The organism is Streptomyces sp. NPDC100445, assembly GCF_044759735.1.
Lineage (GTDB): Bacteria > Actinomycetota > Actinomycetes > Streptomycetales > Streptomycetaceae > Streptomyces.
On record NZ_JBIVZV010000010.1, the window covers coordinates 73,088 to 129,148 of the forward strand.

The 56,061-nt window shown below is 71.3% G+C and carries 51 protein-coding genes, 2 tRNA genes and 1 pseudogene (2 of these 54 only partly in view); 22 read left to right on the plus strand and 32 right to left on the minus strand.

Annotated features, from left to right (window positions below; genetic code table 11):
- Window positions 1-115, minus strand: the start of a protein-coding gene (locus ACIQVT_RS23185) for a hypothetical protein (protein WP_403757035.1). 230 nt of this gene lie to the left of the window's left edge; only the first 115 of its 345 coding nucleotides appear in the window; it begins with the start codon at window positions 113-115; the stop codon falls past the left edge of the window.
- A gap of 162 nt (window positions 116-277) precedes the next feature.
- Between ACIQVT_RS23185 and ACIQVT_RS23190 the strand changes: the two genes are divergently transcribed.
- A complete protein-coding gene (locus tag ACIQVT_RS23190; RefSeq protein WP_403757038.1) occupies window positions 278-1,057 on the plus strand; it encodes a GntR family transcriptional regulator in 780 nt (259 codons plus the stop codon).
- A gap of 368 nt (window positions 1,058-1,425) precedes the next feature.
- Here ACIQVT_RS23190 and ACIQVT_RS23195 read toward each other — a convergent pair whose 3' ends face one another.
- Window positions 1,426-1,722: a hypothetical protein gene (locus ACIQVT_RS23195; protein ID WP_403757724.1), complete on the minus strand. Its 297-nt coding sequence runs from the start codon at window positions 1,720-1,722 to the stop codon at window positions 1,426-1,428.
- A gap of 324 nt (window positions 1,723-2,046) precedes the next feature.
- The gene (locus ACIQVT_RS23200) at window positions 2,047-2,613 is read right to left on the minus strand and encodes an ATP-binding protein (RefSeq protein WP_403757041.1); all 567 of its coding nucleotides are present in this window, start codon (window positions 2,611-2,613) and stop codon (window positions 2,047-2,049) included.
- Window positions 2,614-2,819: 206 nt separating this feature from the next.
- Between ACIQVT_RS23200 and ACIQVT_RS23205 the strand changes: the two genes are divergently transcribed.
- On the plus strand, window positions 2,820-4,196 hold the full coding sequence (locus tag ACIQVT_RS23205; RefSeq protein WP_403757044.1) for a sporulation protein: 1,377 nt from the start codon (window positions 2,820-2,822) through the stop codon (window positions 4,194-4,196).
- A gap of 3 nt (window positions 4,197-4,199) precedes the next feature.
- On the opposite strand, the gene ACIQVT_RS23210 is transcribed toward ACIQVT_RS23205, so the two are convergent.
- The 9 genes and pseudogenes from ACIQVT_RS23210 to pdhA form a co-directional block, all read right to left on the minus strand.
- Window positions 4,200-5,114 (minus strand): phosphotransferase enzyme family protein, encoded by a 915-nt coding sequence (locus ACIQVT_RS23210; protein ID WP_403757049.1) that lies wholly within the window; start codon window positions 5,112-5,114, stop codon window positions 4,200-4,202.
- Window positions 5,115-5,893: 779 nt separating this feature from the next.
- Entirely contained in the window at window positions 5,894-8,521 is a 2,628-nt protein-coding gene (locus ACIQVT_RS23215) for a tetratricopeptide repeat protein (RefSeq protein ID WP_403757052.1), read from the minus strand.
- Window positions 8,514-8,936 (minus strand): hypothetical protein, encoded by a 423-nt coding sequence (locus tag ACIQVT_RS23220; RefSeq protein ID WP_403757056.1) that lies wholly within the window; start codon window positions 8,934-8,936, stop codon window positions 8,514-8,516. Before ACIQVT_RS23220 ends, ACIQVT_RS23215 begins: the two co-directional genes overlap by 8 nt.
- 783 nt (window positions 8,937-9,719) lie before the next feature.
- A pseudogene (locus tag ACIQVT_RS23225) lies at window positions 9,720-10,129 on the minus strand (potassium channel family protein); the annotation flags it as partial.
- The gene (locus ACIQVT_RS23230; protein WP_403757061.1) at window positions 10,126-11,532 is read right to left on the minus strand and encodes a molybdopterin molybdotransferase MoeA; all 1,407 of its coding nucleotides are present in this window, start codon (window positions 11,530-11,532) and stop codon (window positions 10,126-10,128) included. The pseudogene ACIQVT_RS23225 and the gene ACIQVT_RS23230, both read right to left, overlap by 4 nt.
- Window positions 11,529-12,470, minus strand: coding sequence for an NTP transferase domain-containing protein (locus tag ACIQVT_RS23235; protein WP_403757064.1), 942 nt, complete (start codon window positions 12,468-12,470; stop codon window positions 11,529-11,531). Before ACIQVT_RS23235 ends, ACIQVT_RS23230 begins: the two co-directional genes overlap by 4 nt.
- Window positions 12,471-12,573: 103 nt before the next feature.
- Window positions 12,574-14,022, minus strand: coding sequence for a dihydrolipoamide acetyltransferase family protein (locus ACIQVT_RS23240; RefSeq protein WP_403757067.1), 1,449 nt, complete (start codon window positions 14,020-14,022; stop codon window positions 12,574-12,576).
- Window positions 14,022-15,026 carry an alpha-ketoacid dehydrogenase subunit beta gene (locus tag ACIQVT_RS23245; protein ID WP_403757071.1) on the minus strand — a complete coding sequence of 335 codons (1,005 nt, stop codon included), beginning with the start codon at window positions 15,024-15,026 and terminating at the stop codon, window positions 14,022-14,024. Before ACIQVT_RS23245 ends, ACIQVT_RS23240 begins: the two co-directional genes overlap by 1 nt.
- Entirely contained in the window at window positions 15,023-16,186 is a 1,164-nt protein-coding gene (gene pdhA / locus ACIQVT_RS23250) for a pyruvate dehydrogenase (acetyl-transferring) E1 component subunit alpha (protein ID WP_403757075.1), read from the minus strand. The genes ACIQVT_RS23245 and pdhA overlap by 4 nt, the downstream gene beginning before the upstream one ends.
- Before the next feature lie 175 nt (window positions 16,187-16,361).
- On the opposite strand from pdhA, the gene ACIQVT_RS23255 reads away from it, so the two are divergent.
- Window positions 16,362-16,859 (plus strand): Lrp/AsnC family transcriptional regulator, encoded by a 498-nt coding sequence (locus ACIQVT_RS23255; RefSeq protein ID WP_403757080.1) that lies wholly within the window; start codon window positions 16,362-16,364, stop codon window positions 16,857-16,859.
- Window positions 16,860-16,861: 2 nt separating this feature from the next.
- On the opposite strand, the gene ACIQVT_RS23260 is transcribed toward ACIQVT_RS23255, so the two are convergent.
- Entirely contained in the window at window positions 16,862-17,449 is a 588-nt protein-coding gene (locus ACIQVT_RS23260; RefSeq protein ID WP_403757085.1) for a TetR/AcrR family transcriptional regulator, read from the minus strand.
- Window positions 17,446-18,960 carry a 3-hydroxyacyl-CoA dehydrogenase gene (locus ACIQVT_RS23265; RefSeq protein WP_403757088.1) on the minus strand — a complete coding sequence of 505 codons (1,515 nt, stop codon included), beginning with the start codon at window positions 18,958-18,960 and terminating at the stop codon, window positions 17,446-17,448. Before ACIQVT_RS23265 ends, ACIQVT_RS23260 begins: the two co-directional genes overlap by 4 nt.
- Before the next feature lie 159 nt (window positions 18,961-19,119).
- On the opposite strand from ACIQVT_RS23265, the gene paaN reads away from it, so the two are divergent.
- On the plus strand, window positions 19,120-20,811 hold the full coding sequence (paaN, locus tag ACIQVT_RS23270) for a phenylacetic acid degradation protein PaaN (protein WP_403757091.1): 1,692 nt from the start codon (window positions 19,120-19,122) through the stop codon (window positions 20,809-20,811).
- 85 nt (window positions 20,812-20,896) lie between these two features.
- Here the strand turns inward: paaN and ACIQVT_RS23275 are convergent, their stop codons facing one another.
- From ACIQVT_RS23275 to ACIQVT_RS23285, 3 genes are read right to left on the minus strand one after another with little or no spacing between them, the layout of a single operon-like run.
- Complete coding sequence (locus tag ACIQVT_RS23275; protein WP_403757094.1) at window positions 20,897-21,667, minus strand: TrmH family RNA methyltransferase; 771 nt, start codon at window positions 21,665-21,667, stop codon at window positions 20,897-20,899.
- Complete coding sequence (locus tag ACIQVT_RS23280) at window positions 21,664-22,875, minus strand: HTTM domain-containing protein (RefSeq protein WP_403757097.1); 1,212 nt, start codon at window positions 22,873-22,875, stop codon at window positions 21,664-21,666. Before ACIQVT_RS23280 ends, ACIQVT_RS23275 begins: the two co-directional genes overlap by 4 nt.
- Window positions 22,872-23,618 (minus strand): DUF5819 family protein, encoded by a 747-nt coding sequence (locus tag ACIQVT_RS23285; RefSeq protein WP_403757727.1) that lies wholly within the window; start codon window positions 23,616-23,618, stop codon window positions 22,872-22,874. Before ACIQVT_RS23285 ends, ACIQVT_RS23280 begins: the two co-directional genes overlap by 4 nt.
- Before the next feature lie 484 nt (window positions 23,619-24,102).
- Between ACIQVT_RS23285 and paaA the strand changes: the two genes are divergently transcribed.
- From paaA to ACIQVT_RS23310, 5 genes are read left to right on the plus strand one after another with little or no spacing between them, the layout of a single operon-like run.
- Window positions 24,103-25,116, plus strand: coding sequence for a 1,2-phenylacetyl-CoA epoxidase subunit PaaA (gene paaA, locus ACIQVT_RS23290; RefSeq protein ID WP_403757100.1), 1,014 nt, complete (start codon window positions 24,103-24,105; stop codon window positions 25,114-25,116).
- On the plus strand, window positions 25,113-25,400 hold the full coding sequence (gene paaB, locus ACIQVT_RS23295; RefSeq protein ID WP_403757106.1) for a 1,2-phenylacetyl-CoA epoxidase subunit PaaB: 288 nt from the start codon (window positions 25,113-25,115) through the stop codon (window positions 25,398-25,400). Before paaA ends, paaB begins: the two co-directional genes overlap by 4 nt.
- A 56-nt stretch (window positions 25,401-25,456) precedes the next feature.
- Window positions 25,457-26,158, plus strand: coding sequence for a 1,2-phenylacetyl-CoA epoxidase subunit PaaC (paaC, locus tag ACIQVT_RS23300; protein ID WP_403757730.1), 702 nt, complete (start codon window positions 25,457-25,459; stop codon window positions 26,156-26,158).
- A complete protein-coding gene (gene paaD / locus ACIQVT_RS23305; protein ID WP_403757109.1) occupies window positions 26,152-26,697 on the plus strand; it encodes a 1,2-phenylacetyl-CoA epoxidase subunit PaaD in 546 nt (181 codons plus the stop codon). Before paaC ends, paaD begins: the two co-directional genes overlap by 7 nt.
- Complete coding sequence (locus ACIQVT_RS23310; protein WP_403757112.1) at window positions 26,697-27,761, plus strand: 2Fe-2S iron-sulfur cluster-binding protein; 1,065 nt, start codon at window positions 26,697-26,699, stop codon at window positions 27,759-27,761. The genes paaD and ACIQVT_RS23310 overlap by 1 nt, the downstream gene beginning before the upstream one ends.
- A 74-nt stretch (window positions 27,762-27,835) precedes the next feature.
- Here the strand turns inward: ACIQVT_RS23310 and ACIQVT_RS23315 are convergent, their stop codons facing one another.
- The 4 genes from ACIQVT_RS23315 to ACIQVT_RS23330 all read right to left on the minus strand — a co-directional run bounded on the left by ACIQVT_RS23315 (window position 27,836) and on the right by ACIQVT_RS23330 (window position 31,215).
- A complete protein-coding gene (locus ACIQVT_RS23315) occupies window positions 27,836-28,165 on the minus strand; it encodes a rhodanese-like domain-containing protein (RefSeq protein ID WP_403757733.1) in 330 nt (109 codons plus the stop codon).
- Window positions 28,166-28,287: 122 nt separating this feature from the next.
- Window positions 28,288-29,100, minus strand: coding sequence for a hypothetical protein (locus ACIQVT_RS23320; RefSeq protein WP_403757115.1), 813 nt, complete (start codon window positions 29,098-29,100; stop codon window positions 28,288-28,290).
- Between the two features lie 270 nt (window positions 29,101-29,370).
- The gene (locus ACIQVT_RS23325; protein WP_403757737.1) at window positions 29,371-30,825 is read right to left on the minus strand and encodes a DUF2252 domain-containing protein; all 1,455 of its coding nucleotides are present in this window, start codon (window positions 30,823-30,825) and stop codon (window positions 29,371-29,373) included.
- Between the two features lie 306 nt (window positions 30,826-31,131).
- A tRNA-Leu gene (locus ACIQVT_RS23330) sits at window positions 31,132-31,215 on the minus strand.
- A 440-nt stretch (window positions 31,216-31,655) separates the two neighbouring features.
- On the opposite strand from ACIQVT_RS23330, the gene ACIQVT_RS23335 reads away from it, so the two are divergent.
- The 6 genes from ACIQVT_RS23335 to pknB all read left to right on the plus strand — a co-directional run bounded on the left by ACIQVT_RS23335 (window position 31,656) and on the right by pknB (window position 39,953).
- The gene (locus ACIQVT_RS23335) at window positions 31,656-32,510 is read left to right on the plus strand and encodes an FhaA domain-containing protein (RefSeq protein WP_403757118.1); all 855 of its coding nucleotides are present in this window, start codon (window positions 31,656-31,658) and stop codon (window positions 32,508-32,510) included.
- Window positions 32,511-32,520: 10 nt separating this feature from the next.
- Window positions 32,521-33,054, plus strand: a complete 534-nt coding sequence (locus ACIQVT_RS23340) for an FHA domain-containing protein (RefSeq protein WP_403757121.1) — start codon at window positions 32,521-32,523, stop codon at window positions 33,052-33,054.
- Between the two features lie 140 nt (window positions 33,055-33,194).
- Window positions 33,195-34,772 (plus strand): Stp1/IreP family PP2C-type Ser/Thr phosphatase, encoded by a 1,578-nt coding sequence (locus ACIQVT_RS23345; protein ID WP_403757741.1) that lies wholly within the window; start codon window positions 33,195-33,197, stop codon window positions 34,770-34,772.
- A 27-nt stretch (window positions 34,773-34,799) separates the two neighbouring features.
- The gene (locus tag ACIQVT_RS23350; RefSeq protein ID WP_403757124.1) at window positions 34,800-36,248 is read left to right on the plus strand and encodes an FtsW/RodA/SpoVE family cell cycle protein; all 1,449 of its coding nucleotides are present in this window, start codon (window positions 34,800-34,802) and stop codon (window positions 36,246-36,248) included.
- The gene (locus tag ACIQVT_RS23355; protein ID WP_403757128.1) at window positions 36,245-37,729 is read left to right on the plus strand and encodes a peptidoglycan D,D-transpeptidase FtsI family protein; all 1,485 of its coding nucleotides are present in this window, start codon (window positions 36,245-36,247) and stop codon (window positions 37,727-37,729) included. The genes ACIQVT_RS23350 and ACIQVT_RS23355 overlap by 4 nt, the downstream gene beginning before the upstream one ends.
- A 190-nt stretch (window positions 37,730-37,919) precedes the next feature.
- A complete protein-coding gene (gene pknB, locus ACIQVT_RS23360) occupies window positions 37,920-39,953 on the plus strand; it encodes a Stk1 family PASTA domain-containing Ser/Thr kinase (protein ID WP_403757131.1) in 2,034 nt (677 codons plus the stop codon).
- Between the two features lie 80 nt (window positions 39,954-40,033).
- Here pknB and ACIQVT_RS23365 read toward each other — a convergent pair whose 3' ends face one another.
- The 5 genes from ACIQVT_RS23365 to ACIQVT_RS23385 form a co-directional block, all read right to left on the minus strand.
- Window positions 40,034-40,792, minus strand: coding sequence for a class E sortase (locus ACIQVT_RS23365; protein ID WP_403757134.1), 759 nt, complete (start codon window positions 40,790-40,792; stop codon window positions 40,034-40,036).
- 27 nt (window positions 40,793-40,819) lie between these two features.
- A complete protein-coding gene (locus tag ACIQVT_RS23370) occupies window positions 40,820-41,941 on the minus strand; it encodes a class E sortase (RefSeq protein ID WP_403757137.1) in 1,122 nt (373 codons plus the stop codon).
- A complete protein-coding gene (locus tag ACIQVT_RS23375; protein WP_403757140.1) occupies window positions 41,938-42,576 on the minus strand; it encodes an aminodeoxychorismate/anthranilate synthase component II in 639 nt (212 codons plus the stop codon). Before ACIQVT_RS23375 ends, ACIQVT_RS23370 begins: the two co-directional genes overlap by 4 nt.
- Entirely contained in the window at window positions 42,573-42,734 is a 162-nt protein-coding gene (locus ACIQVT_RS23380) for a hypothetical protein (protein WP_403757143.1), read from the minus strand. The genes ACIQVT_RS23375 and ACIQVT_RS23380 overlap by 4 nt, the downstream gene beginning before the upstream one ends.
- Window positions 42,735-42,883: 149 nt before the next feature.
- On the minus strand, window positions 42,884-43,672 hold the full coding sequence (locus ACIQVT_RS23385) for a DUF881 domain-containing protein (protein WP_403757146.1): 789 nt from the start codon (window positions 43,670-43,672) through the stop codon (window positions 42,884-42,886).
- Between the two features lie 151 nt (window positions 43,673-43,823).
- Between ACIQVT_RS23385 and crgA the strand changes: the two genes are divergently transcribed.
- Window positions 43,824-44,078 carry a cell division protein CrgA gene (gene crgA / locus ACIQVT_RS23390; RefSeq protein ID WP_392197588.1) on the plus strand — a complete coding sequence of 85 codons (255 nt, stop codon included), beginning with the start codon at window positions 43,824-43,826 and terminating at the stop codon, window positions 44,076-44,078.
- Window positions 44,079-44,384: 306 nt separating this feature from the next.
- On the opposite strand, the gene ACIQVT_RS23395 is transcribed toward crgA, so the two are convergent.
- A complete protein-coding gene (locus ACIQVT_RS23395) occupies window positions 44,385-45,269 on the minus strand; it encodes a rhomboid family intramembrane serine protease (protein WP_403757149.1) in 885 nt (294 codons plus the stop codon).
- A 182-nt stretch (window positions 45,270-45,451) separates the two neighbouring features.
- Window positions 45,452-45,982 (minus strand): peptidylprolyl isomerase, encoded by a 531-nt coding sequence (locus ACIQVT_RS23400; protein WP_403757152.1) that lies wholly within the window; start codon window positions 45,980-45,982, stop codon window positions 45,452-45,454.
- 205 nt (window positions 45,983-46,187) lie between these two features.
- On the opposite strand from ACIQVT_RS23400, the gene ACIQVT_RS23405 reads away from it, so the two are divergent.
- Window positions 46,188-46,889, plus strand: a complete 702-nt coding sequence (locus tag ACIQVT_RS23405) for a DUF5324 family protein (RefSeq protein ID WP_403757157.1) — start codon at window positions 46,188-46,190, stop codon at window positions 46,887-46,889.
- Window positions 46,890-47,040: 151 nt separating this feature from the next.
- On the opposite strand, the gene ACIQVT_RS23410 is transcribed toward ACIQVT_RS23405, so the two are convergent.
- A tRNA-Ala gene (locus ACIQVT_RS23410) sits at window positions 47,041-47,113 on the minus strand.
- Window positions 47,114-47,295: 182 nt separating this feature from the next.
- Between ACIQVT_RS23410 and ACIQVT_RS23415 the strand changes: the two genes are divergently transcribed.
- Both ACIQVT_RS23415 and ACIQVT_RS23420 read left to right on the plus strand, forming a co-directional pair.
- Window positions 47,296-47,844 (plus strand): helix-turn-helix domain-containing protein, encoded by a 549-nt coding sequence (locus ACIQVT_RS23415; RefSeq protein WP_403757160.1) that lies wholly within the window; start codon window positions 47,296-47,298, stop codon window positions 47,842-47,844.
- A gap of 124 nt (window positions 47,845-47,968) precedes the next feature.
- Window positions 47,969-49,300 carry a serine/threonine-protein kinase gene (locus ACIQVT_RS23420; protein ID WP_403757163.1) on the plus strand — a complete coding sequence of 444 codons (1,332 nt, stop codon included), beginning with the start codon at window positions 47,969-47,971 and terminating at the stop codon, window positions 49,298-49,300.
- Here the strand turns inward: ACIQVT_RS23420 and ACIQVT_RS23425 are convergent.
- Entirely contained in the window at window positions 49,264-50,628 is a 1,365-nt protein-coding gene (locus ACIQVT_RS23425) for a hypothetical protein (RefSeq protein WP_403757166.1), read from the minus strand. The genes ACIQVT_RS23420 and ACIQVT_RS23425 overlap by 37 nt on opposite strands.
- Before the next feature lie 386 nt (window positions 50,629-51,014).
- Complete coding sequence (locus tag ACIQVT_RS23430; RefSeq protein ID WP_003999697.1) at window positions 51,015-51,143, minus strand: DLW-39 family protein; 129 nt, start codon at window positions 51,141-51,143, stop codon at window positions 51,015-51,017.
- A gap of 256 nt (window positions 51,144-51,399) precedes the next feature.
- On the opposite strand from ACIQVT_RS23430, the gene ACIQVT_RS23435 reads away from it, so the two are divergent.
- Complete coding sequence (locus ACIQVT_RS23435) at window positions 51,400-51,741, plus strand: DUF6344 domain-containing protein (RefSeq protein ID WP_403757169.1); 342 nt, start codon at window positions 51,400-51,402, stop codon at window positions 51,739-51,741.
- Window positions 51,742-51,940: 199 nt separating this feature from the next.
- The gene (locus ACIQVT_RS23440) at window positions 51,941-52,729 is read left to right on the plus strand and encodes a glycosyltransferase family 2 protein (RefSeq protein WP_403757173.1); all 789 of its coding nucleotides are present in this window, start codon (window positions 51,941-51,943) and stop codon (window positions 52,727-52,729) included.
- Here ACIQVT_RS23440 and ACIQVT_RS23445 read toward each other — a convergent pair.
- The gene (locus ACIQVT_RS23445) at window positions 52,719-52,934 is read right to left on the minus strand and encodes a ferredoxin (RefSeq protein WP_403757176.1); all 216 of its coding nucleotides are present in this window, start codon (window positions 52,932-52,934) and stop codon (window positions 52,719-52,721) included. The two genes, ACIQVT_RS23440 and ACIQVT_RS23445, sit on opposite strands and share 11 nt — an antisense overlap.
- 489 nt (window positions 52,935-53,423) lie before the next feature.
- Here ACIQVT_RS23445 and ACIQVT_RS23450 point away from each other — a divergent pair, with 489 nt between their 5' ends.
- Window positions 53,424-56,061, plus strand: partial view of a hypothetical protein gene (locus tag ACIQVT_RS23450; protein WP_403757180.1) — the 5' portion only. It continues 1,574 nt past the right edge of the window; only the first 2,638 of its 4,212 coding nucleotides appear in the window; the start codon lies at window positions 53,424-53,426; the stop codon falls past the right edge of the window.

A 56,061-nucleotide genomic window follows, 5' to 3' on the forward strand; every position in this document is an offset into this window, starting at 1 on the left:
TGCCGTCCCGGTCCCTCTTCACCTCCTGCGTCTCGGAGTTGGTGATCTTCGCTTCGGGCGCGATGGCGCACCGCAGTACGCCCAGCCGCGCCGTGTCCACGGGAATGGACTGCATTTCGTTGGCCTCCTTGGCCAGTCAAGACGCCGAGACATTCTGACGTCACTTGTCCTTACGAGTGATGACTATGAGGCTCTGTACGGCAGTAGCGCAACTACTTATGCTGACGAGTGATGTCGCGCGTGCGACGTGCCTAGGACCTCACCCGGAGATGACCGAATGTCGGAGATCCAGCGCCCCGGAGCCCTCTACCAGCAGGTGGCCGCCGCGATCCGCGAAGCGATCCTGTCCGGCGAGTTCGCACCAGACTCCCTGTTGCCGTCCGAAGCCCAGCTCATGGCCCGCTATGGCGTATCGCGGCCGACCGTCCGCAACGCTATCGCCGCCCTGCGAGCCGAAGGCCTCATCGACGTCCGGCACGGCAAGGGCAGTTTCGTACGCTCCAGCGGTCACCCCGTCCTCACTCTGGAACGGGGCGTCAGCCGCACCAGCGACGGCAAGTTCGTGATGCCCAGCGGCGACATCTGGGAGGAGGCCGAGGAGCCGAGCACCTACCGCACCCACACGACGAAGGCCACAGGCCGGCTCCTGCAACTCACGGCCGAGGAAGCCCTGTTCGGCTGTGACCGACTGCTCACCGACCCCGGCACCGGGACGCGCGCCATGCACCGCACCTTGATCCCGTTCGAGGTTGCCGAGGCCGTTCCCCTGCTCAGTCAGGAGCCGTGTAAGCCATCGGCCGCCCTCTACTGGGTGCTTACCCAGGCCGGACACAAGCTCACCTGGGCCGAGACCGTACGGGCACGCATGCCCCTGCCCGACGAACGCACCGCGCTCCGGCTCCCGGACGCCACACCGATCCTGCATGTCAGCCGCGTCGCGCACGGCACCGACGACCGCCCGCTGATCCTCGAAGAACTGCGCTTCGGCGCCGACCGGGCCGAACTCGCCTACCGGATCACTGCCGACAAACAGCCCGCACGACACCCCCACGCCTGAGTGCCAACAACGATCGGTCGAAACCACCTTCACTTCCTCAAGGGCGCGCCTGCGGCGCGCCGGGGCGCCCGGCCGCCCCGGCCGGGCGTGCGGCGTGGACGCCGGTCCCGTCCGGTCGGCCGGCGCCCCCGCCCGCAGCACGCCCAAGAAGTCGAGGCGTCGACCACTCCTCGATGCCGAGTCTCGGGCGGTACCGGCAGCGACGATCAAGAACACGGAAGCGTGGTTGCTGTCGGTGGGTGGCTGAGCGAGACACACGCGTGCCGTCTCGTTCGCCGCACGGCATCGTCGTGGCTGACTTTCTGTAGCTGGGGCATCAAACAGGAGAGTCGCCGACCTCACGCAGACTTCACCAGCGGAAGCACCCCTCATGCCGCACCGCCATCGCTGTCCGCGCGTGTCTCCAGGAGCTCAGCGAGCCGGTCCACGACGTCCGGCCAGCCCGTCAACCACACCACCCCACGCCCGTCCTCGTTCGTGGACGCGACGGCCCGCACGGCAGACAGCTCCAAGCCCACGCCCAAGAGTGCGCGGTTGAGCCGGTCGGCAGCCTCACGCGCCTCACACCAACCGGAGATGTAGTCCACCCCGGCAACCCAGAGACCGGAGTCCGCCCCCGGCAGATCGAGACCATCGTTCAGCCAGCCCTCACCCGAGCCAGTCACCTTGCCCACCTCTGCCCTGATCTAGGTAACGGATCATCAACTTCCTTGGACCAGGGCTAAAACGCAGCACGGCGGCCCCGGTACCATCAGGCACCGGGAACCGCCGTGTTCCCAGCCGGGCCACCCTTCGCTTTCCAGGGCTGACGGGGTGGCCCGGCCTATATGGGGATGTGAAGCGCGAACTCTCGCTCGGGAGGGGAGCCCCCGGGCCGTCCGAGAGACCGCGCCCCTTCGGCCGGAGTGGTCAGGCTCCGGCCAGTGACCGGGCCACCGCCCCACTCCCGATCGCGAGGGAGCAGAGAAGGGCTGGCGACCCGGCGTCTATCAGGCCGACGACTCGAACCAGTCGGCCCAGACGCGATCAAGGTCAAACCGGCACCACACCGACTTGCCAGCACCCTTGAGCCCTGGCGACCACCACACCGCATCGGCCAAGCGCTGAACGATCATTAGCCCGCGTCCCCGATCCGGTACGAGCGCCTCGAGGAAGTCGCCAGCCAGATCCGGCGAGAGAAACTCACCCGCCGGGAGGTCGGGAGGAGTCGAGTCCTCGTCGAAGACCCCGATCCCCAGTAGCCCCGGCCAGTTGATCAGCCACACGTCGATGCGCCTCTTCGCACCGGGCATCGACAGGCGCTCATCCGGGACGGCGTGGTGGACGACGTTGCCCACGAGTTCCGACACGACGAGCTTCGCGTCATCGACCACGTACGCCAGGCTCCAGGTGGTGAGGTAAGAGCCGACCATGTCCCGCGCAGCCTTCACGCAGTCCGGGTCCTCTGCGTAGGCCGTCAGCGCCCGGAAGTGGCCGCTAGAGGAGTCGTGCCACGAACGGTGCGATGCGCCCACCGTCGGGGCGTTCGCTGTGTGTTTGCTCTGCCGCGCTTCCACCGCGTTCCCTCCCATGCACTGTCAAGCCCCTTGGCTCGCCGAACTGTGGTGCTCAGTGAACGGCGCGGCAGGCTTGGCTGGGAGCGTTCACCAGGGGGTTCACGTGAACACCGGCAAATGTGAAAGGGGTTCACCAATGAACCCCCAACGCGATACTGCTGTGACACGATGAACACTCGCCGTAATTCTCGGGTTGGCAGGGGAGCATGAGCCGAGAACGAAACGCTCAGTTGATTGCAGTCATGGACGAAGCGAAGGTCTCCAACAAGGGACTGGCCAAGCGGATGAAGGACGCTGCCGCCCAGCGAGGCATCAGTCTCGGTACGACACACATCGCTGTGCAACGCTGGCGAGACGGTGTCGGCATCAAACCGGAGACGGCAGCGATCATGGCCGACGTTCTCAGTGCCAAGCTGGGCCGCCGCGTCACCCCGGGCGATCTCGGTTTCTTCGACCACACTCGGCCGACCGCCCCCGAGCCGATCGGATACCCGAGCACGGTCCCCGACGTTCTGGCGATGCTAGACGGCCTTGCCCAGGAGCATGCCGACACGCCCGTCTCAGACCGACTGATCATTGCAGAGGCCGACTTAAGTTCAGCTGTCCTTTCATGGATGATCGACCGGCCCGACGGCGTCCAGGCCGACAGGCCCGCACATCAACGAGTCGGCATGCGCGACGTACGCGCGATCCGGGATGCCGCCTCCATGTTCATGCAGCTTGACTTCAAGTACGGCGGAGGCCACGGCCACAAGGCATTACGCCACTACTTCCGTCACGAGGTCCTCCCCCTGCTGAACGCCAGCTACAGCGAAAAGGTAGGCACAGCGCTCTACGGGGCCGCCGCCGAGGTCTCCCAGCTGCTCGCATGGACCGCATACGACGTCGGCAACCACCGGCTTGCCCACCGCTACCTCACCTCCACGCTAAGGCTGTCCAAGGTCATCGATGACCGGATGTTCGGTGCGCGCATCCTGGGCAACCTCAGTCACCAGGCCAACTACTTGGGCGAGCACACCCAAGCCATCCAGCTCGCCCGCGCAGCCGTTGAGGGTGCCAAAGGCCGAGCCACCCCACGAGCCATGGCCAACTACTGGGCGATGGAGGCCCGCGCACTCTCCAACGCCGGCGACCGGGCCGGAGCAGCCGAGGCGATGAACCAAGCGGAACGACACTTCGAGCGGGCCGAAGGCGCCGATGACCCGACGTGGCTGAGCTACTTCGATGACGCCGAACTCTTGGGCGAATTTTGTCACTGCTTCCGGGACCTGAAGATGCGCCGGGAAGCCGTCGAGCACGCACAGCGCGCCGTCGACAGCACCGATCCGCAGTACGCCCGCACGTTGGGCTTCTGCCGGATGGTGCTCGCCCAGAGCCAGCTACTGAACGGTGACCTGGAAGCCGCCGTCACCACCGCGAGCCTTGCCGTGGACGGCGGCGATTCCCTCCAGTCCTCCCGCTTCCAGCGCTACGTCACCGACTTCCAAGCCGAGGTGAGCGCGCACGCCACTCACCCCGCCGTCGTCGCCTTCAACGAGCAGGTGAGTGAAGCTCTCGCCCGCCTGGACGACGAGGACGAGTAACAGCTACCAGGGACGCCAATCCCGCGGCGCATCGTCGTTGCGCAAACCAGCGATGCGCCGGCGGTACTCGGCCGCCGTCTCCTCGCTCTCCTGCACGTTCTGCATGAGCCACGTCGTCATGCCGAACTCCTGGAGCCGTCGGAGCGTGTCGTAGCCGTGCCAGTCGTACAGGTCCCGCCCATACGCCCGCACGAAGTCCGCGTACTGCTCATCGGTCTGCCACCCGAGGCTGTGACGCTCGACCGCCGTGACCATCAGGTCCCACTCCGGGTGATCGAAGCAGAAGGCCTCGAAGTCGATCAGGATGACCTCATCCCGATCGTTCACCATGAGGTTCTGCACGTGGGCATCACCGTGCACCGGTCCCTTAGGAGTCTCGAACGTCAACTCCTCGAACTGACCGCGCAGCTCATGCCACCGCTTGCGGAGGAAGACCCGGTCATCTTCTGGGATCGGTGCCTTACTGATCCGCAGCTCTTGCTTACCGAAGGGATCGAAGGCGGGCAACTCAAGGCCTACGGGGACCGTCATGGAGTGCAGGTCCTTCAGGATGCGGCCCAGTTCGCCGTACGTTGGCTTACGAGTGCCCTGCACGATGAGCCGCCAGAAGGTCACAGGGTGGCCGTCGATCAGGAAGGGCTGTTCCAGGCCGTCAACGAGTCGGGACGCCGGGAACCCCTCTGCCGCCAACCACCCGGCAACAGCAACCTCGACACGAGCCTTCGGCAACCACGGTTCACCCCGAGCCACTCGAACGATCACCGGCGCCGAGCTAAGCCGGAACAGCGCGTTCTCTCCGAGCCGGATCAGCTCGGCGCCTCTGTCATCGAGCCCCGCAGCCCGGCACGCGGCACGCATCACCCACGTAGCCCTGGCCGACGTGAACCCCTCTTCCGATCGAGCAGCGTCAACCGCCATGCCCGTACCAGCTCCCCTAGTCGCGCGCGATCAACCAGTGCGAGCCTCGGGTGACCAACCCAACGCGCACCGGACACACGAGCACGACAGTACCCAGGAGAAGGCGGTCTCAGCGAGGGTGGGAGCTCTCAGCCTGGGAAGCTCGGGTTCTTGGGCAGCGGTTGCTGTGCTGACCTGCGGTGGATTCATGTTGGAATCCTGGTCGCACCGAGGTGCGCTTCCCGCTGTCCCTTTGGTTCCCCGCAGGATCTGGCACGCGTATGGCGCGGTCCCTTCCCCTTGAAGGTTCCTTGGCAGAGCTGGGAGCCCCGGAGTATCTGAGCCTCAACCAACGACAGCCGGCCACGACGGGGGGCGCGCCGACCGACCACGCACGCGTGCGCCTTGCCGCGCCCCGCCGGCCTCAGCCACGCTGCCATGCCGTCGCCCAGAGCAAGCCCCGTCGGTAGAAGCGTGGCGGTGAGACCTTGGGTGAGGACCTCTTCGTCCCGAAGCAATTTGGGTGAGGGTTCTCCCCTGGGCTCGTGTGTCTCTCACTTGCATCGATGGTTCGCAGGCGCCCGTGCTCCTCCACCGTTGTGCGCCGGCGGTCAGGCAATTAGACACTCACCGCTGCGGCCTCTCATAGGCTTCGCACTTCGGAGATGGGCCGTCGTGCCAACTCCTCGTACCGCTCGGCTGCTCGGTCTCAGCTATCAGTATTGAGAAGGGAAGGTGGGTTCGCGACCGTTCTCGTCTGTTTCCCGGGGATCTAAAACGAGCGTGACTGGCCGGCTGGGTTAGCCTTCCGGGCCTGAGAGGGCCGAAGAGTGAGCAAGCTGTGCACGAGCTTCATCGACATAGCGGAAGAATGATAGAAGCTTCTTTGATTCTTCATCCCCTCGATCTACACCCTTTCTCAGCCACTCCACGCACGATTCCAGGTCACCTTCACGCCAATACAGGCGCCCGATCCTGGCGGCAGCCTCAAAGTCCTCGTTTTCAAAGGCCTTCTGATACAGCTCCTTTGCCTTGGATAGATCTCGGCGATGCTCGAAGATCATGGCGAGATGAAGGTAGGCGTGGCCATCTCCATCTTCCGCTGCGACTCGATAATAGGGTGTGGCCTTCTTAGGCTCTCCCCTTCTCTCATAAATGTACCCGAGCCTGACTCCTGCACGACTGTCACCCATATCGACAGCCTTCTTCAGCCACACAATAGCCAAGTTTGGGCGTCCCATGTCCTCCTGCACACGACCCATTTCACGATAGGCGGCAATGTTTCCATCTGAGATGAGCCGTCGAAGTAGCGTAATGGCCGATGAGAAGCGCCTTGTCATTCGATAGGTATGAGCGAGACCACTCTGCGCCTTGGAGTCTCCGTTCGCAACGGCCATGAGATAGAGCTCTTCAGCTTCCTCGAAGCACTCCTCGTTCGACAACAGGTTTGCCAGATTTGTTGCGGCTTTAGTATAGCCCAGCTCAATGGCCTTACGGTATTGACGCTTTGCCTCCTCCAGATCAGGCGTGGTTGCCCGATGGAGGTAGAAGGCTAGATTGAAATAACCAATCGGATCTTCGGGATGCTCTTCTATGTAATTCCGTGAGAAATCTTGAGCCTTTGCGTAGTCCTCAAGTCGGAAATAGCAGCTAGCCAGGCTGAGCAGCGCTCCATGCTCTCCCCCTTGCAAGGAGGTTTCGAAATGAGTGATTGCTTGCCTATAGTTTTCTCGCTCTAGATTGAGCAGACCGAGTCCAGTCGCGACCTTCTGGGGGAAGGCGTCACTCATTTCTAGATAAATAGGCTCGGCAAGGTCCAGCTGACCACGAGCCATGTATATGTCAGCCCGCATCACCTTCGCTTCAGGAAGTCCCTTGTCTTCTGCGATTTGACACCATGTGTCGGCTTCATCAATGCGATCTTGGTGCAGAAGGATTGTGGCGAGGCCTACCGTAGCTTTTTCGTCGCCCTTCTGGGCAGCGTCGCTGAAATACTTCTCCGCCTGCGGGAAATTTCTCTTTTTGACGTATACGTAACCGAGATTGGCGAGTGCATGCACATTCCCGCTGTCGGCAGATCTGCTATACCAATTCTCGGCCTGGTCGTAATCGCCAGCAGTAGCGAACACGTGGCCAAGGCGGAAGGCGTCCTTGCCTTCGTGATCCGAGCTTTCCGCTAGGCGGTAGGCCCTTTCCGCCAAGTCCGTCCGGCCAGTCTTGGCAGCGTACTCGCCGACAGTGTGGAAGTCGAAGTCCCAGTGGCCGGAAAGCACCTCGTCCCAAACGGCATCTGGGATGTGTTTCATCTTTTCCGAGTTTGCTACCTTGTCAACAAGGTAGTCGAACGCTTTATAGGTACCTGCATCGTAGGGAACAAGCAAGCTTGTGGTTGCATGAAGTGGGTCCGTGGCCCACGAAATCGCCTGCTCAAAGGTCTCAGGACGAAGGCGAATTCCCCCATTCTCCTGCAGGTAGTGCTCATGCACTCTCACCAACTCGCCAATTCCAACAGGCTTGTTGATACCGGCTCGCTTGAAGTCGATGGCTGAAGCAACCAAGGCGGCTGCGCGAGGATGTGCTCCTGGCGACCAAGCGTTTCGCCATTCCTCGTAGAGCTGAGGGCCGGCTGCAAGGTACTCAGCTACCCCATAGTCATCGGCATGATTTACCGCGTCCGCCAACCTGGGATCGGTACTCGTGCGGGCGCGATCAACTTCTTCGTTAGACCATCGCCGGTCGAGAAAAAATTTCTCCGCCCGGCTCATAATCTGCCGGGCGTTCCGAACCAAACGCCGTTCGGTGTCAAACGCTGAGCGATCTTCGCGAGCAGATAGTTCGTTGAACCGCTCAGCCCGTAGGGTTGACAGGACTATGCCGTTTCGCTGAGTTACTTCATCGATGATGCGAACGGATATGGCAGGCGGAGCCATAAATACGTCCAGATCGTCGAGCCATAGAAGAACACGGGAATCATGTCTGAGCAGCTCGGTGGCGATAGCTGCTTCGCTGCCGTCGAAAGGCATGAAAACTCGATAATCGCCTAGAAGCTGTTGGGCTGCCTCATAGGCGGTTCTCGTTTTTCCAGCCGTCGAATCGCCAATTAGGAGTACGAAATGGCCAGGCTTCAACGCTTCCAGTGCAGCTTGATCAATGTCTCGATTGATGTAATTGACGTGCCGAGCGCCTTCTCGCGCCGGGGCGGGATGTGCTCCCCACTTAATCGGATCGGATACCTCTCTTACGAGCGGCCAGAAACTGAGACTCGCGAGCCGCGCCTGAGTGATAGCGGCTCCGAGGTTCTCGCCGCCCCCCGATCCGAGGTATATTTGCACCCCATGTTCTTGTTGAAACGTGGTTGCATGGTCATGGGCATGCACGAGTTTACCTACACTGTGGCGGGGGCCCAGAATAAATGCTTCATCACTCATTGCTGTTTGGTGTGCCGTAGTAGTTCTGGGTTCCGGAACCTTGCTGGAAAACCACGGAGTTATCCCGGGCAACGGCGCGTTGCTGGGCCGTGTCGCCATGTCGTGGTTCAGCGCGATTCAGTTCACTCAACAGTTCACGCAATTCCTTAGCCATCTCAGGGTTGGCTATGAGTGCCTGGCGAAACCGAGCCTTCCAAACTTCACCTGCAACTAGTGATCTTTCGGGACTCCCTTCGATGACTTGGTTGCGTGCGTCTTCCAAGTCATCTTCTATTGCTCGGATCTCAGTTTCGTTTCCCCGGCCTAGAAGGCGGGCGAATCGTCCTCTCGCCGCCTGCCATGCATCGGTGACCATGCTGGTCAGCAATGCTTGCGCCGCAGGTGCGGCGATCTGCAAGATCTCAAGCTCGCTCATGCATCCCCCCATGCCGTGCTGTTCCTCTGGTGTAGCAGTAGTTGACTGAGCACACCACCCAAACTGCAAATCTGGTTGCGCCGACCTCCTCAGCCACGACGTACCCCTTCTCTCGCAGCTAGCGGCTGATTGCTCTGAGCGCGGCACGGGCGCCGGCCGGGCTGGAGGCGGGGCGGAGACAGGGGCGTAGGCCCGGCCGGGGGCCGGGCCGCGCGCGGGGAGCGCGCGGGGAGCGGAGCGAGCCGCCTTGAAACCAGTAGAACCAGTAGAGAAGGTTGTAACTCAGCTGAGGTGGGGGGCCTCAAAGATCCAATCGAGCGAGCCCATGCCACCGCACACCTACGGGCCCCCTCCCATCAGGAAAGGGGTTGGGAACCGAGCAGCCGCCAGCCTGCAAGTCCCTCAGACCCACTCCACCTCGGAAACGATGCAAGGGGTACTTCCAGGGCCCGGCAACGGCGTCCAAGAGGGCGCCGACGGCGCCGGCAGGCAGAGGGACCGAAGCGCCGACCGCAACCAGCGCAGCCGCCACCTCGTCCTCACTCGCCCCCGCCAGCGCCTCCATCACCCGATCGAGTGCCTCACTCACGTCAGTGCGCCTGATCACTCGACGCAGGCCCTGACCAGCGTTCTTGACCGTCAACGGCAGCAACTACTCGCCGGTCGGGCCTACTTGTACCCAAGCACCCATCTACGAACAGACTTCGCAGTCGAGGCAGGGTCCAGAAGGGGACGCGAAGCGCACTACAGCCCCTCTGGGGTACATCTAGCAAACCGTTGACTCCAGCGGTTCAGGCGCCATTCCTCCCGGGTGCGTTCGGTGAGGACCTCCAGCGTGGTGCCGACCAGGATGATCAGGAACAGCACGCGCAGGGGCGTGATCACGAAGATGTTGGTGAGCCGGGCGCTGTCGCTGACGGGGGTGATGTCGCCGTATCCGGTGGTGGAGAGGGTGACGGTCGCGTAGTAGAACGCGTCGAGCAGGTCCACCGAGCCGTCGGAACTGTCGTGGTAGCCGTCGCGGTCTGCGTAGACGACGAGCGCGGTGGCGACCAGCACCAGCAGGGCCATGAGCAGGCGCTCGGCGACCTGGCGGATGGGCGCTCCACCACTTTCCTCGGGAGTTTCACCCGATGGGTCACCAGGTGCTCGTCCGCCTGGCGGGCGATGGCGTCCTGGCCCGGCAGTTTCACGTGAAACACACCCCGATGCCGGCTGTCGCCCAGGGCAGTTCGAGCAGCTCCGCCTCCTCGTCCTGCCCGGCCCCGCCCGGCGGTACGACGGCCAGCGCGTCGGCCGCGGCGATGCCCCGGAGCATGGCCGGGCCGTTGTAGTGCAGCGGCACGGCGTGGTCGCCGCGCAGCACCACGGGGACCAGCCGGGTGTCGTAGGGGTGTCCCTGCACCGCCTCCCGGAGGGGCAGCGTGTACGGCTCGGGGGCGGGGCGGGCGGCGAGGGTCCGCAGCAGCGGCTCGGCCAGCGTGAGCAGCCCGGAGACGGCCGCGAGCGGGTTGCCGGGCAGCCCGACGAGGTGCTGCTCCTCCTTGGTGCGGGCCAGCAGCATGGGGTGACCGGGGCGCACCTTGACCCCGTCGACGAGGATCTCGGCGCCGACGCGGCCCAGGACCGGGTGGACGTGGTCGACGGGCCCGGCGGCGGTGCCGCCCGTGGTGACGATGAGATCGGCACCGGAGGCGGTGATCGCCTTGCGCAGCGCCCGGGCGTCGTCACCCAGCCGGCGTACGGCGACGACCTCGGCGCCGAGCGCCCGCAGCCAGGGCGGCAGCATCGGGCCGAGCGCGTCCCGGATCAGTCCGTCGTGCGGGAGCCCGCCGGTCAGCAGTTCGTCACCGAGGACGAGGACCTCGACGCGGGGGCGGGGCACGGCGGTGACCGTGTCGTACCCGGCCGCCGCGGCCAGGCCCAGGACGGCCGGGGTGACCATGGTGCCGGCGGGCAGCAGCCGGTCACCGGTGCGGCACTCCTGGCCGCGGGGGCGGATGTCCTGCCCGTGGAGCATGTCGCGGGTGGCGTGGAGGCGGCCCTGCGCGTCGGTACGGCCGTGCTCGGCACGCAGGACGGCGGTCGTGTCGGCGGGGATGCGGGCGCCGGTGGCGATGCGGACCGCCTCACCGTCGGTCAGCGGATCGGGCTGCGCGTGCCCGGCGAGCACGTCCTCGGCCCGAACCTGCCAGGGGCCGGGTCCGGCGACCGCCCAGCCGTCCATCGCGGAGGTGTCGAAGGAGGGCAGGTCGGTGAGCGCGTCCAGGGGCGCGGCCAGGACCAGCCCGAGGGCGTCGCCGAGCGCGACCGACACGGGGGCGCGGCGGGCACCGGCGGGGGCGGTGGCCGTACCGGCCGGGGCAGGGGGGCGGGCGGCGCGGGCCGCGATCTCGCGGGCCCGGGGCCAGGCCGTGGCCCGGTGCGGCTCGGCGGGTTGCGCGCCGGGCGGGTGCGGGACCGGGGCGGACGCGGGGCCCGCGCTGTCGTCGCCGGTCTCCCGGGGTGCGTCCCGCACGAGGGCCAGGGCCTCCTCGACGTCGAGGTCGTCGTTCTCGTCGGCGGACGCCCGGGGCCGGGTGCCGGGGGCGGTCATCCGGCGTCCGGGGCGCTCGGGCCCCCGCTGTTCTCTTCCTTGTCCCCGTCGCCCTCCTCCGCCCACCGCAGGGCCAGCGCGGCGGCCTTGCGGGCGGCCTCCGCGACGGCCTCGGGGCCGCCCCGGCCCATGGCCGCGGCGTAACCGACGAGGAACGTGGTCAGCGGCGCCGCGGGCCGGGCCACGCCGTGGGCGGCGTCACGGGCCAGGTCGAGCAGCACGCCGGTGTCGACGTCCAGGTCGATGCCGAGTTCGTCCTTGACTGCGGTGATCCATTCATCCAACACGTGCCCATGCTCCCTGATGCGTGCCCTGGCACGGGCGATGTCGTCCCAGGTGTCGCAGTCGAAGGACGCCTGCGGGTCCGGGACGCGGGTGAGGTGGAGGGCGCCCGTCAGCCGGCGCAGGGGCAACCCGGAGAGGCCGCCGGGCGTGGCGGAGAGGGCGGACAGTCCGTGGTGGAGCGCGGCGGTGCGGTAGGCGGCGACGAGCGGTTGCTCACGGCCGCCCGCGTCGGTGAGCAGCGCGCCGTCGGCGCCGGTGTCCTGAAGCGCGGTCAGCAGCCGCCGGACGGTGCCTTCCTGGAGGAACGGCAGGTCGGCGGAGAGGACCACGGTGTGTGGTGCGGGCGGCTGCGGGGCGGGGCCGTGCGGGGCGGCGGCGAGCCGCAGGCCGGCCTCCAGCGCGGCGACCGGTCCGCCGCCGGGCGGCTCCTCGCGCGCCCAGCGCACCGGCCGGGCGGTGGGCCGGGGGGCGGCCACCACGACGGTCGTCCGGGCGCCCGCGCAGGCCGCGAGCGTCCGGTCGAGCAGCGTACGGCCGCCGACGCGCAGGCCCGGCTTGTCCGCCCCGCCGAGCCGCCGGGCGGCGCCCCCCGCCAGCACGACGACGTCGTACGGGACGGTCGGCCCGGGAGCGGCGGGGACGGTTTCGGTCACCCTCCGAGTATGTCCTGCCCGCTCCTCCTCCCGGTGCGGCCCGCGTCACACCGTGGGCCCGCCTGCGGGACACGCCCGGGGGGGGTGCGCCCGGGCGACGCGTTCACAGGGTGCGCAGCAGCACCGCCGGCTGTTCCACGCAGTCCGCCACGTAGCGCAGGAAACCGCCCGCCGTGCCGCCGTCGCACACCCGGTGGTCGAAGGTGAGCGAGAGCTGCACCACCCGGCGGACGGCCAGCTCGCCCTCGTGCACCCACGGTTTGGCGACGATGCGGCCGACGCCGAGCATGGCCGCCTCGGGGTGGTTGATGATCGGGGTCGACCCGTCGACGCCGAACACCCCGTAGTTGTTCAGCGTGAAGGTGCCGCCGGTGAGTTCCCCGGGGGTGAGCCTCCCCTCCCGGGCCGCGTCGGTGAGGCGGGTGAACTCCGCGCTCAGCGACTCGGTGTCGCGGGTGTGGGCGTCCCGGACGACCGGTACGACCAGCCCGCGTTCGGTCTGGGCGGCGAATCCGAGGTGGACCCGGTCGAGCCGGACGACCTCGCGGGCCTCGGTGTCGACGAACGAGTTCAGCTCGGGGAACCGGGCCAGCGCGGCCGTGCTGACGCGGGCGAGCAGCGCGAGGAGGGAGATCTTCGGTCCCCCGGCCGCGTTCATCGCCGCGCGGGCGCGCAGCAGTTCGGTCGCGTCGGCGTCGACCCAGCAGGTCGCGTCCGGGATCTCCCGCCGGCTGCGGGAGAGCTTGTCCGCGACGGCACCGCGCACTCCCTTGAGCGGGACGCGGACCTCGCCCCCGGCCGGGGCCGCGACGGGCGCGCGCACGGCCGTCTCCTCGGTCACCGGGACCGGGGTGGTGCCGGCCCGCAGCGCGTTCTCCACGTCCGCGCGCAGGATCAGCCCGTCCGGGCCCGAACCGGCCAGCCGCCGCAGGTCCACCCCGTTGTCCCGGGCGAGCCGACGGACGAGGGGTGAGATCACGGGAACGGGCCCGTCGGCGGTCGCGGGGTCCGGGGCCGTGGTGGGGGCTGGTGACGGTGTCTGGGGGGAGACCGGTGCCGGTGCCGTGGGGGTCACCCGCGCGTGGGCGCCCGCCGGGACGTGCCCGTCCGAGGCGCCGGACCCGGGACCGGCGCGGTGGCCGGTGTCCCGGCCGGGGACCTGCCCGGTGGTCGTGCCACCCGTCGGTGTGCCGACCGTGACCGCGCCGACCGTCGCCGCCCTCACCCGGCGCCGCCGGGCCGCCGGGGCCTGGGTGCCGTAGCCGACCAGGACGTTCCCCGAGCCCTCGGGTTCCGCCGCCGGTCCGCCGCCGACGGCCACCGTCAGCAGCGGGGCGCCGACGGGCAGCTCGGTGCCCTCCTCGCCGTAGCGGGCGGTGACCACGCCGCCGTAGGGGCAGGGCACCTCCACCATCGCCTTGGCCGTCTCGACCTCGACCACCGGCTGGTCGACGGCGACCACGTCACCGACCTGGACCAGCCAGCGCACGATCTCCGCCTCGGTGAGTCCCTCGCCGAGGTCGGGCAGTTTGAACTCCAGCACCTGAGCCATCAGCCCTCGGCCTCCCACTGCAGCCGGGCCACGGCGTCCAGGACGCGGTCCACACCGGGCAGGTGGTGCCGCTCCAGCATGGGCGGCGGGTACGGGATGTCGAACCCGGTCACGCGCAGCACCGGCGCCTCCAGGTGGTGGAAGCAGCGCTCGGTGATCCGGGCCGCGATCTCCCCGCCCGGCCCGCCGAAACCGGTGGCCTCGTGCACGACGACCGCGCGTCCGGTGCGCCGGACGGCCGCGCAGACCGTCTCGTCGTCGAACGGCACCAGGGAACGCAGGTCGAGCACCTCCAGGTCCCAGCCCTCGGCGCGGGCGGCCTCGGCGGCCTCCAGACAGACCGGGAGCGAGGGGCCGTAGGTGATGAGGGTGGCGCTGCGGCCGGGCCGGCGGACCACGGCCCGCCCGATGGGTTCCACGTCCGTGGGGTGCTCGGGATCCCAGGTGCCCTTCGACCAGTACAGCCGCTTGGGCTCCAGGAAGACGACCGGGTCGTCGGAGGCGATGGCCCGGCGCAGCAGCCCGTAGGCGTCGGCGACGGTCGCGGGCGTGACGACGTGCAGGCCCGGGGTCGCCATGTAGTAGGCCTCGGAGGAGTCGCTGTGGTGCTCGACGCCGCCGATGCCGCCGCCGTAGGGGACGCGGACGGTGATCGGCAGGGGCATCCTGCCGCGGGTGCGGTTGCGCATCCGGGAGACATGGCTGATCAGTTGCTCGAACGCCGGATAGGCGAAGGCGTCGAACTGCATCTCCACCACGGGCCGCAGGCCGTACATGGCCATGCCGACCGCGGTGCCGAGGATGCCGGCCTCGGCGAGGGGGGTGTCGGTGCAGCGGTCCTCGCCGAACTCCTTGGCGAGCCCGTCGGTGACCCGGAAGACACCGCCGAGGGTGCCGACGTCCTCGCCCATGACGTGCACGGCGGGGTCGGCGGCCATCGCGTCGCGCATCGCGCGCGTGAGGGCCTGTGCCATGGTGGCGGGCTTGACGGCCACGGTGGTCATCGGGCGCCGCCTTCCGGCCGGTCCTGCTCGCCGTGCTGCTCCTGCTCGGCCTCCAGCTCGGCCCGCAGCAGGGCGCGCTGCTCCCGCAGCTGCCCGGTGGTCTCGGCGTAGACGTGGTCGAAGAGGTCCATGGGCTGGAGCTCGGGGTCCCGGTTCATGCGTTCCCGCAGGTCGGCGGCCATCGTCTCGGCGTCCTGCCGGACGGCCTCGATGCCGCCGGCGTCGAGCAGTCCGCGGGTGGTCAGTTCGCGCTCCAGCAGCTGGACCGGGTCGTGCGCCCGCCAGGCCTCGACCTCGGCGTCGCCGCGGTAGCGGGTGGCGTCGTCGGCGTTGGTGTGGGCGTCGATGCGGTAGGTCACCGCTTCCACCAGGGTCGGTCCGCCACCGGCGCGGGCCCGCCGTACGGCGTCGCTGAGGACCTCGTGCACGGCCGCGGCGTCGTTGCCGTCGACCAGTCGGCCCGGCATGCCGTACCCGACGGCCTTGTGGGCCAGGGAGGGCGCGGCGGTCTGCTTGGCGAGCGGGACGGAGATGGCGAAGCCGTTGTTCTGCACCAGGAAGACGACCGGTGCCTGCCAGACCGCGGCGAAGTTCATCGCCTCGTGGAAGTCGCCCTCGCTGGTGCCGCCGTCGCCGACCATGGCGAGCGCGACGACGTCGTCGCCCTTGAGGCGGGCGGCGTGGGCGAGGCCGACGGCGTGCGGCAGCTGGGTGGCGAGCGGGGTGCTGAGCGGGGCCACCCGGTGGGCCCGGGGGTCGTAGCCGCTGTGCCAGTCGCCGCGCAGCAGGCCGAGCACCTCCACGGGGTCCACCCCGCGGGCGACGACGGCCAGCGTGTCGCGGTAGCTCGGGAAGAGCCAGTCGCGCTCCTCCAGGGCCAGCGCGGCGGCGATCTCGCACGCCTCCTGGCCGGTGGTGGAGGGGTAGACGGCGAGCCGGCCCTGCTTGGTCAGCGCGGTGGCCTGCGTGTTGTAGCGGCGCCCGCGCACCAGCTGGGTGTACAGCCGGCGCAGCAGGTCCGGGTCGGCCTTGCCGGCCGCCTCGGTGCCGAGGACGCGGTAGGGCTCGGCGTCGGGCAGCAGCGGCGCGGGGTCCATACGGGGCTGCCAGGCGGGCGGCGGCGAAGGCCGGTACGCGCCCCGCTGCTCCAGAACCGTCATGACGGCACCTCCTCGTGGGAGCGGCTACGGGAGACGTGTCGGCTGTGACCCGTCTCACCAACCGATTGTTCGGTCGCCGGCGCATTTTGGCTACAGGCACCGCCAGGCTGTGGACAAACGGTTCTGCACAGCCTGCAATGAACGCAGGACGTCCACGGTGAGGGAGTGGGGGGACATGGGGCCTGAACAAATGGCCGATGGGCCGCCGGACGGGGCCCCGCTGCCGCCCCGCCCGCTGGACGCCGTCGACCAGGACATCCTGAAGATCCTCCAGGCCGACGGCCGGGCCTCGATACGGTCGGTGGCCGAACGCGTCCACGTCTCGCGCGCCAACGCCTACGCCCGCATCAACCGGCTCGTCGAGGACGGGGTCATCCGGGGGTTCAGCGCGCGCGTGGACCACGAGCGCGCGGGTCACAGCACGTCGGCGTACATCACCCTGAAGATCGTCCAGAACTCGTGGCGCACCGTCCGTGAGCAGCTCAGGCTGCTGCCCGGCGCCTCGCACATCGCGCTGGTGGGCGGCGACTTCGACGTGCTGCTGCTGGTGCACACGCCTGACAACAAGGCGTTGCGCGAACTGGTGCTGACCCGGCTCCAGGCGATCCCCGAGGTGCTCAGCACCCGCACGCTGCTGGTCTTCGAGGAGGAGGACCTGGAGCCGGACGGCTGAGGTCAGCTCCGGCGCAGTCCCGAGAAGACCAGCCGGACCACGGCGTCGGACACGTCACGGGCGCTCGCGCCCCGCGGGTCCGGCCGGTACCACTCCACGATCGAGTTGATCATCCCGAAGACCAACCGGGTGGCCAGGCGGACGTCCACGTCCCCGCCCACGTCCCCCTCGGCGGTGGCCGCCTTGAGCAGCTCGGCGACCCGGTGGTCGAAGTCGCGGCGGCGCTCCAGCGCCCACCGCTCGGTGGCGGTGTTGCCCCGCACGCGCAGCAGCAGCGTCACGTAGGGCAGCTCGGCTATGAGCACCTCGACCATGCGGCGCACGACGTGCTCCAGTCGGTCGGCGGGGCGTCCCGCGCGCGCGTCCTCCTCGTCCAGGATGGCGAACAGGCCGTCCAGGGCGCGGCTGACGGCCCGGCGCAGCAGTTCCTCCTTGCCGCTGACGTGGTGATATATCGACGACTTCGAGATCCCGGCCGCCTTGGAGAGGTGCTCCATGGAGGTGCCGTCGTAGCCGCGCTCGTTGAAGACGCGGACGGCGACGGCGAGCAGCGTCTCGGGGGTGTACGTGTCGCGCCTGGCCGTGGTCATGAGGTGCCCTCCCGCTGGTCGGTGGCGTGCGCGTGGCGGTACAGCGCGAGGGAGGGCGCGTACCGGCCGGAGGGGTCGCGGTCGTGCATCCGGGACAGCACGCGGTAGGCGAAGCCGGGGCCGAGCCGGCGGTCCCACTCGAAGGGTCCGAGCGGGTAGTTGACGCCCAGGCGCATCGCGGTGTCGATGTCTTCCTCGGTGGCGACGCCCCTGGCGACGGCGTCGTGGGCGAGGTCGATGATCCGGGCGACCGTACGGGCGACGATCATGCCGGGCACGTCACCGATGACGCTGACCTCCTTGCCCAGCGCCTGGAAGAGGCCGGTGGCCTCGGCGAGGGCCCGCGGCGGGGTGCCACCGGCGGCGGAGAGGGCGATCCGCGTGGCCGCGCGGTAGTCCAGGGCGAGGTCGAAGTGGACGACGTCCCGGGACTCCACGGAGGTCCGGCCGTCGGCGAGGACCAGCCGGCCGCCGCCGGGGAGCACCAGGCCGGCGCCCTCGCGCGCGTCCCGCTCGCGGACCTCGACACCGGCCTCGCGGATCAGCTCGACCAGCCCGGCCGCCGGTCCCAGGCCGCCCTCGACGACGACGTGGGCGGGCGGCCGCTCCTGTCCGGCGGTGTGCGGCCGGGGCCGCTCGGCGCCCTCGCCGTGGTCGTACCAGCCGTGTCCGCTCTTGCGGCCGAGCCGGCCCGACTCCACCAGCCGGCGCTGGGCCAGCGAGGGGGTGAAGCGCACGTCCTGGAAGAACGACTGCCACACCGAGTGCGTGACGGACTCGTTGACGTCCTGGCCGATGAGGTCGGTCAGCTCGAAGGCGCCCATCCGGAACCCGCCGCACTCGCGCAGCACCGCGTCCACGGTCGCGGGGTCGGCGGCCCGGGCCTCGTGGACCGCGAACGCCTCCGCGTAGAACGGCCGGGCGATGCGGTTGACGACGAAGCCCGGGGTGTCCGCGCAGTACACCGGGGTCTTGCCCCAGGCGCGGGCGGTCTCGTACGCGCGCGTGGCCGACGCGGCGTCGGTGGCGGACCCGGAGACCACCTCGACCAGGGGCAGCAGCGGCGCCGGGTTGAAGAAGTGCAGGCCGACGAGGCGCCCGGGACGGCGCAGGGCGCCGCCGACGGCCGTCACCGACAGCGAGGAGGTGTTGGTGGCGAGCAGGCAGTCCTCGGCGACGACGTCCTCCAGCTCTCCGAAGAGCCGCTGTTTGACGTCGAGCCGCTCCAGGACGGCCTCCACGACGAGCGCGCAGTCGGCCAGTTCCGTGAGGCTGTCCGCGGGCCGCAGTCGGGCCCTCGCCGCGTCCCGGCCGGCGTCGGTGAGCCGGCCCTTGGCCACCAGCCGGTCGAGGCGTGCGCCGATCGCGTCGGCCGCCTCCCGGGCGCGCCCGGGGACGGCGTCGTACAGCCGTACGGGGTGGCCGGCGACCAGCGCGACCTGGGCGATTCCCTGGCCCATGGTGCCGGTGCCGACGACGGCCACGGGGCTGCTGAGGTCGAGTGCTGTCATGTGCGCGATCCTCCCGCACGGGGTTTTCCACAGATGCGGCGGACCCCCTTGTCCCGACCGATCGTTCGGTTACTCTAGCTCTGACTGCACCGTCCCGCCGCTCTTTCCACCAGGTCGTGAACTCGACGAAGAGTCCTCCAGACGAGGAGTTGGTCCCGCATGGCCGCCGAACTGACCGCGCACGAGTTGACCGCGAAGCACCGGCCGACTCTCGACCAGGCCCTGGAAACGATCCGCACGCGCGCGTACTGGTCCCCGCACCCCGAGCACCCCAAGGCGTACGGCGAGCACGGCAGCCTGGACGCGGCGGCGGGCAAGGCCGCCTTCGACGCCCTGCTGGGCACCCGCCTCGCCCTCGGCCAGCCCGGCACGGACGACTGGGTGGGCGGCGAGGTCTCGCCGTACGGCGTCGAACTGGGCGTGACCTACCCGCACGCGGACCTCGACGTGCTGCTGCCGGCCATGCGGGCCGGTCAGCGGGCGTGGCGGGACGCGGGCCCGGAGGCGCGCGCGATGGTCTGTCTGGAGATCCTGAAGCGGATCAGCGACCGGACGCACGAGTTCGCGCACGCCGTGATGCACACCAGCGGTCAGGCGTTCATGATGGCGTTCCAGGCGGGTGGCCCGCACGCCCAGGACCGCGGTCTGGAGGCGGTGGCCTACGCGTTCGCGGAACAGGTCCGCACGCCCGACACGGCGGAGTGGAGCAAGCCGCAGGGCAAGCGGGACCCGCTGACCCTCACCAAGCGCTTCACCGCGGTCCCGCGCGGCATCGGCCTGGTCGTCGGCTGCAACACCTTCCCCACCTGGAACGGCTACCCGGGCCTGTTCGCCTCCCTGGCCACCGGCAACGCGGTGCTGGTCAAGCCGCACCCGCGCGCGGTGCTGCCGCTCGCCCTGACCGTGCAGGTCGCCCGGGACGTGCTGGCCGCGGCCGGCTTCGACCCGAACCTGGTCGCGCTGGCCGCCGAGCGGCCCGGCGAGGGCGTCGCCAAGACCCTCGCCACCCGCCCCGAGATCCGGATCATCGACTACACCGGGTCGACGTCCTTCGGCGACTGGCTGGAGACCCACGCCCACCAGGCGCAGGTCTACACGGAGAAGGCCGGCGTCAACACGGTCATCGTGCACTCCACCGACGACTACAAGGGCATGCTGTCCAACCTGGCGTTCTCGCTGTCCCTGTACAGCGGCCAGATGTGCACCACCCCGCAGAACCTGCTGATCCCCCGGGACGGCATCACCACCGACCAGGGCCCCAGGACCTTCGACGAGGTCACCGCCGACCTCGCCCGCGCGGTCGACGGCCTGCTCGGTGACGACGCGCGCGCCAACGCCCTGCTCGGCGCGATCGTCAACCCGGACGTCAAGGCCCGCCTGGAGGCCGCGGCCGGCCTCGGCGAGGTCGCCCTGGCCTCCCGCGAGATCACCAATCCGGAGTTCCCGGACGCGGTGGTGCGCACCCCGGTCATCGTGAAGCTCGACGGCGCCAAGCCGGACGACGAGGCGGCCTACATGAGCGAGTGCTTCGGCCCCGTCTCCTTCGCCGTCGCGGTCGACTCGGTGACGGACGCGGTCGAGCTGCTGCGCCGTACGGTCCGGGAGAAGGGCGCGATGACGGTCGGCGCGTACACCACCGACGCCGACACCGAGCGGGCCGTCGAGGAGGTCTGCCTGGAGGAGGCGGCCCAGCTCTCCCTGAACCTGACCGGCGGGGTCTACGTCAACCAGACCGCCGCGTTCTCCGACTTCCACGGCTCGGGCGGCAACCCGGCGGCGAACGCGGCCCTGTGCGACGGCGCGTTCGTGGCCGGCCGCTTCCGGGTGGTGGAGGTCCGCCGGGAGGCGTGAGCGCACCTGCCCCGGCACGGGCCGGGTGCCGCGGGCCGTCACGACGGAGGGACGGCCCGTGCGGCCGCCCTGCCCGGCGCGGCCGCTACGGGGCAGCCGGTCGGAGCGCGTCCGCGGCGGCGCCGGCCGCGCTCCAGTGGTACAGCGTCATCGCCACGCTGGTGGCCAGGTTGTAGCTGGAGACCTGGGGGCGCATGGGGAGCCGCAGGAGATGGTCGGCGCGGGCCCGCAGCTCCGCGGAGAGACCGGTGCGTTCCGAGCCGAAGGCCAGGACGGCGTCGTCGGGCAGCCGGGTGCCGCGGATGTCCTCGCCCTCCGGGTCGAGCGCGAACAGCGGGCCGGCGGGCAGCTCACCGACGTCGAGGTGTTCCACGGTGGTCGCGAAGTGCAGGCCCGCGCCGCCGCGCACCACCGCCGGATGCCAGGGGTCCAGCGTGCCCGTGGTGACCACACCGGCGGCCCCGAAACCGGCCGCCAGCCGGATCACGGCGCCGGCGTTGCCCAGGTTGCGGGGGTTGTCCAGGACGACGACGGGCGCGGTGCGGGGCGTGCGGGCGAGCGAGCGCAGTCCGTCCGCGCGCGAGGGCCGCACGGCGAGCGCGGCCACCCCGGTGGGGTGCGGGCGCGGGACGAGAGCGGCGTACGCGGGCGCGGACACCTCCGTCAATAGGGCGGCCAGCGTGTCGCGTACGTCCCCGGCCAGTTCCCCGGCGAGGGCGAGGGCGGCCTCCCGGTCGGTGGTGACCGCGACCGGCACCTCGGCGCCGAAGCGCAGCGCGTGCTTCAGCGCGTGGAAGCCGTCGAGCAGCACGGCGTCCTCCGCGTGCGCGCGCCAGCGGGCCAGGGCGTCGGTCATGCGGTGAACCCTACGCGGCCCGGCTCGACCTCCTCCGGGGAGCGGGGTGGGGGCACCGTGCGGCCGCCGCCCCGCCCGAGCCGTCCACGCGCGCGCGCCGCCAGACCGCCCAGCCGGCGCAGGAAGCCCGTCGGCAGGAACACGGCGTCCGCCGCGATCATCGCCAGCGAGAAGAACGGCAGGCCGAGAACGACCGCGATCACCGCGTGCTCGGTCATCATCATCACCAGCAGGACGTTCTTGACCCGCCGGTTGAACAGGGCGAAGGGGAAGGCGACCTGCACCATGACGGTCCCGTACGCCACGATCATCATGATCGTGCCGCTGGAGGACATCAGGTCGGCCAGTCCGGGCCAGGGGGAGAAGTAGTCCAGGTGGAGCGGGTAGTAGACGGCGGTGCCGTCCTGCCAGCGCGAGCCCTGGATCTTGTACCAGCCGGCGGTGGAGTAGATCAGGCAGGCCTCCACCATGATCACGGCCAGGGCACCGTTGTGCAGGACGTTCGTGATGACGTCCAGCAGGATCCGGGGCTGCTCCCAGGCGGCACGGCGGGCGACGGCCCACCACAGGCCGAGCGCCGCCCAGACCGTCCACAGCAGCGCCGGAATCATCCAGCCGTTGTCGAAGCGGCCGGTCAGCGTGACCGCACCGAGCGCCGCGCCGAGCACCGCCCACAGCACCGGTCCCACCCGGTCGTCGGGGACCCGCTCACCCCCCGCCCGGGCCGCCCCGGCGCGGGCCGCGCGCCGGGCGTCGAGGGACCACACCTGCCCACAGCGGGTGAACACCAGGTAGAAGGACATCAGGTGCAGGACGTTGTCACCGCCGTCGCCGACGAACACGCTGCGGTTCTGGAGCGACAGCACGCCCACCATGAACAGCACGGAGGCGGTCCGGGTGCGCCAGCCGAGCAGCAGGGCGGCGCTCGCCAGGACCGCCAGCGTGTAGCAGCACTCGAACCACAGCCGGCCGTCGGACCACAGCAGCGCCGTGAAGGCGTGGTTGTCGGCCGTCAGCCGCTTGGCGAGGTCCCAGCCCCACGGACCGGTGGGACCGTACAGCTCCTGCCGGTGGGGGAACTCGCGCAGCAGGAAGAGCAGCCAGGTCAGGGAGAAACCGATCCGGATCACGGCGCTCTGGTAAGGGCCGAGGGCCGCCTCGGTGACCCGGGCGACGCCTCGGGACAGTGCCGGGGAGAACTGGTTCACCGCACGCCTCCCGACGCCTCGTCGGCCGTCGGGGACCACCAGGGCAGCAGGCGCTGGACCGGCTTGTCGGAGACCCGCTCCCGGCTCCACGCCGGCGGCTGGACGTTGGTGGTGCTGGAGCGGACCTGCACGCGCTGGATCACACCCTCCCGGCTCGTCGGATCGTCCCGGTACAGGCGCATCACCACGATCCGCCGCAGGTACTGCTCGGAGAGCGAACCGCGCAGGCCCACGGGACGGTTGTCGGCGCCGTGCGTGGCCGCGAAGTAGTCCCAGGCCCGGCGCAGCTCGTTCTGCTGGGTGTGGCTGGGCACCAGGTTGCCGTCGATGGCGGTGCCGTCCTGGGCGGACAGGTCGGTCCACCCGGTGGTGCGCACCTGGCCGTCGCGCAGGCGGACCTGGGCGCGCACCTGGACGGCGATGTTCTGCTGGAGCGGGTTCGGCGCGAACAGCTTCCAGTTCTGCTCGAACTCCGGATAGAGCCACTCCTCTATCGCCTTGCCGTGCTGCTTGGTCACCGTGTTGGCGGGCGCCAGGCTGAGGAAGACCATCAGCACGTGCACGCAGGCGGCCACGGCGACCACCGCCAGCGCCAGCGCGGCGCCGACCTGGTAGCGGGGGGAGAGCGCGGCGATCCCGGTGCGGGGCGGGGGCGCGGGCTGTGGCGGTTCTTCCGGGAGACGCGTCCCGGCCGACCCGTCCGGGCCCTGCGGGCCCCTCGGGTCCTCGTCGTACGCGTCCATGTGGTCCCGTCCCCCGTTTCTGTCCATGCGGTCGGCCGCCTCGTCCCGGCCGGTCCCGCGGCCCGGTCGCCCGGCCAGCGGTGCGGCCGAGCGGTCGGCCCGGTGGCGCGGCGCCCGGCCGACCCCGCGTGTCTCACGAACACCACGTGCCGGCGCTCGACGGAACGGTACTCAGCCCCGGGCCCCGGGCGCAGCCCCGGGTACGCGCCCGGTACGGACGGTGCCCGGCTCACGACGGGATCAACCGGCCCCGGCCGGCCGCGCGGATGGGACCGGAAAGGGGCCGCCGAGCCCGTACGGACCGGACCGCGGCCTGCCGGGCCGACTCCCGTCCACAGGTGCCCGCCCGAGTTTTCCACAGCGGTTGACACCCCGTGGCGGCCCGGCACACCATGGATGCGCACAACCGAACGATCGGTCGGGACATGGGTGACCGGGCCGGTCGGGACAGTGCCCACCGCAGAGCCCAGGTCAGGGGGACCACATGGCCACAGCAGCCGCGCAGCGCACGGCCCGTACGGAGGCGGACGGCGCCCGCACCGTCGACACGGCGGCCCACCGACGCGCCTTCGACGCGGCCGTGGCCGCCGACGAACGCATCGAACCGCGTGACTGGATGCCCGATGCCTACCGGGCGACCCTGGTCCGGCAGATCGCCCAGCACGCGCACTCCGAGATCATCGGTATGCAGCCGGAGGCCAACTGGATCACCCGCGCGCCCTCCCTGCGCCGCAAGGCGATCCTCATGGCCAAGGTCCAGGACGAGGCCGGCCACGGCCTGTACCTGTACAGCGCGGCCGAGACCCTCGGCACCAGCCGCGACGAGCTGCTCGGCAAACTGCACTCCGGCCGCCAGAAGTACTCCTCGATCTTCAACTACCCCACGCTGACCTGGGCCGACGTGGGCGCGATCGGCTGGCTGGTGGACGGCGCCGCGATCACCAACCAGGTCCCCCTGTGCCGCTGCTCCTACGGCCCCTACGCGAGGGCGATGGTGCGCGTCTGCAAGGAGGAGTCCTTCCACCAGCGCCAGGGGTACGAGCTGCTGCTGGCCCTGAGCAAGGGCACCCCCGAACAGCACGCGATGGCCCAGGACGCGGTGGACCGCTGGTGGTGGCCGTCGCTGATGATGTTCGGCCCGCCCGACGACGAGTCCCAGCACTCGGCGCAGTCGATGGAGTGGAAGATCAAGCGCCACTCCAACGACGAGCTGCGCCAGCGCTTCGTCGACATCTGCGTCCCCCAGGCCGCGTCCCTCGGCCTCACCCTCCCCGACCCGGACCTGCGGTGGAACGAGGAGCGGGGACAGCACGACTTCGGCACGATCGACTGGACCGAGTTCTGGGACGTCCTCAAGGGCAACGGCCCGTGCAACGAACAGCGGATCACCCAGCGCAGGCGCGCCCACGACGAGGGCGCGTGGGTGAGGGAATCGGCCGCCGCCTACGCGGCCAAGCACACCGGCGGCACCGGTGAGACAGGAGCGACGCGAGCATGACCACCACCGACTGGCCCCTGTGGGAGGTCTTCGTGCGCTCCCGGCGCGGCCTCTCCCACACCCACGCCGGCAGTCTGCACGCCCCCGACGCCGAGCTGGCGCTGCGCAACGCCCGCGACCTGTACACCCGGCGCGGCGAGGGCGTCTCGATCTGGGTGGTGCCGGCCGCCACGATCACCGCGTCCTCACCGGACGAGAAGGACCCGTTCTTCGAGCCGGCCGCGGACAAGCCCTACCGGCACCCGACCTTCTACGAGATCCCGGAAGGGGTGAAGCACCTGTGACCGCCACCGGCCCCGCCGCCGTCCCGGCCGCACCCGTCGACCCCGCCGGCGTTCCGGTGACCGCCGCGCTCGCCCTCGGCGACGACGCCCTGGTGCTCTCCCACCGCCTGGGGGAGTGGGCCGGGCACGCCCCGGTCCTGGAGGAGGAGGTCGCCCTCGCCAACATCGCCCTGGACCTGCTCGGCCAGGCGCGGGTGCTGCTGTCCCTGGTCGGCGACGAGGACGAGCTGGCCTACCTCCGCGAGGAGCGCGCCTTCCGCAACCTCCAACTGGTCGAGCAGCCGAACGGCGACTTCGCGCACACCATCGCCCGCCAGCTGTACTTCTCCGTCTACCAGCAGCTGCTCTACGGCGAACTGGCCACCGGGGACGGCCCGTTCGCGCCGCTCGCCGCCAAGGCGGTCAAGGAGGTCTCCTACCACCGCGACCACGCCGAGCAGTGGACGCTGCGGCTCGGTGACGGCACACCGGTCGGCCACGAGCGGATGCAGCGGGCCTGCGACGCGCTGTGGCGGTTCACCGGGGAGATGTTCCAGCCGGTGCAGGGCCTGGACGCCGACTGGCCGGCGCTGGAGGCGAGCTGGCTGGAGTACGTCGGCGATGTGCTCGGCCGGGCCACGCTCACCGTCCCCGACGGTCCGCGCACCGGGGCGTGGGCGGCGGGCGCCGGCCGGCAGGGCCTGCACACCGAATCCTTCGGGCGGATGCTCGCCGAGATGCAGCACCTGCACCGCAGCCACCCGGGGGCGTCATGGTGACCGCGACCGCCTTGGAGGCGGAGCTGCTGGAGCTGGCCGGCGCGGTGCCCGACCCCGAACTGCCGGTGCTCACCCTGCGGGAGCTGGGCGTGCTGCGCGCGGTCCGGGTGCACGGCACGGACGCGGTGGACGTCGACCTGACCCCGACCTACACCGGCTGCCCGGCCATCGAGGCGATGAGCGTCGACATCGAACAGGCCCTGCGCGCCCACGGGATGCGCGAGGTGACCGTCCGCACCGTGCTGACGCCCGCCTGGTCGACCGACGACATCACCCCCGAAGGGCGGCGCAAACTCCAGGAGTTCGGCATCGCCCCGCCGCGCGCGCACGCCGCTTCCGGCCCCGTCCCGCTGGCGCTCGGCCCGACCCGCACGCACGGCGCGGCGACCGGCACGCCCGCCGTGGCGGAAGCCGTCCGCTGTCCGCACTGCGGCTCCGCCGACACCGAACTGCTCAGCCGGTTCTCCTCCACCGCCTGCAAGGCGCTGCGCCGCTGCCTGGCCTGCCGCGAACCGTTCGACCACTTCAAGGAGTTGTGATGGCGCGCTTCCACCCGCTCCAAGTGGCCGCGGTCGAACCGCTCACCGACGACTCCGTCGCCCTCACCCTCGGCGTCCCGCCCGAGCTGCGCGAGGAGTACCGGCACCGGCCCGGTCAGCACCTCGCGCTGCGCCGCCGGGTCGACGGCACGGAGATCCGGCGCACCTACTCGATCTGCTCGCCCGCCCCCGACCCGGCCGGAGGCGGCCCGGAGGCCCTGCGGGTGGGGGTGCGGCTGGTGGAGGGCGGCGCCTTCTCCTCCTACGCCCTGAAGGAGATCGCCGTCGGTGACGAGCTGGAGGTGATGACCCCGGCGGGCCGCTTCACCCTGGACCCGGCACCGGGGCTGTACGCGGCGGTGGTCGGCGGCAGCGGCATCACCCCGGTGCTGTCCATCGTCTCCACGCTGCTGGCACGCGAGCCGGCGGCCCGGTTCTGCCTGATACGCAGCGACCGCACGGCCGCCTCGACGATGTTCCTGGAGGAGGTCGCCGACCTCAAGGACCGCTACCCCGAGCGGTTCCAGCTGGTGACCGTGCTCTCCCGGGAGGAGCAGCGGGCGGGCCTGCCGTCGGGCCGGCTCGACCGGGAGCGCCTGGCGGGGCTGCTGCCCGCGCTGCTGCCGGTGGAGCGGGTGGCGGGCTGGTTCCTGTGCGGGCCGTACGGGCTGGTGGAGGGCGCCGAGCGGGCCCTCAGCAAGCTGGGCGTGGACCGGTCGCGGATCCACCAGGAGATCTTCCACGTGGACGCGGGCACCGCCCAGGTGGTCACCGCCTCGGCACCCGCGCACAGCACCGTCACCGCACGGCTGGACGGACGCGGCGGGACCTGGCCGGTGCGCGAGGGCGAGTCGCTGCTGGAGACGGTGCTGCGCAACCGGTCGGACGCGCCCTACGCCTGCAAGGGCGGGGTGTGCGGCACGTGCCGGGCCTTCCTGGTGGCGGGCGAGGTCCGCATGGAGCGCAACTTCGCACTGGAGAAGGAGGAGACGGAGGCCGGGTACGTGCTGGCCTGCCAGTCGCATCCGCTCACGGAGCAGGTGGAACTGGACTTCGACCGCTGACCCCGTGCCACACGACCCACCGCCCGCGCCCGCCGCACGGCACAGCACGGTGCCGCACCGCGCCGCACCCTCCGTTACAGGACGAAGCCCGGCTTGCCCTCGTCGGTGACGACCGGGCGGCCGGTGGCGTGCCAGTGCTGCATGCCGCCGTCGACATTGACCGCGTCGATGCCCTGCTGGACCAGGTACATGGTCACCTGAGCCGAGCGGCCGCCCGAGCGGCAGATGACGTGGACGCGGCCGTCCTGCGGGGCGGCCTCGGTCAGCTCCCCGTACCGGGCCACGAACTCACTGAGGGGAAGGTGCAGGGCTCCCTCGGCGTGACCCGCCTGCCACTCGTCGTCCTCCCGGACGTCCAGCAGGAAGTCGCCGTCCTTGACGTCGGTGACCTGGACCGCGGGCACACCAGCTCCGATATTCATGACTCCGACGCTACCCGAAGGACCGTGCGGCCCAGGCACGGTTCGACCCGAGAACGGTTCGGCCCCGGCAACCGCGCGCTCTCCGGAGCGGTACGGCGTACGGCTCAGGCCTGGTCCAGCAGGCCCGCCAGCCGTGCCTCCCGCTCGGTGATGTCGGCGCGCAGCCGGCCGGCGATCTCGTCGAGCAGTCCGTCCGGGTCGTCCGGTGCGAGGCGGAGCATGCCGGCGATCGCGCCGTCCTCCAGCTCGCGGGCGACGAGGGTGAGCAGCTCCTTGCGCTGGGCCAGCCACTCCAGGCGGGCGTAGAGCTCCTCGGCGGGGCTGGGCCGCCGCTCGGGCGGTACCGGCCCGGCCGCCCACTCCGCGGCCAGCTCACGGAGCAGGGCCTCGTCACCGCGGGCGTAGGCGGCGTTGACCCGGGAGATGAACTCCTCGCGCCGCTTGCGTTCCTCGTCCTCCTGCGCCAGGTCGGGGTGGGCCTTGCGGGCCAGCTCGCGGTAGAGCTTGCGGGCCCCCTCGCTGGGGCGCACCCGCTGCGGGGGCCGTACGGCCTGGTCGGTGAGCATGGCGGCGGCCTCCGGGAACAGGCCGTCACCGTCCATCCAGCCGTGCAGCAGTTCTTCCACGCCCGGGATCGGCAGGACGTGGGCGCGGGCCTCGGCGGCCCGCCGGATGTCCTCGGGGTCCTGGGTGCGGGCGGCCTTGGCCTCGGCGATCTGCGCGTCGAGTTCCTCGATGCGCAGATAGAGCGGACCGAGGCGCTGCTCGTGCAGGCGGGAGAAGTTCTCGACCTCGACGCGGTAGGTCTCCACGGCGATCTCGAACTCGATCAACGCCTGCTCGGCGGCCCGTACGGCCTGTTCGAGCCGCTCCTCGGGACGCGGCGCCTGGGACTGATCGGCTTCCGGGGTCGTCACCCGCCCAGCGTAGCCGCTGCGTGCGGCACGGACCGGCACGCCCGCGGCGCCCGGCCCGGCGGGACCACGCCGGACACCCACGGGACGACCGCGCGACGACGGCACGACGACAAATCACGACGGGTCGCCGACCGGACAGCGGCCGAGCGCGACGACCGAGCGACGACCGCACGGTGGCCGAGCGACAACCGACCGCACCCCCTCCCTCCGCAGGCCCCCGTCGCCCGGCGCCCCAGGTGACCACCACCGTGGCGGAACGGCCCGCCCCGGTCACACCCCCGGCTCGGCCGCGATCCGGCCCGCGCGGACGCCCGCGACCAGGTCGGCGTGGTCCGCCTCGGTGCGGTCGGCGTAGGCGACGGCGAAGCCGGCCACGGCCTCGTCCAGCTCCTCGTTCTTGCCGCAGTACCCGGCGATGACCCGAGGGTCGGCGCCGTGGGAGTGGGCGCGGGCGAGCAGGGCGCCGGTCATGCGCCCGTAGTCGTCGACCTGGTCGGCGGCGAGCGCGGCCGGGTCGACGCTGCCCTTGCGGTTGCGGAACTGCCGCACCTGGTACGGCCGCCCCTCGACGGTCGTCCAGCCCAGCAGGATGTCGCTGACCACCTGCATCCGCTTCTGCCCGAGGACCACCCGGCGCCCCTCGTGCGCCACCGGCGGTGTCTCGAAGCCGGCCGTGGCCAGGTGGGGGAGGAGCGCCGACGGGCGGGCCTCCTTCACCTGGAGCACCAGCGGCTCCCCGCGGTGGTCGAGGAGCAGCACGACGTAGGAGCGGGTGCCGACGCTGCCGGTGCCGACCACCCGGAAGGCCACGTCGTGGACCGCGTGCCGGGCGAGCAGTGGGCGCATGTCCTCGCCGAGGGTGGCGGTGTAGGACTCCAGGGACGCGGCGACGGCGGCCGCCTCGGCGTCCGGAATCTCCCGCAGGACCGGCGGGGCGGCCACGAACCGGCGTCCGCCGTCCACCAGCGCCTCGGTCGACCGGGCCGCGAACCGGCCGCTGGTGTTGGCCCGCGCCTTCTCCGAGACCCGCTCCAGCGTGCCGAGCAGGTCGTGGGCGTCGGTGTGGGAGACCAGTTCCTCGTCGGCGATGGCGTTCCAGGCGTCCAGGACGGGCAGCGCGGCCAGCAGCCGCATGGTGCGCCGGTAGGCGCCGGCCGCGTCCCGTGCCGCCGCGCGGCAGGTGTCCTCATCGGCGCCGGCCTCGCGTCCGGCGAGCACCAGGGAGACCGCGAGCCGCTTCAGGTCCCACTCCCAGGGGCCCTGCACGGTCTCGTCGAAGTCGTTGAGGTCGATGACCAGGCCGCCGCGGGCGTCGCCGTACAGGCCGAAGTTGGCCGCGTGCGCGTCGCCGCAGATCTGGGTGCCGATCCCGGTCACGGGGGTGCGGGCCAGGTCGTACGCCATGAGCCCGGCCGAGCCGCGGAGGAAGGCGAACGGGGTGGCGGCCATCCGGCCCACCCGTATCGGGGTCAGCTCGGACAGCCGGCCGGCGTTGGAATCGACGACCGCGCCGACGGCGTCGGGCCGGGCGGGGTCCGGTTCGAAGGTGCGGTGCGCGTCACGCGGGACGCCCGCCCTGAGCGCCTTGCCCTCCTTCTTCGGCGAGCCCTGCGGCGGCCACTGGGCGAATCCGCGCACCCGGGGCAGCCGGCGCGTGCCCCGGCCCGTCCCGTCCGCCGCTTCGGCCCCGTCGGCGCCGCCGGCCGTCCCGGCCGCGCCCTCCACGACGTCCCCACCGGTTCCGGTCACCACGACCGCCTCCCCCGTACTCCCCGCACGCCTGTCGCACAGACGTCGGTACGAACACCGACTCGGGGGAGACCGTACAGCCGGCGACCGGAACACCTCGGGCCGGCAGGGGCCCTCGGACACACGGACCGCCACCGGGTCGCTCGTGTCCGGACCCGCCGAAACTCCGTGAGATAGCTCACCGGGGAAGGGGACGGGACCGCGGCGGAGTGGTACAACGAGAGACGGGCCCCCACCGTGACTTCCGTCACCGGTGGAGACCCGTCTCATCGGTTCTCGTTGTGCGCGAGGGGGGAGTTGAACCCCCACGCCCTTGCGGGCACTGGAACCTGAATCCAGCGCGTCTGCCTATTCCGCCACCCGCGCATTGGGTGTGTCTTCCGTTTCCCGCCCTTTCGGGCCGGCCCCTTCCGACACGCAGAACATTAGCACGTGGGACGGGGTGGATTCACATCCCTTCCCGGGCGCCCCCGCCGCCGGTGCGGGGGTCCGATGCGGCGCGCCCGTGGCCGCCGGGCGGTGCCGCGCGTTTCAAGGAGACGCGGTTCACGTATCAACCTCGTACCGGTCCCGGCCATCTCACCAGGAGGCGGATCGGGTGCACAGCCGGGTGCGGGACACTGGGTCACGCTCGCCTCTACGATCCATGCCAGCAGGACGCGCGCCAGGAGTTCGAAGGGGAGCCGCTGGGGGAACCGGCTGATTGGCGGGCGCGTAGATACGATCAGTGAGCAGTACCGGAAGTACCCGGCAAGGCAGCGGCACACAGCAGGGCAAGACAGCGGCAGGGACGGAGGAGGTGCCCCATGGGAGTCCTGAAGAAGTTCGAGCAGCGTCTCGAAGGTCTGGTGAACGGCACCTTCGCCAAGGTCTTCAAGTCCGAGGTCCAGCCCGTGGAGATCGCCGGAGCGCTCCAGCGGGAGTGCGACAACAACGCCACCATCTGGAACCGTGACCGGACCGTCGTACCCAACGACTTCATCGTGGAGCTGAGCGCGCCCGACCACGAGCGCCTCAGCCCCTACTCCGGGCAGCTCGGTGACGAGCTGGCCGGAATGGTGCGCGACTACGCCAAGCAGCAGCGCTACACCTTCATGGGCCCGATCAAGGTCAATCTGGAGAAGGCCGAGGACCTGGACACCGGCCTGTACCGGGTGCGCTCGCGCACCCTCGCCTCCTCCAGCGACCAGCAGGGCCAGCCCCCCGCGGCACAGGCCGGGCGGCCCGGCCCCACGGGCGCCGGCGCCCCGGGCGGCTACGGCTCGCCCGCCGGCCCGCCCCCGATGCCGGCCGCGCCGCCGCCCGGCGCCCGACCCGGCGGCTACGGCTACCCGCAGCCCGCCACCCAGCGACCCGCCGCGGCGCCGATGAGCGGCGCGCGCACCCGCTACTGGATCGAGATCAACGGCACCCGCCACCAGATCTCCCGCCCGACGCTGGTGCTGGGCCGCAGCACCGACGCCGACGTGCGGATCGACGACCCCGGCGTCTCCCGCCGGCACTGCGAGATCCGGACCGGAACGCCCTCGACGATCCAGGATCTCGGCTCCACCAACGGCATCGTGGTGGACGGGCAGCACACCACCCGCGCTACGCTCCGCGACGGCTCGCGGATCGTCGTGGGCAGCACCACCGTTATCTATAGGCAAGCCGAAGGGTGAAGCGGGGGCAATGTCAGAGCTGACCCTCACGGTCATGCGGCTGGGTTTCCTGGCCGTACTGTGGCTGTTCGTGATCGTGGCCGTGCAGGTCATCCGGAGCGACCTGTTCGGTACGCGCGTCACTCAGCGCGGATCGCGTAGGGAGGCCGGTCGCCCGCAGCAGGCGGCCCCCCGGCCGCAGACCCGGCAGCAGGCCGCCGCGCCCCCGCCCCAGCGCGGGCAGCAGGGCGGTGGCCGGCGTGGCCGCAACGCCCCCTCCAAGCTGGTCGTGACGGAGGGCACCCTGACGGGTACCACCGTCGCGTTGCAGGGCCAGACCATCACGCTGGGCCGGGCGCACGACTCGACCATCGTGCTGGACGACGACTACGCCTCCAGCCGCCATGCCAGGATCTACCCGGACCAGAACGGCCAGTGGATCATCGAGGACCTGGGCTCCACCAACGGCACCTACCTGGACCGGTCCCGGCTGACGACCCCCACACCGATCCCGCTGGGCGCGCCGATCCGCATCGGCAAGACCGCAATCGAGCTGCGGAAGTAGTGCTACGTCATGAGTAAGCGCGAGCGGAGCGAGCACGCAGCGGCAGGCCGCCACCCGGTCTCCGGCGCGCTCCCGACCGGAGGGTGGGCAGTGTGGCTCGACACGACCGGCTGTACCCGGAGCCGACGGGCGAGGTGCGCATGAGTCTGTCACTGCGCTTCGCCGCCGGATCGCACAAGGGCATGATCCGGGAGGGCAACGAGGACTCCGGTTACGCCGGTCCGCGCCTGCTCGCCATCGCCGACGGCATGGGTGGCCAGGCGGCGGGCGAGGTCGCGTCCTCCGAGGTGATCTCCACCCTGGTCACCCTCGACGACGACGTGCCCGGCTCCGACATCCTCACCTCCCTCGGTGTGGCCGTGCAGCGCGCCAACGACCAGCTGCGCTCCATGGTCGAGGAGGACCCCCAGCTGGAGGGCATGGGGACGACCCTCACCGCCCTGCTGTGGACCGGGCAGCGGCTCGGCCTGGTGCACGTCGGCGACTCGCGCGCGTACCTCCTCCGCGACGGCGTGCTCACGCAGATCACGCAGGACCACACCTGGGTGCAGCGCCTCGTCGACGAGGGCCGGATCACCGAGGAAGAGGCCACCACCCACCCGCAGCGCTCCCTGCTGATGCGCGCCCTCGGCAGCGGTGAGCACGTCGAGCCCGACCTGTCGGTCCGCGAGGTCAGGGCCGGCGACCGCTACCTGATCTGCTCCGACGGGCTGAGCGGGGTCGTCTCCCACCAGACGATGGAGGAGACCCTCGCCAGCTACCAGGGCCCGCAGGAGACCGTGCAGGAGCTGATCCAGCTCGCGCTGCGCGGCGGCGGCCCCGACAACATCACGGTCATCGTCGCCGACGTCCTCGACCTGGACACCGGTGACACCCTCGCCGGCCGGCTGTCCGACCAGCCGGTCGTGGTCGGCGCCGTCGCCGAGAACCAGCACCACCTGCACGACAACGGCATCATGCAGACGCCGGCCGGCCGCGCCTCCCATCTGGGCCGCCAGAGCCAGCGCGGCGGGGACGGCGAGTTCGGCCCGCCCGGCTCCGGCGACACCACCGGCTACGTCCCGGACGGCAGTTTCGACGACTACGCCGACGACGACTTCACCAAGCCGCGCGGGAGGCACCGGTGGCTGAAGAGATCGCTGTACGGCGTCCTCGCGCTCGCGGTCGTCGGCGGCGGCCTCTACGGCGGCTACCGCTGGACGCAGACGCAGTACTACGTCGGCGCCAACGCCGAGCACGTCGCGCTGTACCGCGGGATCAGCCAGGACCTGGCCTGGGTGTCGCTGTCGAAGGTGGAGCGGGACCACCCCGAGATCGAACTCAAGTACCTGCCGCCCTACCAGCAGAAGCAGGTGCGGGCCACGATCACGGAGAGCGGTCTCACGGACGCCCGGACGAAGGTCCAGGAACTGGCCGTACAGGCCTCCGCGTGCCGCAAGCAGGCCGAGCGCAAGGCCGCCGCGGAGGCGCGGAGCACCACGAGCGGCACCGGCAAGACCGGTGGCACCGGCAAGACAGGTGGCACCGGCACCGTGACGCACGCCGCCTTCACCAAGGCCTCCCCGTCAGCGACCGCGTCCCCGAACCCGTCGGCCTCGAAGCCGTCCCCGACGTCCCCTTCGAAGCCTCCGTCCACGTCCCCGTCCGCGACCCCCAGCCCCGGCCCCACTCTCTCGGAGGATGAGCAGAAGGTCGTCTCGCTGTGCGGTAAGCAGTAGGCAAGCCGTGAGAGGCCCTGTCACACGATGAGCGGTACCAATACCTCACCCCAGTCGACGCACCACACGTCCACGATCGGCGCGATCGGCGCCCCCAGCCGGCGCAACACCGAGCTGGCCCTGCTGGTGTTCGCCGTGGTCATCCCGGTGTTCGCCTACGCCAACGTGGGCCTGGCCATCGACGGCCAGGTCCCCACGGGCCTGCTGAGCTACGGGCTCGGACTGGGCCTGCTGGCCGCCGTCGCCCACCTCGGCGTCCGGAAGTTCGCGCCCTACGCCGACCCGCTGCTGCTGCCGCTGGCGACCCTGCTCAACGGGCTGGGGCTGGTGTGCATCTGGCGGCTGGACCAGTCGAAGCTGCTCCAGTCGCTGCCCCACTACTTCCAGGCCGCACCACGCCAGCTGCTGTACACGGCGCTGGGCATCGCGTTCTTCGTCGTCGTACTGATCTTCCTCAAGGACCACCGTGTCCTTCAGCGGTACACGTACATCTCGATGTTCGGTGCCCTCGTGCTGCTCATCCTGCCGCTCGTGCCGGGCCTCGGCGCCAACATCTACGGCGCCAAGATCTGGATCAACATCCCCGGTCTAGGGTCCCTCCAGCCCGGTGAGTTCGCGAAGATCGTGCTCGCGATCTTCTTCGCCGGTTACCTGATGGTGAAGCGGGACGCGCTGGCCCTGGCCAGCCGCCGCTTCATGGGGATCTACCTGCCGCGCGGCCGTGACCTCGGCCCGATCCTGGTCGTCTGGGCGATCTCGATCCTCATCCTGGTCTTCGAGACCGACCTCGGCACCTCGCTGCTGTTCTTCGGCATGTTCGTGATCATGCTGTACGTGGCCACCGAGCGGACCAGCTGGATCGTGTTCGGTCTGCTGATGTCCGCGGCGGGCGCGGTCGGTGTGGCGAGCATCGAGCCCCACGTGAAGAGCCGCGTCCAGGCCTGGCTCGACCCGATGAAGGAGTACACCCTCAGCCGCCAGGGCCAGGTCGGCCACTCCGACCAGCTCCAGCAGGCCCTGTGGGCGTTCGGCTCCGGCGGGACCCTCGGCACCGGCTGGGGCCAGGGCCACTCGGACCTGATCCGGTTCGCCGCGAACTCCGACTTCATCCTCGCCACCTTCGGCGAGGAGCTGGGCCTGGCCGGCATCATGGCGATCCTGCTGATCTACGGCCTGATCGTCGAACGCGGCGTACGCACCGCCCTCGCCGCCCGGGACCCGTTCGGCAAGCTGCTCGCCATCGGCCTCTCCGGTGCCTTCGCGCTCCAGGTGTTCGTCGTGTCCGGCGGTGTCATGGGCCTCATCCCGCTGACCGGTATGACCATGCCGTTCATGGCGTACGGCGGTTCCTCCGTGCTGGCGAACTGGGCGCTGATCGGCATCCTCATCCGCATCAGCGACACCGCCCGCCGCCCGGCACCCGCCCCCGCCGCCAACCCCGACGCCGAGATGACCCAGGTGGTCCGCCCGTCATGAACAAGCCCCTGCGCCGTATCGCGATCTTCTGCGGCCTCCTCGTGCTGACGCTGCTGCTGCGGGACAACTACCTCCAGTACGTCAGGGCCGACAAGCTCAAGGACGACCCGAACAACCGCCGGGTCACCATCGCCCGCTACGCCACCCCGCGCGGCGACATCGTCGTCGACGGCGACCCGATCACCGGGTCCAGCGCGGCACACAAGAGCGGCATCAACGACCTGAAGTACAAGCGGACCTACAAGAACGGCCCCATGTGGGCGCCGGTCACCGGGTACGCCTCGCAGGCCTTCGGCGCGACGCAGCTGGAGTCCATCGAGGACGGCATCCTCACCGGCGACGACGACCGGCTGTTCTTCCGCAAGACGCTGGACATGATCACCGGCAAGGAGCAGCAGGGCGGCAACGTCGTCACCACGCTCAACGCCGCCGCGCAGAAGGCCGCGTTCGACGGCCTGCGCAAGCAGGGCGGCAAGGGCGCGGTCGTCGCCCTGGAGCCGTCGACCGGCAAGATACTGGCGCTGGCCTCCTACCCGTCGTACGACCCCTCGTCCTTCGCGGGCAACACCGACGACGACGCGGCGGCCTGGAAGAAGCTCCAGAAGAAGTACAACCCGGCCGACCCGATGCTGAACCGGGCGCTGCGCGAGACCTACCCGCCGGGTTCCACCTTCAAGGTGGTCACCGCCGCGGCGGCGCTGGAGAACGGCAAGTACACCTCGGCCGACCAGCACACCGAGTCGCCGCTGCCGTGGACCATGCCGGGCACCACGACCCAGCTGAAGAACGAGGGCAACATCCCGTGCGAGAACGCGACCATGCGGGTCGCGCTCCAGTACTCCTGCAACACCGTCTTCGGCAAGATCGGCGCCGACCTCGGCAACGACAAGATGCTCGCCGAGGCGAAGAAGTTCGGCTTCGACTCCCAGCAGTTCACCCCGGTGCGGTCCAGCGCCTCGGTGTTCTCCGACGGCATGAACGCGTCGCAGACCGCGCTGTCCTCCATCGGTCAGTACAACACCGCGACCACCCCGCTCCAGATGGCGATGGTCGCCTCGGCGGTCGCCAACGACGGCAAGCTGATGAAGCCGTACATGGTCGACTCGTTGCAGTCCCCCACCCTGGACCCGGTCGCCAAGACGCAGCCGGAGGAGCTGAGCCGGCCGCTGTCGCCGCAGAACGCGCAGATCCTCCAGTCGATGATGGAGACGGTCGTCGACAAGGGCACCGGTACCCGCGCGAAGATCGACGGGGCGATCGTCGGCGGCAAGACCGGTACCGCCCAGCACGGTGTGGAGAACAGCGAGAACCCGTACGCGTGGTTCATCTCCTACGCCAAGCTGAGCGACCACAGCAGCCCGGTCGCCGTGGCGGTGGTCATCGAGGACGAGAGCGCCAACCGCGACGACATCTCCGGTGGCGGCCTGGCCGCGCCGATCGCGAAGAACGTCATGCAGGCGGTCATCAACTCCAAGAAGTGACCGCCCCGATCACCTGCCGGGTGACGCCGCTCACACCGTCTTCACATCGCCGCACGTTGCGGTACCGGTCCTGTATCGGGTTACGGGCTTGGCCAGGTCACACAGAGCGAGCCGGGTACGGTAGGCCCGGACGGCAGCCTCCGGCCGCGAGTGCGCGGCCGGGACCGACGGAGAGGGCTGGTAGGTAGCTATGGAAGAGCCGCGTCGCCTCGGCGGCCGGTACGAGCTGGGCCAGGTGCTCGGCCGCGGTGGCATGGCGGAGGTCTACCTCGCGCATGACACCCGCCTCGGCCGCACCGTGGCGGTGAAGACGCTGCGCGCGGACCTCGCGCGTGATCCGTCCTTCCAGGCCCGGTTCCGCCGGGAGGCCCAGTCGGCCGCCTCGCTCAACCATCCCGCGATCGTCGCGGTCTACGACACGGGCGAGGACTACATCGACGGGGTCTCCATCCCGTACATCGTGATGGAGTACGTCGACGGTTCCACGCTCCGCGAGCTCCTGCACTCCGGCCGCAAGCTGCTGCCCGAGCGCGCGATGGAGATGACCGTCGGCATCCTCCAGGGCCTGGAGTACGCGCACCGCAGCGGCATCGTGCACCGGGACATCAAGCCGGCCAACGTCATGCTGACCCGCAACGGCCAGGTCAAGGTGATGGACTTCGGCATCGCCCGGGCCATGGGCGACTCCGGGATGACCATGACCCAGACGGCCGCGGTGATCGGCACGGCCCAGTACCTCTCGCCGGAGCAGGCCAAGGGCGAGCAGGTCGACGCCCGGTCCGACCTCTATTCGACCGGGTGCCTGCTCTACGAGCTGCTGACGGTACGGCCGCCGTTCGTGGGCGACTCCCCCGTGGCCGTCGCCTACCAGCACGTGCGCGAGGAACCCCAGCCCCCGTCGGTCTTCGACCCCGAGATCACCCCCGAGATGGACGCCATCGTCCTGAAGGCGCTGGTCAAGGACCCCGACTACCGCTACCAGTCGGCCGACGAGATGCGCGCCGACATCGAGGCGTGCCTGGACGGCCAGCCGGTCGCGGCCACCGCGGCGATGAGCTCGGTGGGTTACGCCGGCTACCCCGACGACCAGGCCACGACGGCCCTGCGTTCGGACGCGGGCGCCGGCGCGACCAGCATGCTGCCGCCCATGAAACCCGACGACGGCGGCTACGGCTACGACGACCGCCCGGACCGCCGCCGTCAGCAGAAGAAGTCCCACACCTCCACGATCCTGCTCGTGGTGGCGGGCCTGCTGGTGCTGGTCGGCGCGATCCTGATCAGCAAGTACGCGTTCAGCGGCAAGGGCACGGACGACGACAAGGTGACCGTGCCGACGTTCGTCGGCCAGCCCGAGAAGACGGCCCGGAAGGAGGCCGACAACGTCGGCCTCCAGGTCTCGGTCAGCAAGAAGGAGTGCGCCGACCAGGCCACGGGCAACGTCTGCACCCAGAACCCGGACCCGGGCGGGAAGGTCGCCAAGGACACCACCGTCACCCTGGTGATCTCCACGGGCGCGCCGAAGGTGACCGTGCCGGACGTGCGCGGCGCCCAGTTCGACCAGGCGGAGGCCGAACTCCAGGCCAAGGGCTTCGACGTCGACAAGAAGACCCAGGTGTCGACCCGCACGCCCGGTGTCGTCATCACGCAGGACCCGGAGGCCGGGGCCAGCAAGGAGAAGGGCAGCACGATCACGCTCACGGTCGCCAAGGCCGAGGAGAAGATCACCGTGCCCGACGTCACCGGCAAGTCCTGCGACGAGGCGAAGGCCGTGCTCCAGGCCAAGGGTCTGGCACCGACCTGCAACGACACCGCGGTCACCGACCCCGCCCAGAACGGCAAGGTGCAGAACACCAACCCGGCGGCGGGCCAGCAGGTCGTCAAGAACACCAACGTGGTGATCAACGTCGGCAAGGCGGCGGAACAGCAGAAGACGCAGGTCCCGGACGTCCGTGGCCGCACGGTCGCCGTGGCCCGGCAACTGCTGAACGCCGCGGGCTTCACCAACATCCAGTTCGCCGGCGGCAGCGACAGCAGTGACACCGCGATCGTCGCCGCCCAGGACCCGAAGCAGAACGACCAGGTCGACGATCCGGGGAACACCACCGTCACCCTGACGACGCTGGGCTTCGGCAACAACAACGGCGGCAACGGGAACGGTGGCGGGAACGGCAACGGCGGCGGGGACAACGGCGGCACGAACTTCTTCGGCGGCGTCACCGGCTGACGCCCCCTCGCCCGTCCGTGGGCCCCTGCCGGGAACATCCCGGCAGGGGCCCACGTCGTTCCGGGCGGTCCCGGGAGGGGTCAGCGCAGTTCCGCGGGCGGGGTGCGGCGGGCGTCGACCTTCTGCACCCGGACCAGTTCGCCCCAGACGACGTAGCGGTAGCGCGAGGTGTAGACGGGGGTGCAGGTCGTCAGGGTGATGTAGTGGCCGGCCTTCTTGCGGCCGGACTCCCTGGGCACGGACGACAGGACCTTGACGTTGTACTTCGAGGTCTCGGGGAGGACCGAGTAGACCTTGTACACGTACCAGTCGTCCCGGGTCTCGAAGACGACCGGGTCGCCCACACGCACCTTGTCGATGTTGTGGAACTTGGCGCCGTGGCCGTCGCGGTGGGCGGCGAGCGCGAAGTTGCCGGTCTTGCCGGTGGTGGGGAGCGCGGACCTGACCGGGTCCGTGTAGTAGCCGGCCACGCCGTTGTCGAGGATGTCCGTGCCGGTGCCCTTCTCGACCAGCACCTCGCCGTTGCGCATCGCCGGCACGTGCAGGAAGCCGATGCCGTCCTTGGTGTCGAGCGCGCCCGGGCGGCTGTCCTGGTGCTGCGCCCAGTGCTCGCGGACCCGGTCGGCCTGCCGGTCCGCCTTGCGGTCCGCTATGACGTTGGTCCACCACAGCGAGTAGACGACGAACAGGCCCAGCAGGACGCCCGCCGTGATGAGGAGTTCACCGAAGAAGCTGACCGCCTTGGCGACGCGGCCGGGGCGCCGGCCGCGCGCGGCCGGGTCCGGATCCGGTCCGGACGCGTCGGTGGTGTCTTCGGTCTCGTCGGTGGTCGCTGCCACAGTTCCTCTGCCCTTACTCGATGAGCCCTACTCGATGAGCGCGTCCGGCTTGCCCTCGCTGCGCGGGCGTTGCTCGACCATCTTGCCCCAGACGATCAGCCGGTACTTGCTGGTGAACTCCGGCGTGCAGGTGGTGAGGGTGATGTAGCGGCCGGGCCGGGTGAACCCCGAGCCCGGCGGGACGGGGTCCAGCACGCTGGTGTTCGACGGAGGGGTCACCGGGAGCATCGAGGTCACCTTGTACACGAAGTACGTGTCCTGCGTCTCGACGACGACCGCGTCACCGGCCTTGAGCCGGTTGATGTACCGGAACGGCTCACCGTGGGTGTTGCGGTGCGCGGCGAGACCGAAGTTGCCGGTCCGGGCGTCGGGCATGGCCGTCCTCAGCGCGCTGTTCCCGCCGTAGTGCCCGACCATGCCCTTGTCCAGGACCTTGTCGTTGCTGACGCCCTCCGCGATGGGCGCCACCACGTCGAGGGCGGGGATGTGCAGGATGGCGAAGCCCTGGCCGGGTTCGAAGGCGCCCGGTGTGCGCTTGCCGCTGGCCCAGTCGTCCTGGAGCTGGTGCGTCTCGCTGCCGGCCTGGGCGTGCGCGCGGACGTTGGTCCACCACAGCTGGTAGGTGACGAACAGCAGCATCAGCACGCCGGTGGTGATGAACACCTCGCCGAGCGCCCGGCTCACCAGGACGGCCGGGCCGGGTCTGCGCGCCTTGGCCTGCCGCCGGGCCTCGACCCGGGACCGCGGGCGCTCCGGGTCCCGTTCCGCCGGGACGGCCGCCGCCGCCCGGTCCCGGCTCCCGCCGTGCCGCCCGCCGCGGCGCTTGGCGGCCTTTCTGCGGGCCGCCCGGCCGCCCGGTGTGACGCCGGTGGCCGAAGGGGCCGGCGAGGCCCCAGACGGGCCCTGGGGCGCGTTGTGGGGGCCGGGGCGCGTCGGCGGCGGGATCCGCAGCGCCATCGTCTCCGCGTCGGCGGGGGGCGGCGTCGCTGCCCGGCCCTCGCCCCACGGCGTCCCCGCCGCGGTCAGCCGGGGCATCGGGGCCGTCGGCGGATCGACCCGGCGTCCGGTGTGCCGCCGCGCTCCGCCGGAGGACTCGTACGGCCTGCCGCCGCCGTTCGTGTCCTCGCGCTCGGGGCGCAGCGCGGTCACGCCGTGGCCCTGCCCACCACCGGGGCGAGCCCCGCCGATCTGGCCACGGCGTCCTGGTCGCCGCACTCGGCGAGCCAGTTGGCCAGCATCCGGTGGCCGTGCTCGGTGAGCACCGACTCGGGATGGAACTGCACGCCCTCCACCGGGAGTTCGCGGTGGCGCAGGCCCATGATGATGCCGTCGTGCGTGCGGGCCGTCACCTCCAGCTCGGCCGGGACGGTCGCCGGCTCGGCGGCCAGGGAGTGGTAGCGGGTCGCCGTGAAGGGGGAGGGCAGGCCCGCGAAGACGCCCTTGCCCCCGTGCTCGACCGGCGAGGTCTTGCCGTGCAGCAGCTCGGGCGCCCGGTCGACCACGCCGCCGTAGGCCACCTGCATGGACTGCATGCCGAGGCAGACACCGAAGACGGGCACGCCGGTGGCGGCGCAGTGGCGGACCATGTCCACGCACACACCGGCCTCCTGGGGTGTCCCGGGGCCGGGCGAGAGCAGCACCCCGTCGAAACCGTCCCCGGCGTGCGCGGTCGACACCTCGTCGTTGCGCAGTACCTCGCACTCGGCGCCGAGCTGGTACAGGTACTGGACGAGGTTGAAGACGAAGCTGTCGTAGTTGTCGACGACGAGAATCCGCGCACTCACTGGTTGTCCACCGTCACATCGTTGAAGGGCAGCAGCGGCTCGGCCCAGGGGAAGACGTACTGGAACAGGACGTAGACCACGGCCAGGACCAGTACGAGGGAGACGAAGGCCCTCAGCCACGCGTTACCCGGCAGATGCCGCCAGATCCAGCCGTACATGCCGTCCCCTGCCGTCCCTTCCGTGTTCCCTACGGCACCAGACCCACGCCGTGCGTACCAGACTAGCGGCGCGGCGGCCCCGGTTCCGCTGCCTTCCGCGGACCCGGTGGGAGCCGTGCGCCCCCACCGGGGACCCGGGCGCGGGCCGGTCAGCGCACGGGTCGGGCGTAGTGCAGGTCCACCGTGCCGGAGTAACCCGGAAGGGTCACCGTCCCGTCGTCGGTGACCTTCCAGCCGAGACCGTAGACGTTGACGTACACCATGTAGGTCTGGATCGCCTTGCTCGCCGCGAGCGCCGCCTTGAGCCGTCCCGGGTCGCCGACCGCCGTGATCCGGTACGGCGGCGAGTAGACGCGGCCCTGGAGGATCAGGGTGTTGCCGACGCAGCGCACCGCGCTGGTGGAGATCAGCCGCTGGTCCATGACCTTGATGCCCCGGGCGCCGCCCTGCCACAGCGCGTTGACCACGGCCTGGAGGTCCTGCTGGTGGATGACCAGGTAGTCGGGCTGGGGCTCGGGGTAACCGGGGAGCTTGGCGGTGGCGTTGGGCGGGGCGTCGTTGAGGGTGACGGTGACGGCCCTGCCGGTGAGTTCGCGGGTGCCCGCGTCGTTCTCCAGGGCGCCGAGCTTGCGGTCCTCCGCCCTGGTGCTGCCGTCGTCGCTCTCGGCCAGCGACTCCACGCCGGCACGCAGGGCCCCGTTGGACTCGTCGAGCCCCTTGTTCTTGCGGCTGCGCTGCTGGATCAGGTCGGACAGCTTCAGCAGGGAGCCGTCCTGCCGGATGTCGGTGCCCCTGGCGGTGTCGAAGCTGGTGAAGAAGATGAGCCCGGCCAGGGCGAAGACGGCCGCCGTCAGGATCCGCACCGGTCGCAGGCGTGGCCGGCGGGCCGGGCCGGGGCCCGTTGATCCCGTCCCGGGAAAGTCGGCAGAATTGCTCAACGTACCCTTATCTCCTTCGGCGCCACGGAAGCACTACGCTAACGGACGCCCGGGGGAGCACACAGAGTCGTCATGTCGGCCCCTTGTACGCTGCCCGAGCCCGACCCAGTTCTCTGCGCGGCCACGCAGCGCATCGACAGGAGAGACCCTCGTGCCGAAGTCACGTATCCGCAAGAAGGCCGACTACACGCCGCCCACGGCGAAGCAGGCGCAGGCCATCAAGCTCACCAACAGTGCCTGGGTCGCACCGGTCATGCTGGCCATGTTCCTGATCGGTCTGGCCTGGATCGTCGTCTTCTACGTGACCGACGGGTCGCTGCCGATCGACAGCCTGGACAACTGGAACATCGTGGTCGGCTTCGGTTTCATCGCCGCCGGCTTCGGTGTCTCCACCCAGTGGAAGTGACGGCGGTCCGCCCGTAGCCGGCGCCGCGGTCCGCCCGGGCCGCGGCAGCTCTGCCCACGGCTATCCACTGAGTTATCCACAGCCGTTTTCCACAGTGGGGAAAAAGAACGACGATCTGTGGATAACCCGTCGGGTGTTGACGCCGGTGTGACTGGCCGGCGATCACCCGGACATGCGTTCGCCCCCTGACCCACCTGCGGAAACACATCCGAGCGGCAGGGGGCACAGCTGTGCCCGCACAGCGTGCACAGCGTTCGACACCCTCTGTGGACAACGGTTCGGTAGCCGGGTGTTCGCGAGGCCCGGTCAGCCGAGCTGCGCGCTCCTGACCAGCACCAGCGCCAGCGACACCACCAGGACGGCGGCACAGGTGCCGTACTGCACCAGGGCCCGCCTCTCCCTCGGGGCGTGCACCATCGCGAACCCCGTCACGACACCGGCGACCAGACCGCCGATGTGCGCCTGCCAGGCGATGTTGCCGAAGCCGAACGTGAAGACCAGGTTGATCGCCAGCATGGCGATCACCGGCCGCATGTCGTAGTTCAGCCGGCGCATCAGCACGGCGGTCGCGCCGAAGAGCCCGAAGATCGCCCCGGAGGCACCGAGTGACGCGGTCGTGGGCGAGGCGATCAGATAGGTGAGCGCGCCGCCGGCCAGCCCGGAGACGAAGTACACCGCCAGGTAGCGGGCCCGGCCCAGGGCCGCCTCGAGGGGGCCGCCGACCCACCACAGGCTCAGCATGTTGAAGCCGATGTGCCAGTACTGCTCGTGCGCGAACATCGACGTCACGAAGCGGTACCACTCGCCGTCGGCGACCCCCATGGTCGGCGTGAACGGCCTGGGCGGCCACTGGCCGATCAGGACGAGGTGCTCCAGGAGCGACCGGTCGGCCTGGACGGCGACGAACACCGCGAGGTTGATCCCGATGAGGATCTTGGTCAGCAGCCGGGGGTCGGACGTGACCGCGCCGCCGGCGAGCGTCCGCGGCCGGGACGCCCGGGGCGCGTGCCCGGTACCGGAACCGCCGCGGGCGCATTCCGGACACTGGAAGCCGACCGAGGCGCTGACCATGCACTCCGGGCAGATGGGGCGTTCGCACCGGGTGCAGCGCACGCCGGTCTCACGGTCCGGGTGCCGGTAGCACACGGCCGCGCTCCCGGCGTCCTGTGCGCTGCCTGCGGCCTGCTCCATCGGGTCCCCTTGGTCGTCGTGTCCCTGCCTGACGGCACTATCCTGCCCCGTTCATCCTTACGGACGGGCCGCGCGGTTGGTTCCCGCGGGCGGTTTCCCGGGAAGGCTGAGGTTTTCCGGGGAGGAGGGGACCGATGCGGGACGGGCACGGACGCGGGGCGGAGCCACCCACCGGGCCGCGCTCAGTCCCCGTGCGTCCCGATGACCACGGTCTTGATGACGACGTCCTCCAGCGGGCGGTCGTCGCGTCCGGTCGGCACGTTCGCGATGGCGTCGACGACCTTCCGCCCGGCCGGCCCGGTCACCTCGCCGAAGATGGTCCGCTTGCCGTTCAGCCAGGTGCTCGGGGTGACCGTGATGAAGAACTGCGAGCCGTTGGTGCCCGGCCCCGCGTTGGCCATGGCCATCAGGTACGGCACGTTGAAGGACAGGTCGGGGTGGCACTCGTCCTCGAAGCCGTAGCCGGGGCCGCCGATGCCGTTGCCCAGGGGATCACCGCCCTGGATCATGAAGCCGCTGATGACGGAGTGGAAGACCGTGCCGTCGTAGAGCCGGTCGCGGCTCTTCTCACCGGTACGGGGGTGTGTCCACTCGCGTTCGCCCCGGGCCAGTTCGACGAAGTTCCGCACCGTGACCGGAGCGTAGTGCGGGAAGAGCCGCACCCCGATGTCGCCGAGGGTGGTCTTCAGGGTGGCATACAGGTGCTCAGCCACGGGGTGCCTTCCGTCGTCGTGCGCTGCGACGACTCGATCCTTGCACGGCCCCGCCCGCGCGTCGCCGCACGGCCGCGACTTCCGCCGGGAGAGGGTTGTCGGCACCCGTATGCGCGTCCGCGCATGCTGGGCCCGCCGTCGACAGGCATGATCCGTAAAAGGGTGGAAAGTCGAATTACCGTACGCCACCGAGGAGGAGGAACCCGTGACCCGCATCGAGAGCGTGCGCGCCGCGACCGGTTCGGCGAAGGACAGCGTGCTGCACGCCGCGGAAGTGGTGGCGCCCTACGCCGACACGGCCAAGGAGCGAGCCTCGCATTATGCGCAGGAGGCACGCGTACGGCTGGCGCCCGTGGTGACGCAGGCCGCCGAACAGGCCCGCGTGCAGTACGACGCCCGGCTCGCCCCACGTGTGGAGCAGGCACTGACACACGTACCGCCGAAGGTCGACCAGGCCGCGCACGAGGCCGCCGCACTCACCCGCAAGGCGGCCCGGCAGGCCGCCGACTACTCGCTCCCCCGGATCGAGCAGGCCGTTGCCGCGACCGCCCCGGTGCGCGACGAGGCCGCCGCACGCGGCGCCGCCGCCCTGGCCGCGCTGCGCGGCCAGGTCTCGGCCCAGCAGATCCAGAAGCTGGCCCGGCGCAACGAACGGCGCTCCCGGACCGGCCGCACCGTCAGGACGCTGGTGATCATCGGCGTCGTCGCGGGCGGCGCGTTCGCCGCGTGGAAGTGGTGGGACAAGCAGGCCAACCCCGACTGGCTGGTCGAACCGTCCGCGGCGACGGAGGTCCCCGACGCGGGTCACCTCAGCTCCGTGGACGGCACGGGCACCGCGCCGCTCGACCCCGAGGTCGAGGCCAAGCAGGCGCAGGACGAGCGGACGAACCCCGACGACCAGCCCTGACCCCCCGCGGCCCCCACCGCACCCGACGAACCCCTCCGGACCCGCGAACGAGCGGACCGGAGGGGTTCGTCATGTCCACGGCGGATCGGCCCTGAGCGCGAAAGAGCCCCTCCGACCTGCGTTCGTGCAGGTCGGAGGGGCTCTCGGGGTGTGGAGCCTAGGGGAGTCGAACCCCTGACATCCGCCATGCAAAGACGGCGCTCTACCAACTGAGCTAAGGCCCCGGGAAGCAGCGACCGGCCGGGAGAAGCTCGTTCCGGCGGGCGCCGCAGACCAGAGTACCGGGTCACCCCCCGTATCCCGCAAAAAGATTGGGGGTCCCCGCGGATGACCACTCTCCGTAGGATGCACGACGTGGTTCGCTACAGCGAACCGCGGTTTTCAGGGGAAGCGATGGGGAGACGCAATGGACGCCGCACAGCAGGAAGCCACCACGAGAGCGCGGGAGCTCCAGCGGAATTGGTACGGAGAGCCGTTGGGGGCGCTCTTCCGTAAGCTCATCGACGATCTCGGGCTGAACCAGGCCCGGCTCGCGGCGGTGCTGGGCCTGTCCGCCCCGATGCTCTCGCAGCTGATGAGCGGCCAGCGCGCGAAGATCGGCAACCCCGCGGTGGTGCAGCGGGTGCAACTGCTCCAGGAGCTGGCGGCCCAGGTCGCGGACGGCAGTGTCAGCGCCGCCGAGGCGACCGAGCGCATGGACGAGATCAGGAAGTCCCAGGGAGGCTCCGTGCTGAGCAACACCACGCATACCACGGGCAGTTCCGGCGCCCCCACGGTCAAGCGCGTCGTCCGCGAGATCCAGTCGCTGCTCCGTTCGGTGGCCGCCGCGGGCGACATCATCGACGCCGCGGAGACCCTCGCCCCGAGCCACCCCGAGCTGGCCGAGTTCCTCCGCGTCTACGGTGCCGGCCGCACCTCCGACGCCGTCGCGCACTACCAGGCGCACCAGAACTGACGGGGCGGCCCGCGCCACCGGGCCGGGCGGGGCGGCCGGGGCGCGTTTCCCCCGCCGCGTGGGTAGGGAAGGGGAGCGGGGGGCACGGGGGCCCACAGGGCCAGGGGGAGGAGCGGCGGCTGTCATGGGTGAGGTCTTCGCCGGCCGGTACGAACTGGCCGACCCGATCGGGCGCGGTGGTGTGGGCGCCGTCTGGCGGGCCTGGGACCACCGCCGGCGGCGTTACGTGGCCGCCAAGGTCCTCCAGCAGCGCGACGCCCACTCCCTGCTCCGCTTCGTCCGCGAGCAGGCCCTGCGCATCGACCACCCGCACGTCCTCGCCCCGGCCAACTGGGCCGCCGAGGACGACAAGGTGCTGTTCACCATGGAGTTGGTCGGCGGCGGCTCCCTGGTCCGCCTGGTGGGCGACTACGGGCCCCTCCCGCCGGTGTTCGTGTGCACCCTGCTCGACCAGTTGCTGTCGGGGCTCGCCGCCGTGCACGCCGAGGACGTCATCCACCGGGACATCAAGCCCGCCAACGTGCTGCTGGAGGCCACCGGTACGGGCCGGCCGCGGCTGCGGCTGTCCGACTTCGGCATCGCCATGCGGCTGGGCGAGCCCCGGCTGACGGAGACCAACCTCGTGGTGGGCACGCCCGGTTACCTCGCCCCGGAGCAGCTGCTGGGCGCCGAACCCGACTTCACCGCCGACCTGTTCGCGGTCGGCCTGGTCGCCCTTTACCTGCTCGAGGGCGCCAAGCCCGACGCCAAGGCGCTCGTGCAGTACTTCGTGGAACACGGGACGCCGGGTGCGCCCCAGAGCGTCCCGGAACCGCTCTGGCAGATCGTCGCCACGCTCCTCCAGCCCGACCCCGCGGACCGTTTCCGCACGGCCACGGGGGCGCGCAAGGCGCTGGCCGACGCCGCGCGACTCCTGCCGGAGCCGGGCCCGGACGACGAAGTCATCGAGATCTTCGACCAACTCGGCCCGCTGCCCCCCGGCTTCGGACCCGGCGGCCCCCTCGTCCGGGCCTCCGGCCTGGCCCTGGAGGCGGTCCCGGGCACGGGTGCGCGGACGATCCCGTGGGTGGGCCGTCCGTCGGTTCCCGCGGGCGGTGCCGGTCCCGGCGCGTGGCACGGGACCCCGCCGACGGCAACCGGCCCGACCGGCACCGGTACGACGGGTACGGGTACGACAGGCACCGGCTCCCTCTCGGACACCGGCAGCTTCCGCCTGCCGCCTCCCCGGCAGCCCCCGGGACCGGATCCGCGGACCGGCACCGGCTCCGCCGCGTACACCACCCCCGACCCCCTGGCACCGCCCCGGACGCCTCCCCCGCCCGCGCGGCCCGCCCGGGGCCGCCGCGGTCGGCGCGCGGCCCGCCGTCCCGGCCCCCCGGCCCGTGTCGCGCTCCCGTTGCTGCTGCTGGCGCTCGTCCTCTACGCGGTCGGCTTCTGGGCGTTGATCCGGCGCTGAGCCCGCCGGGCCAGCACCGTCCAGCCGCCGAGGAACAGCAGCAGCGCGGTGCCCCCGCCGATCCCGCCGACGGCGACCAGGGTCGTCGCGCGGCCACCGCCGCCCCCGCCGGCCCCGGTCAGCGCGGCCGTCCGCTCCTGACCGGTGACCGTGAGGACGCCGTCGGGCACGGGCCGCCCGGCGTACCCCGGCCCCGGGTGCGCCCGTCCGCCCACCCGGACCCGCAGGGTCACCTCGAACGGTCCCGGTCCGAACGTGGCCGCCATCCGCGCGCTGAGGTGCAGCACCAGGTAGTACTCGCCGGCGAAGCGGACGGAGGTCACCGCGGTGGGTACGGCGTACCGGTTGGCGTACTCCACCGGTGGCAGCGGCTGGAGGGGGGCGGGCGCGGCGGTGCCGGTGTAGCCGACGGAGGCGTCGTCGACGTACCCGCGTACGGGGTTGTACAGGGAGAGGTCGAGGGCGCCGCCGACGTAGCCGTGCCCGGGGGAGACGCCGAGGCCGGCGGAGGCGTACAGCTGCCGGCCCCAGTCGAGCGGCACCTTGTAGAAACGGGTCTGCCCGGGTTCCAGGCGGGTCCGCCAGACGCCCTCGCCGAGCGGTCGCGCGGCGGTGAAGCCGGCACCGCCGACGCGGTCGCGGGGCTCGGCGGTGGGGGGAGCGGGGGTGGCGGAGTCCCAGGCCCGTGGGGCGGTGGTGGCGCCGGTACGGGCCAGGGCCGGTTCCGTCGCGGGCGCGATCTCCAGGTCCCACGCGCCGGCCGCGGCCGCGGTGCCGGTCCCCTGGGCGTCGAGGCGTTCGACCAGGAGGTAGTACGTGCCGGCGCCCCGGCACAGCGCCTTCCCGGCCTCCCGCTGGCCGAGGGCCGTGACCGGGCGCGGGCTGAGCCCGGCGCCGAAGCGGGCGGAGGCGTACGAGCAGGACGTGCCGTGCGCGTCCCTGACCGAGACCCGGATGCCGTCGGTGGCGGAGACGGTGGCGTCCGCCGGCGGGACGGCGGTGACGGGGACGTACGCGGTGTCCCCGGCGGCCAGCGTGAACCGGTAGTACAGCCTGCCGTCACGCCGGAGGGTGTCGCGGTAGGTGCGCCCGGGGTCCAGTACGGCGGCCCCGGCGGTGTTCGGCGCGCCCGCCACCACGCGGGCGCCCGGGGTGAAGGCGTACGGTCCCGGACGGGCCCCGGCCGCCACCGCCGGCGGCGCGGCCGGCAGGAGCACGGCGACGGCGCAGACGGCCGCCAGGAGCACGGGGACGGCACGGGCGACTCGCGGGAACAGGACGCGGGCGCGGGCGACCGGCAGGAACGAGGCGCGGGCGCCCGGTGGCACGGGGGCGGTACGGCCACCCGCCGCACCGCGCCCACCGGCGCCCCGCCACCGCGTCGGTGGATGTCCTGGCGTGTGCCGCCGCCGCGCCGTCGCCGTACGTCCTCGCACGTGCCGCCACCCCCGGTAGCTCGGTCCGCCCCGCCGTCCGCGTCCCATCCTGCCCCGGCCCGCCCTCGGCCGTCCGGGGCACGCGTACGGCCGTCCGAAAAGCCCGCCACCGTCCCGCGCCCCGCCGCGGCGCCCGCGAGGACCGCCGTACCCCACCCGCGGGCACCCCGCAACACGGGACGCCACCCGGTGCCGCGCGACCCGGGGCACCGGACCCGGGAACGCGAAACCCCGGCCGCGAAGGCGGCCGGGGTCGGTTCAGCTGGGGTGTGCGGGACTCACGAACCCGTGGGCACGGAGTCGGTCGCCTCCGTCCACAGGTCCTGCTCGGCGCGATCCGCCTGGATCTGCCGGTACACGAGGAGCCCGCCGATGGCGGCCAGTGCGACCAGGAGCAGCTTCTTCACCGCGCGACCTCGTCTTTCCTTGACGTGAGGGACCTCTGGCGCCCGACTATACACACCGGCCGATACCGATCGGTGACCTGCGTCAGGGCCTTGGTGCCCCGCTTCCGGCGTCGCCGGACTTCTCCGCTCCCGTGCGTCCGTCCGGGTGGTGTTCATCGGAACATCGACGCGCCGGGGGCGTCGGTCCACCACTTCGCGAACCTCATACACATCATGAGGAAAGTACGCAAATCGCCCAACCCGAAAGTGAGGGGCCATGACCCAGAACAAGGTCATGAAGCTGTGGACCGCCATCGTCACCGCCTTCCTCGCGCTGTGCACGGCGCTCGGACTCGTCACCGCCGGCAGCGCGACCGCCGCCGCGGCCGGACCCCGGTCCGAGAGCCCCCGCACCGGCACCGCGCAGCAGTCCGTACCGGCGATCGCGGCGACGAGCCACTGGGCCTGGTCCCACGGCAGGGCCCTGCCCCCCACGATGAAGCAGCGGATCCGGGCGGAGGCCCACGGGAAGTCCCCGAGCTGCCGGCACCGCCCCCGCACCGAGACGCAGGCGGAGACCTCGGCCACCGATGACGCGTCGGAGTCCCTCGACTGCTGATCCGGTCCTGCCGCAGTACCGCAACGTCTCGACACCACGGCGACTTGCGTACGCACCAGTCGACACGGAAGACCCCCGGCCGGGAAACGGCCGGGGGTCTCGCGCTGTTCCGCCCCCCGCCGCACGGGCGTGCCCGCCCCGTGCGCCATGCTGGTACCGGCGAGAGACCGACCCACGGCCCGGAAGGTGGTGAGTCGCCGTGAAACGGCGCATCTCCGTCGTCACCGCTGTCCACGGCCCGTCCGCCCGTTTCCTGCCGGACGCCTACGCCTCCCTGTGCGACCAGCGGCTCCCCGACGGCTGGGAGTGGCAGTGGGTCGTCCAGGAGGACGGCTCCACGGACGAGGTCCGCCCCCACCTCCCGGACGGCGACCCGCGCGTGACGTTCCGTCAGGGACGCCCCGGCGGACCCGGAGTGGCCCGGACGATCGCGCTGGCGCGCGCCGAGGGCGCGTACGTCAAGGTCCTGGACGCCGACGACCGGCTCGTGCCGGGCGCGCTCGCCCGCGACCTGGCCGTGCTGGAGGCCAGGCCGGACATCGGCTGGACCACCTCCCGCGCGCTGGACCTGCTGCCCGACGGCTCCACGGCCGGCTTCCCCGGCGACCCGGACGACGGACCGCTCGAACGCGGTGCCGTCCTGGACCACTGGAGCCGCAACGACTTCCGCGCGCCGGTCCACCCCGCGACCCTCTGCGTCCGGCGGGAGCTGCTGACCGCCCTGGGCGGCTGGATGGCACTGCCCGCCTCCGAGGACACCGGTCTGCTCCTGGCGCTGGACGCGGTGAGCCGCGGCTGGTTCACGGCGCGGACCGGACTGCTGTACCGCAAGTGGGAGGGGCAGGTCACCGGCCAGGCGCCGCACGGCGACCCCGCCGAGCGCGCGGCCCGCACCGCGGTCGCCCGGGACCGGGCGCGGGCGCTGGCGGAGCTGGGCTGGAGCTACCCGCCCGCCGCGCCGCCCCCGGCCGCACCGGTCACGGCGTGACCTCCCGCTCCTCGCAGCGGATCGCCTGCGACGGACACCGCTCGGCCGCCTCCCGCACCGCCTCGCGGTCCCGCGGGTCGTCGGCGGCCTGAGCGCCACCGGACCGTACGACGCCGTACCCGTCCTCGAACGCGAACACGGCCGGCGCCCGGTGGGCGCACTCGGCCGAGCCGTAGCACAAGGAGCGGTCGACGGACACCTTCATACGTCCTCCAGCCGGCAGCGGTGGCCTCGGTGACTCCCCGACCGTCCTGCCCGGCCAAGCCCGCGCCGAACCCACCGGGGGCCCGTGTGCCCTGCCCGCCCGGCACCGGTCCCTCCCCTCGTGGGGACCGGTGCCGGACGGTGCGGGGCTGTCGGCCCGCGCCACGTCGGCGTACCGGCGCGGGTCGAAGAAGGGAAGCGGTCCTGGAGCGCCGGCGGGCTGTGTCACCCGCCGGTGTCGTCGCCGTTCCCCGTCTGTGGCGGAAGTTGACCGATAACGATCGGCGCGATTCGCTGCCTTGCCCGGGCGCGGGCCGGTGGCCTGTCCGGACGGTGTGTGACGGTTCCGATACCGGGTTCGGATCCTGCCATCTGTCACCGCTCCGGAGGAGGTTCCGGTCTCCCTACCAGCCCTTCTCCCCAGGTCAGGCGTATAAGGTGAGTTTTCCGGTCCGGACGTCCAGGGGTGCGGGAAGTAAGGGGTGGGACCTTGAGTTCCGACTCAGGGGCACGCACAGCCTTCGCCGAACGCCTCGCGCTGCTGTACCGGGAGGCGGGCAATCCTCCCCTCAAGAGCGTCGCCGAGGCGGTCGTGCGACTCCGGCGGGTCGACGAGCGCGGCCGTCCCGTACGGGTCTCCGCGCAGCGGATCAGCGACTGGCGCCGGGCCAGGAACGTACCGGCCCAGTTCGCCGCCCTCGCCGCGGTCCTCCAGATCCTGATCCCGGAGGCCCGGCGCCTGCGTCCCGCACCCGTCTCCGCCGGCCTGTACGACCTCGCCCACTGGCAGCGGCTGTGGGAGCGGGCGCTGGCCGGCCCGGTCGGGGACGGTCCCGCGCCCGAGGCCGGGAAGAACCGCCGGCCGCCGGCCCAGGCACCCCCCGACGCCGGGGTGGTGTGCCCGTACCGGGGGCTCGCACCCTACCGGCAGGAGGACGCCCGCTGGTTCTTCGGCCGCGAGCGCAGTACGCGGGCGCTCGTCGACCAGTTGCTCGGTGCCGGACGGGCGGGCGGGCTGGTGATGCTGGTCGGTGCCTCCGGGGCCGGGAAGTCCTCGCTCCTCAACGCCGGTCTGGTGCCCGCGGTCCGCGCCGGCGCCCTCGCGGCGCGACCCGCCGGGACCCGTGCCGACGGTCCCGTCCCCGGCCGCCCCGCCTCCGCCGCCTCCGGGGTCCCCTCCGGCAACAGCTCCGGGGAACCCCGCGCGGCCGCCGCCGTTGCCGGCACCTCCACCTCCCCCACGGCCCTCACCGTCCCCGCCGCGTCCGGCACCGGACCGCCCGCCGAGGGCGCCGGCCCGGCCGGCTCCGTCCTCCAGTTCGTCCCGGGGGCCGACCCGCTGGCGGAGCTGGTCCGCCGGGTCCCGGAGCTCGCCCGCGTCGCCGCCGACGCCCGCCGGGCCGAGCGGGAGGCGACGCGGAACCCGGCGGCGCCCGGCTCCGACGCCCCGCACCTCACCCGGGCCGTCCGCGCGGCGGTCACCGCCTGGGCGCGCCGCGAGGCCCCCGAAGGCACCCGGCCGGTCGTCATCGTGGACCAGTTCGAGGAGGCGTTCACCCTGTGTGCCGACGAGGCGGACCGGCGCACCTTCATCCAGCTCCTGCACGCGGCCTGCACCCCGGGCGTCGGCTCCGACGGGCCGGCGCCCGTCCTCGTCGTCCTCGGCATCCGCGCCGACTTCTACGAACAGTGCCTCGGCTACCCGGAACTCGCCGACGCGCTCCAGCACCGCCACATGGTGCTCAGCCCGCTGACCAGCGCGGAGCTGCGCGACGCGGTGACCGGTCCGGCCAGGGCCGTGGGCCTGGAGCTGGAACCGGGGCTCGCCGAGCTGATCGTGCGCGAGGTGAGCGCCGACGGCCCGCGCGGGGCGCACGACGCGGGCGTGCTGCCCCTGCTGTCGCACGCCCTGCTGGTCACCTGGCAGCGCCGCAAGGCCGGCCGGCTGACGCTGGCCGGCTACCGCGCGGCGGGCGGCATCCAGGGCGCCGTGGCGGCGACCGCCGAGCGCGCCTGGTCCGGCCTGGACCCCGCGGCCCGCACCGCCGCCCGGCTGCTGCTGCTGCGCCTGGTGCGCCTCGGCGAGGACACCCAGGCCACCCGGCGGCGCGGCACCCGGCGGCAGCTGGCCGAGGAGTCCGCCGACCCCGGCAAGACCGAGGAGTCCCTCGAAGCGCTGGTCCAGGCCCGGCTGGTGACGCTGGACGCGGACACCGTGGAGATCACCCACGAGGCGCTGCTGCACGCCTGGCCGCGGCTGCGGCACTGGATCGACGAGGGCCGCGGCGACCACCTGGTGCGCCAGCGGCTGGAGGAGGACGGCCGGGCCTGGGAGAGCACCGGACGGGACAACTCGCTGCTGTACCGGGGCACCAGGCTGGAGAAGACCCGCAACTGGGCCCGGCTCGCCGGCGACACGAACCTGACGCGCAGCGCGGTGGAGTTCCTGGCCGCGTCGGTACGGCTGCACCGGCGCACGGTGTGGCTGAGCCGGGCCGCGGTGGCGGCGCTGGTGGTGCTGGCCCTGCTCGCGGCCGGGTCCGCGGTGATCGCCTGGAAGCAGCGCGACGACGCCGTGTTCGAGCAGGTGCTCGCCGAGGCCGACCGGGTGCAGCACACGGACCCGTCGCTGGCCGCCCAGCTCGACCTGGTCGCCCACCAGCTGCGCCCCGGGGACGAGGGCACGTACAGCCGCCTGATCTCGATCGTGAACGCGCCCCTGGCCACCCCCCTGACCGGCCACACCGGCGCGGTCTACCTGACCTCCTTCAGCCCCGACGGCCACACCCTGGCCACCGCCGGCTACGACCGCACGGTCCGGCTGTGGAACGTCGCCGACCCGCACCGCCCGGCCCCGCTCGGCAGACCCCTCACCGGGCACACCAGCTGGGTGAGCAGCGCCGTCTTCAGCCCGGACGGGCACACCCTCGCCAGCGCCGGCGACGACGGCACCATCCGGCTGTGGGACGTCACCGACCCCGCCCGCCCGGTACCGCTCGGCAAGCCGCTCACCGGCCACGAGGGCACCATCTACCTGGTCGCCTTCAGCCCGGACGGACACACACTGGCCTCGGCCGGCGAGGACCACACCGTCCGCCTGTGGGACCTGGCCGACCGGCGCCGTCCCA

What these genes read in the sequence shown, in the direction of transcription:
- ACIQVT_RS23230 (WP_403757061.1), bottom strand. Translation starts at nt 11,532, where the DNA reads ATGACCGCCCCCGGCACCCGGCCCCGGGCGTCCGCCGACGAGAACGAC.
- ACIQVT_RS23345 (WP_403757741.1), top strand. Translation starts at nt 33,195, where the DNA reads ATGAGTCTGTCACTGCGCTTCGCCGCCGGATCGCACAAGGGCATGATC.
- ACIQVT_RS23205 (WP_403757044.1), top strand. Translation starts at nt 2,820, where the DNA reads ATGAGCCGAGAACGAAACGCTCAGTTGATTGCAGTCATGGACGAAGCG.
- ACIQVT_RS23435 (WP_403757169.1), top strand. Translation starts at nt 51,400, where the DNA reads ATGACCCAGAACAAGGTCATGAAGCTGTGGACCGCCATCGTCACCGCC.
- ACIQVT_RS23245 (WP_403757071.1), bottom strand. Translation starts at nt 15,026, where the DNA reads ATGACCACCGTGGCCGTCAAGCCCGCCACCATGGCACAGGCCCTCACG.
- ACIQVT_RS23285 (WP_403757727.1), bottom strand. Translation starts at nt 23,618, where the DNA reads ATGGACGCGTACGACGAGGACCCGAGGGGCCCGCAGGGCCCGGACGGG.
- ACIQVT_RS23310 (WP_403757112.1), top strand. Translation starts at nt 26,697, where the DNA reads ATGGCGCGCTTCCACCCGCTCCAAGTGGCCGCGGTCGAACCGCTCACC.
- ACIQVT_RS23420 (WP_403757163.1), top strand. Translation starts at nt 47,969, where the DNA reads ATGGGTGAGGTCTTCGCCGGCCGGTACGAACTGGCCGACCCGATCGGG.
- ACIQVT_RS23240 (WP_403757067.1), bottom strand. Translation starts at nt 14,022, where the DNA reads ATGGCTCAGGTGCTGGAGTTCAAACTGCCCGACCTCGGCGAGGGACTC.
- ACIQVT_RS23355 (WP_403757128.1), top strand. Translation starts at nt 36,245, where the DNA reads ATGAACAAGCCCCTGCGCCGTATCGCGATCTTCTGCGGCCTCCTCGTG.
- ACIQVT_RS23340 (WP_403757121.1), top strand. Translation starts at nt 32,521, where the DNA reads ATGTCAGAGCTGACCCTCACGGTCATGCGGCTGGGTTTCCTGGCCGTA.
- paaD (WP_403757109.1), top strand. Translation starts at nt 26,152, where the DNA reads ATGGTGACCGCGACCGCCTTGGAGGCGGAGCTGCTGGAGCTGGCCGGC.
- ACIQVT_RS23255 (WP_403757080.1), top strand. Translation starts at nt 16,362, where the DNA reads ATGGGGCCTGAACAAATGGCCGATGGGCCGCCGGACGGGGCCCCGCTG.
- pdhA (WP_403757075.1), bottom strand. Translation starts at nt 16,186, where the DNA reads ATGACGGTTCTGGAGCAGCGGGGCGCGTACCGGCCTTCGCCGCCGCCC.
- ACIQVT_RS23190 (WP_403757038.1), top strand. Translation starts at nt 278, where the DNA reads ATGTCGGAGATCCAGCGCCCCGGAGCCCTCTACCAGCAGGTGGCCGCC.
- ACIQVT_RS23380 (WP_403757143.1), bottom strand. Translation starts at nt 42,734, where the DNA reads ATGTACGGCTGGATCTGGCGGCATCTGCCGGGTAACGCGTGGCTGAGG.
- ACIQVT_RS23335 (WP_403757118.1), top strand. Translation starts at nt 31,656, where the DNA reads ATGGGAGTCCTGAAGAAGTTCGAGCAGCGTCTCGAAGGTCTGGTGAAC.
- ACIQVT_RS23395 (WP_403757149.1), bottom strand. Translation starts at nt 45,269, where the DNA reads ATGGAGCAGGCCGCAGGCAGCGCACAGGACGCCGGGAGCGCGGCCGTG.
- ACIQVT_RS23445 (WP_403757176.1), bottom strand. Translation starts at nt 52,934, where the DNA reads ATGAAGGTGTCCGTCGACCGCTCCTTGTGCTACGGCTCGGCCGAGTGC.
- ACIQVT_RS23210 (WP_403757049.1), bottom strand. Translation starts at nt 5,114, where the DNA reads ATGGCGGTTGACGCTGCTCGATCGGAAGAGGGGTTCACGTCGGCCAGG.
- paaN (WP_403757091.1), top strand. Translation starts at nt 19,120, where the DNA reads ATGGCCGCCGAACTGACCGCGCACGAGTTGACCGCGAAGCACCGGCCG.
- paaA (WP_403757100.1), top strand. Translation starts at nt 24,103, where the DNA reads ATGGCCACAGCAGCCGCGCAGCGCACGGCCCGTACGGAGGCGGACGGC.
- paaB (WP_403757106.1), top strand. Translation starts at nt 25,113, where the DNA reads ATGACCACCACCGACTGGCCCCTGTGGGAGGTCTTCGTGCGCTCCCGG.
- ACIQVT_RS23350 (WP_403757124.1), top strand. Translation starts at nt 34,800, where the DNA reads ATGAGCGGTACCAATACCTCACCCCAGTCGACGCACCACACGTCCACG.
- pknB (WP_403757131.1), top strand. Translation starts at nt 37,920, where the DNA reads ATGGAAGAGCCGCGTCGCCTCGGCGGCCGGTACGAGCTGGGCCAGGTG.
- ACIQVT_RS23415 (WP_403757160.1), top strand. Translation starts at nt 47,296, where the DNA reads ATGGACGCCGCACAGCAGGAAGCCACCACGAGAGCGCGGGAGCTCCAG.
- ACIQVT_RS23265 (WP_403757088.1), bottom strand. Translation starts at nt 18,960, where the DNA reads ATGACAGCACTCGACCTCAGCAGCCCCGTGGCCGTCGTCGGCACCGGC.
- ACIQVT_RS23215 (WP_403757052.1), bottom strand. Translation starts at nt 8,521, where the DNA reads ATGAGTGATGAAGCATTTATTCTGGGCCCCCGCCACAGTGTAGGTAAA.
- ACIQVT_RS23275 (WP_403757094.1), bottom strand. Translation starts at nt 21,667, where the DNA reads ATGACCGACGCCCTGGCCCGCTGGCGCGCGCACGCGGAGGACGCCGTG.
- ACIQVT_RS23220 (WP_403757056.1), bottom strand. Translation starts at nt 8,936, where the DNA reads ATGAGCGAGCTTGAGATCTTGCAGATCGCCGCACCTGCGGCGCAAGCA.
- ACIQVT_RS23260 (WP_403757085.1), bottom strand. Translation starts at nt 17,449, where the DNA reads ATGACCACGGCCAGGCGCGACACGTACACCCCCGAGACGCTGCTCGCC.